At 49.3% G+C, this 57,671-nt stretch carries 48 protein-coding genes and 1 tRNA gene (2 of these 49 running past the window's edge); 21 read left to right on the top strand and 28 right to left on the bottom strand.

Translation table 11 applies throughout. The annotated features are described in order from the left end of the window. A protein-coding gene (locus BZG72_RS03195) for a chemotaxis protein CheV (RefSeq protein ID WP_046075654.1) crosses the window boundary here: on the bottom strand, positions 1-88 show its 5' end (the start). Its footprint begins 842 nt before the window's first position; 88 of the gene's 930 nt are visible here — the first part of the coding sequence; the start codon lies at positions 86-88; its stop codon lies beyond the left edge, outside the window. A 427-nt stretch (positions 89-515) separates the two neighbouring features. On the opposite strand from BZG72_RS03195, the gene BZG72_RS03200 reads away from it, so the two are divergent. The 3 genes from BZG72_RS03200 (at position 516) to BZG72_RS03210 (ending at position 3,712) form a co-directional block, all read left to right on the top strand. Then, a complete protein-coding gene (locus tag BZG72_RS03200) occupies positions 516-1,460 on the top strand; it encodes a chemotaxis protein CheV (RefSeq protein ID WP_046075655.1) in 945 nt (314 codons plus the stop codon). Positions 1,461-1,533: 73 nt separating this feature from the next. Continuing rightward, positions 1,534-2,025, top strand: a complete 492-nt coding sequence (locus BZG72_RS03205) for a SixA phosphatase family protein (RefSeq protein ID WP_046075656.1) — start codon at positions 1,534-1,536, stop codon at positions 2,023-2,025. 328 nt (positions 2,026-2,353) lie between these two features. Next, complete coding sequence (locus BZG72_RS03210) at positions 2,354-3,712, top strand: hypothetical protein (protein WP_046075657.1); 1,359 nt, start codon at positions 2,354-2,356, stop codon at positions 3,710-3,712. On the opposite strand, the gene BZG72_RS03215 is transcribed toward BZG72_RS03210, so the two are convergent. From BZG72_RS03215 to BZG72_RS03225, 3 genes are all read right to left on the bottom strand, one after another. Continuing rightward, the gene (locus tag BZG72_RS03215) at positions 3,709-5,628 is read right to left on the bottom strand and encodes a putative bifunctional diguanylate cyclase/phosphodiesterase (protein ID WP_077578475.1); all 1,920 of its coding nucleotides are present in this window, start codon (positions 5,626-5,628) and stop codon (positions 3,709-3,711) included. The two genes, BZG72_RS03210 and BZG72_RS03215, sit on opposite strands and share 4 nt — an antisense overlap. A 103-nt stretch (positions 5,629-5,731) precedes the next feature. After that, the gene (locus BZG72_RS03220) at positions 5,732-6,247 is read right to left on the bottom strand and encodes an oxidoreductase (RefSeq protein ID WP_198930044.1); all 516 of its coding nucleotides are present in this window, start codon (positions 6,245-6,247) and stop codon (positions 5,732-5,734) included. Positions 6,248-6,570: 323 nt separating this feature from the next. After that, positions 6,571-6,948 (bottom strand): glutaredoxin family protein, encoded by a 378-nt coding sequence (locus BZG72_RS03225; protein WP_046075659.1) that lies wholly within the window; start codon positions 6,946-6,948, stop codon positions 6,571-6,573. A 194-nt stretch (positions 6,949-7,142) separates the two neighbouring features. On the opposite strand from BZG72_RS03225, the gene BZG72_RS03230 reads away from it, so the two are divergent. Further along, the gene (locus BZG72_RS03230) at positions 7,143-7,985 is read left to right on the top strand and encodes a 2OG-Fe(II) oxygenase family protein (RefSeq protein WP_046075660.1); all 843 of its coding nucleotides are present in this window, start codon (positions 7,143-7,145) and stop codon (positions 7,983-7,985) included. Between the two features lie 82 nt (positions 7,986-8,067). On the opposite strand, the gene BZG72_RS03235 is transcribed toward BZG72_RS03230, so the two are convergent. Then, a complete protein-coding gene (locus BZG72_RS03235) occupies positions 8,068-9,075 on the bottom strand; it encodes an ABC transporter substrate-binding protein (RefSeq protein ID WP_077666066.1) in 1,008 nt (335 codons plus the stop codon). 133 nt (positions 9,076-9,208) lie between these two features. Here BZG72_RS03235 and BZG72_RS03240 point away from each other — a divergent pair, with 133 nt between their 5' ends. Beyond that, a complete protein-coding gene (locus BZG72_RS03240) occupies positions 9,209-9,964 on the top strand; it encodes a PilZ domain-containing protein (protein WP_077666067.1) in 756 nt (251 codons plus the stop codon). On the opposite strand, the gene BZG72_RS03245 is transcribed toward BZG72_RS03240, so the two are convergent. The 3 genes from BZG72_RS03245 to BZG72_RS03255 form a co-directional block, all read right to left on the bottom strand. Next, positions 9,961-11,088, bottom strand: coding sequence for a PQQ-dependent sugar dehydrogenase (locus tag BZG72_RS03245; RefSeq protein ID WP_077666068.1), 1,128 nt, complete (start codon positions 11,086-11,088; stop codon positions 9,961-9,963). The genes BZG72_RS03240 and BZG72_RS03245 overlap by 4 nt on opposite strands. A 12-nt stretch (positions 11,089-11,100) precedes the next feature. Then, the gene (locus BZG72_RS03250; protein WP_046075664.1) at positions 11,101-11,340 is read right to left on the bottom strand and encodes a YdcH family protein; all 240 of its coding nucleotides are present in this window, start codon (positions 11,338-11,340) and stop codon (positions 11,101-11,103) included. Between the two features lie 103 nt (positions 11,341-11,443). Then, entirely contained in the window at positions 11,444-13,318 is a 1,875-nt protein-coding gene (locus BZG72_RS03255) for an alkaline phosphatase D family protein (protein ID WP_077666117.1), read from the bottom strand. A 236-nt stretch (positions 13,319-13,554) separates the two neighbouring features. On the opposite strand from BZG72_RS03255, the gene BZG72_RS03260 reads away from it, so the two are divergent. Next, positions 13,555-13,630: transfer RNA gene (locus tag BZG72_RS03260), tRNA-Asn, on the top strand. Positions 13,631-13,969: 339 nt separating this feature from the next. Here the strand turns inward: BZG72_RS03260 and BZG72_RS03265 are convergent. Further along, a complete protein-coding gene (locus BZG72_RS03265; RefSeq protein WP_077666069.1) occupies positions 13,970-15,577 on the bottom strand; it encodes a peptide ABC transporter substrate-binding protein in 1,608 nt (535 codons plus the stop codon). A 321-nt stretch (positions 15,578-15,898) separates the two neighbouring features. On the opposite strand from BZG72_RS03265, the gene BZG72_RS03270 reads away from it, so the two are divergent. Continuing rightward, complete coding sequence (locus BZG72_RS03270; protein ID WP_077666070.1) at positions 15,899-16,519, top strand: glutathione S-transferase family protein; 621 nt, start codon at positions 15,899-15,901, stop codon at positions 16,517-16,519. A 13-nt stretch (positions 16,520-16,532) separates the two neighbouring features. Here the strand turns inward: BZG72_RS03270 and BZG72_RS03275 are convergent, their stop codons facing one another. After that, a complete protein-coding gene (locus BZG72_RS03275) occupies positions 16,533-17,195 on the bottom strand; it encodes a glutathione S-transferase (RefSeq protein WP_077666071.1) in 663 nt (220 codons plus the stop codon). A gap of 90 nt (positions 17,196-17,285) precedes the next feature. Beyond that, entirely contained in the window at positions 17,286-17,864 is a 579-nt protein-coding gene (locus BZG72_RS03280; protein WP_235606037.1) for a hypothetical protein, read from the bottom strand. Between the two features lie 143 nt (positions 17,865-18,007). Here BZG72_RS03280 and BZG72_RS03285 point away from each other — a divergent pair, with 143 nt between their 5' ends. Beyond that, entirely contained in the window at positions 18,008-19,564 is a 1,557-nt protein-coding gene (locus BZG72_RS03285; RefSeq protein WP_241832507.1) for a cryptochrome/photolyase family protein, read from the top strand. 48 nt (positions 19,565-19,612) lie between these two features. On the opposite strand, the gene BZG72_RS03290 is transcribed toward BZG72_RS03285, so the two are convergent. Continuing rightward, positions 19,613-20,251, bottom strand: a complete 639-nt coding sequence (locus tag BZG72_RS03290; RefSeq protein ID WP_077666072.1) for an OmpA family protein — start codon at positions 20,249-20,251, stop codon at positions 19,613-19,615. 285 nt (positions 20,252-20,536) lie between these two features. Here BZG72_RS03290 and yiaY point away from each other — a divergent pair, with 285 nt between their 5' ends. After that, on the top strand, positions 20,537-21,685 hold the full coding sequence (gene yiaY / locus BZG72_RS03295) for an L-threonine dehydrogenase (protein ID WP_077666073.1): 1,149 nt from the start codon (positions 20,537-20,539) through the stop codon (positions 21,683-21,685). Between the two features lie 86 nt (positions 21,686-21,771). Here the strand turns inward: yiaY and BZG72_RS03300 are convergent, their stop codons facing one another. Together BZG72_RS03300 and BZG72_RS03305 are read right to left on the bottom strand one after the other, a co-directional pair. Further along, the gene (locus BZG72_RS03300) at positions 21,772-22,785 is read right to left on the bottom strand and encodes a 2-hydroxyacid dehydrogenase (protein ID WP_077606719.1); all 1,014 of its coding nucleotides are present in this window, start codon (positions 22,783-22,785) and stop codon (positions 21,772-21,774) included. Positions 22,786-22,945: 160 nt separating this feature from the next. After that, positions 22,946-25,120 carry a TonB-dependent receptor domain-containing protein gene (locus BZG72_RS03305; RefSeq protein WP_077666074.1) on the bottom strand — a complete coding sequence of 725 codons (2,175 nt, stop codon included), beginning with the start codon at positions 25,118-25,120 and terminating at the stop codon, positions 22,946-22,948. 150 nt (positions 25,121-25,270) lie between these two features. On the opposite strand from BZG72_RS03305, the gene BZG72_RS03310 reads away from it, so the two are divergent. The 4 genes from BZG72_RS03310 (at position 25,271) to glpD (ending at position 30,615) form a co-directional block, all read left to right on the top strand. Further along, positions 25,271-25,969 (top strand): riboflavin synthase subunit alpha, encoded by a 699-nt coding sequence (locus BZG72_RS03310; protein ID WP_077666075.1) that lies wholly within the window; start codon positions 25,271-25,273, stop codon positions 25,967-25,969. 281 nt (positions 25,970-26,250) lie between these two features. After that, positions 26,251-27,114, top strand: coding sequence for an MIP/aquaporin family protein (locus BZG72_RS03315; protein WP_077578464.1), 864 nt, complete (start codon positions 26,251-26,253; stop codon positions 27,112-27,114). A 129-nt stretch (positions 27,115-27,243) separates the two neighbouring features. Beyond that, positions 27,244-28,767 carry a glycerol kinase GlpK gene (gene glpK / locus BZG72_RS03320; protein ID WP_077578463.1) on the top strand — a complete coding sequence of 508 codons (1,524 nt, stop codon included), beginning with the start codon at positions 27,244-27,246 and terminating at the stop codon, positions 28,765-28,767. A gap of 306 nt (positions 28,768-29,073) precedes the next feature. After that, positions 29,074-30,615, top strand: a complete 1,542-nt coding sequence (glpD, locus tag BZG72_RS03325; RefSeq protein WP_077638371.1) for a glycerol-3-phosphate dehydrogenase — start codon at positions 29,074-29,076, stop codon at positions 30,613-30,615. Between the two features lie 88 nt (positions 30,616-30,703). Here the strand turns inward: glpD and BZG72_RS03330 are convergent, their stop codons facing one another. From BZG72_RS03330 to BZG72_RS03340, 3 genes are all read right to left on the bottom strand, one after another. Next, on the bottom strand, positions 30,704-31,555 hold the full coding sequence (locus BZG72_RS03330) for an EamA family transporter (RefSeq protein WP_077666076.1): 852 nt from the start codon (positions 31,553-31,555) through the stop codon (positions 30,704-30,706). 115 nt (positions 31,556-31,670) lie between these two features. Further along, positions 31,671-31,952 carry a hypothetical protein gene (locus BZG72_RS03335; RefSeq protein WP_046075679.1) on the bottom strand — a complete coding sequence of 94 codons (282 nt, stop codon included), beginning with the start codon at positions 31,950-31,952 and terminating at the stop codon, positions 31,671-31,673. An 81-nt stretch (positions 31,953-32,033) separates the two neighbouring features. Further along, complete coding sequence (locus BZG72_RS03340; RefSeq protein ID WP_077666077.1) at positions 32,034-32,612, bottom strand: BON domain-containing protein; 579 nt, start codon at positions 32,610-32,612, stop codon at positions 32,034-32,036. Positions 32,613-32,848: 236 nt separating this feature from the next. Between BZG72_RS03340 and BZG72_RS03345 the strand changes: the two genes are divergently transcribed. Further along, the gene (locus BZG72_RS03345; protein ID WP_198930045.1) at positions 32,849-34,243 is read left to right on the top strand and encodes a sigma-54-dependent transcriptional regulator; all 1,395 of its coding nucleotides are present in this window, start codon (positions 32,849-32,851) and stop codon (positions 34,241-34,243) included. On the opposite strand, the gene BZG72_RS03350 is transcribed toward BZG72_RS03345, so the two are convergent. Then, entirely contained in the window at positions 34,222-35,874 is a 1,653-nt protein-coding gene (locus tag BZG72_RS03350) for a diacylglycerol kinase family protein (RefSeq protein WP_046075681.1), read from the bottom strand. The two genes, BZG72_RS03345 and BZG72_RS03350, sit on opposite strands and share 22 nt — an antisense overlap. Before the next feature lie 121 nt (positions 35,875-35,995). Continuing rightward, a complete protein-coding gene (gene trhO / locus BZG72_RS03355; protein WP_077666079.1) occupies positions 35,996-36,976 on the bottom strand; it encodes an oxygen-dependent tRNA uridine(34) hydroxylase TrhO in 981 nt (326 codons plus the stop codon). Between the two features lie 405 nt (positions 36,977-37,381). Here trhO and BZG72_RS03360 point away from each other — a divergent pair, with 405 nt between their 5' ends. After that, complete coding sequence (locus tag BZG72_RS03360; protein ID WP_198930046.1) at positions 37,382-38,764, top strand: alanine/glycine:cation symporter family protein; 1,383 nt, start codon at positions 37,382-37,384, stop codon at positions 38,762-38,764. A 95-nt stretch (positions 38,765-38,859) separates the two neighbouring features. Here the strand turns inward: BZG72_RS03360 and BZG72_RS03365 are convergent, their stop codons facing one another. The 4 genes from BZG72_RS03365 to BZG72_RS03380 all read right to left on the bottom strand — a co-directional run bounded on the left by BZG72_RS03365 (position 38,860) and on the right by BZG72_RS03380 (position 43,049). Next, entirely contained in the window at positions 38,860-39,855 is a 996-nt protein-coding gene (locus BZG72_RS03365) for a chemotaxis protein CheV (protein WP_077578456.1), read from the bottom strand. Between the two features lie 227 nt (positions 39,856-40,082). Then, positions 40,083-41,339, bottom strand: a complete 1,257-nt coding sequence (locus BZG72_RS03370) for an NAD(P)/FAD-dependent oxidoreductase (RefSeq protein ID WP_077666081.1) — start codon at positions 41,337-41,339, stop codon at positions 40,083-40,085. Beyond that, positions 41,336-42,715, bottom strand: coding sequence for an FAD/NAD(P)-dependent oxidoreductase (locus BZG72_RS03375; protein ID WP_077666082.1), 1,380 nt, complete (start codon positions 42,713-42,715; stop codon positions 41,336-41,338). The genes BZG72_RS03370 and BZG72_RS03375 overlap by 4 nt, the downstream gene beginning before the upstream one ends. Then, complete coding sequence (locus BZG72_RS03380) at positions 42,708-43,049, bottom strand: (2Fe-2S)-binding protein (RefSeq protein WP_077666083.1); 342 nt, start codon at positions 43,047-43,049, stop codon at positions 42,708-42,710. The genes BZG72_RS03375 and BZG72_RS03380 overlap by 8 nt, the downstream gene beginning before the upstream one ends. A gap of 341 nt (positions 43,050-43,390) precedes the next feature. On the opposite strand from BZG72_RS03380, the gene BZG72_RS03385 reads away from it, so the two are divergent. The 5 genes from BZG72_RS03385 (at position 43,391) to BZG72_RS03405 (ending at position 49,196) form a co-directional block, all read left to right on the top strand. Further along, complete coding sequence (locus BZG72_RS03385) at positions 43,391-44,827, top strand: coniferyl aldehyde dehydrogenase (protein ID WP_077666084.1); 1,437 nt, start codon at positions 43,391-43,393, stop codon at positions 44,825-44,827. A 109-nt stretch (positions 44,828-44,936) separates the two neighbouring features. Beyond that, a complete protein-coding gene (locus BZG72_RS03390) occupies positions 44,937-46,256 on the top strand; it encodes an NAD(P)/FAD-dependent oxidoreductase (protein WP_077666085.1) in 1,320 nt (439 codons plus the stop codon). Between the two features lie 11 nt (positions 46,257-46,267). Continuing rightward, positions 46,268-46,606 (top strand): hypothetical protein, encoded by a 339-nt coding sequence (locus BZG72_RS03395; protein ID WP_131828019.1) that lies wholly within the window; start codon positions 46,268-46,270, stop codon positions 46,604-46,606. A gap of 129 nt (positions 46,607-46,735) precedes the next feature. Continuing rightward, on the top strand, positions 46,736-47,239 hold the full coding sequence (locus BZG72_RS03400) for a hypothetical protein (RefSeq protein ID WP_077666086.1): 504 nt from the start codon (positions 46,736-46,738) through the stop codon (positions 47,237-47,239). 373 nt (positions 47,240-47,612) lie between these two features. Continuing rightward, positions 47,613-49,196, top strand: coding sequence for a S8 family peptidase (locus tag BZG72_RS03405; RefSeq protein WP_077666087.1), 1,584 nt, complete (start codon positions 47,613-47,615; stop codon positions 49,194-49,196). A gap of 86 nt (positions 49,197-49,282) precedes the next feature. Here BZG72_RS03405 and rihA read toward each other — a convergent pair whose 3' ends face one another. After that, positions 49,283-50,218 (bottom strand): pyrimidine-specific ribonucleoside hydrolase RihA, encoded by a 936-nt coding sequence (gene rihA, locus BZG72_RS03410; protein ID WP_046076034.1) that lies wholly within the window; start codon positions 50,216-50,218, stop codon positions 49,283-49,285. 425 nt (positions 50,219-50,643) lie between these two features. Here rihA and BZG72_RS03415 point away from each other — a divergent pair, with 425 nt between their 5' ends. Beyond that, entirely contained in the window at positions 50,644-51,891 is a 1,248-nt protein-coding gene (locus BZG72_RS03415) for an aromatic amino acid transport family protein (protein ID WP_046075692.1), read from the top strand. A 73-nt stretch (positions 51,892-51,964) separates the two neighbouring features. Here BZG72_RS03415 and BZG72_RS03420 read toward each other — a convergent pair whose 3' ends face one another. The 4 genes from BZG72_RS03420 to BZG72_RS03435 form a co-directional block, all read right to left on the bottom strand. Further along, positions 51,965-53,395 (bottom strand): transporter substrate-binding domain-containing diguanylate cyclase, encoded by a 1,431-nt coding sequence (locus BZG72_RS03420; protein ID WP_077666088.1) that lies wholly within the window; start codon positions 53,393-53,395, stop codon positions 51,965-51,967. 225 nt (positions 53,396-53,620) lie between these two features. Continuing rightward, on the bottom strand, positions 53,621-55,546 hold the full coding sequence (locus tag BZG72_RS03425; protein WP_077666089.1) for a RecQ family ATP-dependent DNA helicase: 1,926 nt from the start codon (positions 55,544-55,546) through the stop codon (positions 53,621-53,623). A 156-nt stretch (positions 55,547-55,702) separates the two neighbouring features. After that, on the bottom strand, positions 55,703-56,311 hold the full coding sequence (locus BZG72_RS03430; RefSeq protein ID WP_077666090.1) for a bifunctional 4-hydroxy-2-oxoglutarate aldolase/2-dehydro-3-deoxy-phosphogluconate aldolase: 609 nt from the start codon (positions 56,309-56,311) through the stop codon (positions 55,703-55,705). Between the two features lie 10 nt (positions 56,312-56,321). Continuing rightward, on the bottom strand, positions 56,322-57,671 hold the 3' portion of the coding sequence (locus BZG72_RS03435) for a GntP family permease (RefSeq protein ID WP_046075695.1). 30 nt of this gene lie beyond the right edge of the window; only the last 1,350 of its 1,380 coding nucleotides appear in the window; the start codon falls outside the window, past its right edge; the stop codon is at positions 56,322-56,324.

Consider the following 57,671-nt stretch of genomic DNA (forward strand, 5'->3'; position numbering starts at 1 on the left):
GTACCTTCAGCGTGCCAATCGCGAAAGATTGGGTGGCGGTGAGGCGGAACATCAACATGCCTTGTGCTTGATTCGCTTTGCTCTTCATAGCATCACTCTGCGTGTTATCGTCAGTCTTCTGATTAGGGTAACAGTGTTGTCTCTAAACACCTATTCTTACCCCAAGGATAGGGCTAATGGGTGAAAAGATAAAACTTTTGCCTGCCATTGTCTCACATTTGAAACTTATTGATAGTCTCATTTAAACGTGGTGTATACCACGCTTTTAGGTCACGGTTTTTGCTAAGATAGCGAAAGATATAGGCTAAGTGAGCCAGTCATTTAGGCGTCACCTTCTGCAAAGAGGTTGCCTGTGGCTGTATCTTACCTAAAATAAGAAAGAACACGCTTTTTGTCTCGGTACTTGAAAGTCTCAGTGCAACGCGACACAAAAGCCCCAACATTGAGGCACGTTAGCAAGGATTTACGTGTCCGGATAAATGCGAATGAGCAGTAACACGACGGTTGAGTAGACTATGACCAATATTTTAGATTCGGTAGATTCGCGGACACGATTGGTGGGTGAAAACCGCCTCGAGCTTTTAATGTTTTACCTTGGCTCTACCCAACCTTTTGCCATCAACGTGTTTAAAGTACGTGAAGTCATCAAAGTGCCAAAGCTCAACCAAATGCCTGGCTCCCATCCGAACATCCGTGGCGTTGCCATGATTCGCGGCAAATCTATTCCGGTGATTGACCTACGTCAGTCTATCGGCATGGGCTCGATAGGCATGTCGGATGAATGTAACGTTATCGTGACTGAATATAACCGCACCATCCAAGCGTTCCTCGTTGGGCAGGTGATCAATATCAAAAACATGGGCTGGGATGAGATCATGGAGCCGCCTTCCAGCTCTGGACGCAATAATTACTTAACGGCCATTACTCGCCAAGACTTTGATGGTCAAACGCGTTTAGTGGAAATTGTGGATGTGGAAAAAGTGCTGGCTGAGATCGTTGCGTATGAAGTTGGCGTTTCTGAAGATGTCCTCGACCCGCAACTGACCCCTTATATGACAGGGCAGCGAGTACTGGTTGTCGATGACTCATCCACGGCGCGCGCGCAGGTTAGTGAAACCTTGTCGCAGTTTGGCGTTGAGTGCATCATCAAGAAAAATGGTGCTGAAGCACTGAATTTGCTCAAGAGTTGGTGCGATGAAGGCAAAAACGTGAGTGACGAAATTTTGCTTATGATCACTGATGCGGAAATGCCGGAAATGGACGGTTATAAACTGACGCATGAAGTGCGCTCTGATAGTCGGATGAGTGATTTGTACATTGCACTGAACACCTCACTAAGCGGTAGCTTCAATGAGGCAATGGTTGAAAAAGTGGGCTGTAATCAGTTTATCTCTAAATTCCAGCCCGACCTTTTGGTCAATGTGGTGCAGGAGCGTTTGCGCCAAGTCGTGGCGAGTTAAACCGCCTAGGCACCAGTGAAAACAAAAAGCGAGCCGTGGCTCGCTTTTTTTATTGAACATTGAGGGGGTGACGATGAAAACGGTATTTTTGATGCGCCACGCAAAATCGAGTTGGGATGATCCGAGCCTCGATGATCACGAACGTCCGCTCAATCCGAGAGGATTTCGGCAAGCGCCGCAAATGGCGGAGCGCTTGAATGCTTGGTTGCACCAGCCACAAACGATTGTGACCAGCACAGCGCAACGCGCGAAAGATACGGCAGTGCTGGTGGCACAAACGCTGACCGATAAGCCGCCCATTGTTTTAGAGGAAACGTTATACAGTGAGCATGCATCGGCAATCATTCATACCATCCAAGCACTCGAGTTAGAGCAAGATGTGGCGATGATTATTGGCCACAACCCCGCACTAAACAATTATTTGCATGGAGTGGGAATGACCAAGGATAACTTGCCGACCTCAGGTGTGGCGGTGGTGCAGTATCCCGTCGAGCACTGGACAGAGGTTGCGAATACGCATGCACAGCTTTGCTTTCTCGACTGGCCTAAGCGACTTCGAGGCTAGCGTCGTCTATGGAACAGGATGCTGTCATATGCATACTAGATATGGTGCGCTCTGAACTATATTTAGCGCTTTGATTGTAAAGTTATCTACTGTACCTGTGGATAACCCCGTTAATTTCTTTGTAGGCAATGGCGGCAGTACGCGTGAGTCGTGGAGAGCAACCCCAAGACGATCGATTGAGCAAAAAACGACCAGTTTGATTGACGCGATATGGCGGTTTTTCACTTGTGTTGCGGTAAATGTGCGATACTCGTAACACCTTGGTCGTACGCGTATTATGGGGGATGGGCTTGGTAGCAAATTTATTGGCGTTCACAGGAGAGCAGTCGTGATCACAGTAGACAAACATGAGGGCTTATCAGTCAGGGTGGCTGTGCTCAACGAGGAAGTCAGTGCCCAAGAGGTCGAGTTTTATCTCTTCGTCCCTGGTGAGCTTAAGTTTGGTAAGCATGTGCTTTCTGAAGATGAGTTTTACTACCGTGTCCTCGCCAATAGTCGAACGTATTTTACGTCTCGTTATCATCTGCCCTTGGTACATGCTCGCCTAGCCAGTCGTGACAAACTGCCAACCGAACAATATCGAGTGAGCTTGAGTCTCTATGCGTATCAGTATGCCTTATCGCTCGAAAAAGCGACGCACGATTTTTTTGAATCCGTTTCTGGGCTAGAGGATGAACAAGCGTTAGAGCAGTTAGAAGATACGATAGAGATGGCGGTGGAGATTTTACGGCGACTCCGGCGCTACAAACCGCAAAATACCAAGCTACTCAAGTATTACCATAATATAGACAACTATTTATCTTGGTTGACGGAGCAACGTTTTCTGTCGTTATTAGCCCATATGCCGCGTGGAAACGTCTACAAGGGGGTACGCCAGCAATTGATTGAATTGTGCCAAGCTGAAGAGGCACACCGTCTCGTTAACCGTTATAACTCGGATAAAGCACGGCGCGATCCCACTCGTATGGTCAATAAGATGCGCTTGGCGCGCCGCTTGATTGAGTTTCCCGTGACGATTCGCCAAGTGCCGCAGGCGCTAGGTAAAAATCTTAACAAACTGGCTAAAGCGTCCGCGACGGCGTTTGTGATGTTGTTTGTCACCACTGTTATTGTCCGTGCACGTCAATATTTAGGCGAAATCACCCTATCGTTCGTGTTGGCCATGGCGGGTGTGTATGCATTGCGAGAGATCTTTAAAGATGATTTACGTGACGCGTTGTGGCGCTGGATTCGTAAAGGACGTCCCAAGTGGCGAAAACGTTTTATTGACCCCACATCCAATCGACAAATAGGTCGGCAGTTAGAGTGGCTAGATTATATGGATTTTGCTGCCCTACCCGATGAAGTGAAGAAATTGCGTCGTGGCAAACTGCGTCAACGGGAAGAGGCGGTAGTGCGTCTTAAAGTGAAAACACAGTTAGAGACAACCCGTTTTTTGTCGGGTTATGACACCACTCGTGACGTGTGGAAATTTGATTTCCGGTCTTTTTCTCGCCTTATGGACCGTGGTAGTCAGCGCTTATATCGGCTTAATGAAGGCCAAGTACTCAAAGATTCGGTTGAAAAGCGGCATCAATTCAACCTTATTAGTTGTCAGCGGTTAAAAGGGCAGCCGACGGTGTATCAGCGTTGGAAAATTACGGTTAACCGCTCAAAAGTGGTCGATATAGAAGAAGTGTTTGATTAATCATTCATCAATAACTTGTCTTTATGATTTAAGTGATCGATGCAGAAAGCATAAAAGTCCAGTGCGGATAGCGGTTTGGCGAAGAAGTAGCCTTGGAATTCGTCAACGCCCATCTGTTTTAGGCTGGTGAGTTGTTCTTGTGTTTCGACGCCTTCGGCGACCACGCGAATATCGAGCTGATGGGCCATATGACAAATGGTATCGACTAACACATGCTGGCGCGGTGTATTGGCCATGCCGGTGACAAATGAGCGATCAATTTTGACTTTATCAAAACTCAGGTGGCTGAGTACCGACATGGATGACCAACCCGTGCCGAAATCATCCAGCGCTATCCGAATACCGACGTCGCGCAGTTGATTCATCAGCAGATTGAAGCGACCAATATCGTCGATGGTCATCGTCTCTGTGACCTCAAAAATCAGTTGTTTACGTTGTTCTGGGTGATCGGCAAATACAGTGATCACATCGGCAATCAAGGACTCGTTGAAAAACGAGTCAGACAGGTTAATCGCAATATCAATGCGGTCATTAATGGTTTGCCATTCGGTATTTAATGCCAGATAAACTTGACGCAAAAGCCAGGCGCCTAATCTCCGACCCAGGCCTGACTCTTCGGCGACATTGACGATGAGCTCTGGATCAATGGGACCAAACTCAGCATGGTCCCAGCGAATCAGACACTCACAGCCAAGGCGTCTTGACGTCGCTGCCACCATGGGTTGAAACAATACATAGAGTGTCTCTTGATAAGGGTCGTCAAGGTGAGCCTTGAGCTCATCGCGTAATTGACGACGTTGCTTCGCTTCTTGTTCGTACTCCGCTTTAAATATATCAACACTGTCTTGCGTCACAGGCGCTCGTTTGGCTTTCATCAGTGCAAGGTCCGCGTTGTTTAACAGTTGATTGGCAAACTGACGATGATTTCTAATGACATTGTCATCCAAATCGAGGCTCTTTGCGACGCCAATAGCCACCGCTAATCGATGACCTGGGTAGACACTGTCGATCGCGCTTCGCAGCGCGTTGCACAAAGGCTGAGTAAAGAAGCTCAGCTGACGATTGTCGGTGTATGCGAGAACCGCAAACTCATTACTACTGATCCGCGCGCAAGGATAACCGTAAGGCAAACACATGCTTTTTAATTCATTGGCTAACTGTGTTAGCGCGACATCGCCTTGTTCGTATCCCATCAGGTCATTGATGTCTTTAAAACGACGAACATCGATCAGCAATAAGGTATGTATTTGTTTTTTATGTGCTGCTTTGTAGAGATACTCCAAAAGGTAATTGCGATTGGGTAGGCCAGTGAGACTATCGTGCCATGCCATTTTTTGCTGTTTGCTACTATTGCGATAGAGGCGAAAGGCGAAAAAAATCAATAACGACATCAGTATAATGATGGCCGCGTACATGGTTTTTATTTGGTCTTGTAAAAATTCACGCTGTTCGATAGCTGCCGGCCCGGTAAAATTATTGACCATCAGATTTCGTACCTGAGGCAGCACAATATCCATTTCATGAAGAAGGCCAGAAAGTCGCTGCCGGTCACCGTTCAATACCGCTTGCTCATGTTGCTGAATTAAACGAAAAGCACGTTGTACCACGGGCTGGGCATCAAACGTACGACGCATGGGCGCAGCCTCTTGGCTGCTTAAAAACGTGTCATAACGACTCCATAGGATGTCATAGGACAGGACAAGGGACTGTTTGTCTGAGGCCGTGGCGAGGTACAAGGCGAGCTCATTACGAAACTCTAAGGTTTCGAGCTCCATTTGTGCTAAAGCCCATGCTGACAATTGGGTATGCAGTGCCTGTCGTGCGTAGGCATTATGAAACTGGTAAAGCGCTGAGGCCGCGAAGGCTAACGTGGTAAATGCAAAAATGATGAAACCGATAAGAGGGCGCTTTACCATACCAATATATTCCTTTACTGCTGTGTTTTGCCTAGCTGCTTGTGGTCTAGCCTAGAGGCTCGTGGAGTAGGCAAAAACCGTGGTTGAGCCAATAGGGCTGTTGTTATTCTTTTTCTAATATTTCGATATGGTTAACTTGCCACACCATACGGCTGTGTAAAATCTCATTATCGTACTGATTAAATTCGGATAATGGGTAGATAACCCAAATCGGCCCTTTGTCGCGAATAGGCATCCACTCGCCGTTTTTCTTGATGGCGAAAACAGGGTTGTACTTATTAATCTCGTCAGTCGGCATTTTGGACCAATAATCATTGAGGGCGTGAACTTTCAATTCATGGCCTTGCTTGTCATACGTTTTTAACAGTTTTTGTGCTGACACACCGAGAAAAACCTGCTGACCTTCCGTCCAAGGGGTTTCCGTTTCAATTGTGCGGTCAGCCAGCTGCATCAGCTCCTCACGAGTAAAGGATTGCTTGGCGACATCACCATAAATGGTCAAAATCGGTCTTGCTTCGACAGCATGACTGACCAGCATGAGACACAACAGCGCTAGCAAAATGAGTTGGCCGGTATAACGGCTTTTGCGGATAGTATATCTGGGATCGTACGTTGTCATGTCACACTCCTTATTATCTCCATCTTTTTAAAGCTAGTTTGTGATTGAATCTAACTCAAGACAGAGCGGTGACCGCCATGATATACGCTCCGAAGGAAAATGGGAAAGGGTCCATTTCTCCCGTAGTAAGGGTGGGTGGATCGTGTAAATCGATCAGACACAGTCACGAGATTTATTGTTGAATTGAAAAAGAAAACTGCCCACGCATAGGGCTAGGGCAGTTTAGCAAAGCCCGATAAAAGGCATAAGCCGGTCGGGCAACAAGGGGCAAGCGAAGGAGTCTTGTCACTAAAAACATAGACGCTAGCTTGGCGGGTGTCTAATTATTTTTCGATAATTGGTGTCGCCTGTTTGTTTAAGTAGGCAATGATATCATCCGATTCGTACATCCAGCGCGCCTCGCCGTTTGCCTGTTGGATACGCAAACAGGGTACTTTGATTCGCCCTCCCCCTTGTTCAAGCTCTTTTCTGGCATCCATGTTGCGCTTCGCGTCTTTGGTCTGAAGCGGTAAGCCGAGTTTTCGGCTTGCCTGGCGCACTTTTACACAAAAGGGGCAGGCCGCGAATTGATATAGAGTGACCTGCTGTGCCAATGTGTCCATCGCCTGCTTTTGCGCTGCGTTTAATTGAGGGGATTTGGGTTGGGTCAATGACTCTACAACCAGAATAATTTTACCTAGGATCCAACGAATAACGCCCATATAACCTCCATGCGTTGACAACGGCATAGAGTGTAACACGTGATACACGTTTGCCCATCTTGAGGTTAGATTGTGCCCTTATAGAAACAAAGCGTTTCTCTCTAAGAACAGGATGGCATTGTACCCGTTAACCTGCCTGTTAAACTATTGTTTCACTTACCTCATGATAAAAAGCAAACGATTACGAGAGCATTATGACACTGCAAGCCATTGACTTTACTGCGCCTGATGCAGAGCAGGCGTTTGTTAAATCCCTACGTGAAACAGGTTTTGGTGTATTAAAAAATCACCCATTACAGCAACAATGGGTCGCCGATATCTATCAGCAATGGGAAGGTTTTTTTAATACCGAAGACAAGCACCGCTTTACCTATAAGCCCGACACGCAAGACGGCTTTTTTCCCTCAAAAGTCGCAGAGACCGCGAAAGGCCATACCAAGCGTGATCTGAAAGAGTTCTTTCATTATTACCCATGGGGACAGTGTCCAGACGCCTTGAGAGGCAATTTACAGTCTTATTACGAGCATGCCACGCATTTAGCGGAAACCTTGCTCTCGTGGGTTGAGCGCCAATCCCCATCAGATATAAGCCAACACTTCTCGCAACCACTCTCCAGCATGATTAATGGTAGCCAACAGACCTTATTGCGTGTCTTACACTACCCGCCGTTAAAGGGTGATGAAGAGCTTGGGGCGATTCGAGCGGCTGCTCATGAAGACATTAATTTGCTGACAATATTGCCTGCTGCCAATGAGCCTGGCTTGCAAGTGAAAGCGAAAGATGGGAGCTGGTTAGATGTACCTTGTGATTTTGGTAATTTAATCGTCAATATTGGTGATATGCTTCAAGAAGCATCCGGCGGTTATTTCCCTTCTACCACTCACCGTGTCGTGAACCCGGAAGGTGCGGATAAAACCAAAGCGCGTATCTCGCTGCCGCTATTTTTGCACCCTAAGCCAGATGTTGTACTGTCTGAGCGCCATACGGCTAACAGTTATTTGATGGAACGCCTCCGTGAGCTTGGCGTGATCGAGTAACACACTTTTATGCTTGCCGAGGTCATGTTTGACGCTCGGCAAGTCTTGTCTGTTTATGTCTCCCACCGTGTATGTTCTACCATTATCGCAGCGCGTCTTCGACACGTTGCGCGGTTTGTGCATCAACCCATTGATGCCAAACGGCAGGGTAGCGGCGAAGAAACTCGTCTGCGGCTATTTCACCGTCTGCCTGGTAGGTATCCATCCAAGCCAGCATGTCACTCATTACTTGGTTATCGTATTCACGGCGGCTGATATAGTTAAATGCCGCGGGCGCTTGCTCAGCAAATGATGCTGTGGTTAGTGAGTGCACGGGAGAGGTGGGAAATGCGGTGACCTGGGGTGAACGGCAGTCCGCTTGGGTGATACATTGTTTGTAGTGCGCTAAATTGACATCGGCACCCAAATCGACTTTAACCATTTCATACTTTCCCATCACAGGGGTCGGCGCCCAATAATAACCAAACCAAGGTTTTTTTCGCTCATTGGCTCGTGCGATGGTACCGGCTAAGCCTGCCGCAGAGCCTGGGTCGACAATTTCAAAGCCGGCTTTGTCCAATTCAAGGGCGTTAAAAATGTGCTGGGCTGAGATTTGACATGTCCACCCCGCCGGGCAGCCCATAAATGCGGCTTTGTCAGGGTCTTCAGGGTGAGGGAACAGCTCTGGATGCGCTTTGATACCTTCAATGGTCGCTAACTCGGGGTGTTGATCGACCATGTATTTGGGTACCCAAAAGCCTTCGTTGCCACCTTGTGAGAATGCATCGCCTGCATACCTTAACCGTCCCTCTTGCACGCCTTTATCCAACATTGCTTTGTGTGAGTTTGTCCAAAACTCTGGGGCAATATCAGGCTCGCCTTTTTCTGTCATTGAGACGCCAGTAGGCATGGTGTCGCCTGGGACAAGAGAAGCATCACACCCATACCCATGGGCTAAGATAAATTGATCAACATGTGCCATGAGTGTGGCTGAGTTCCAATTCATATCCGCGATAGAGACCTTGCCACATGCCGCGTCATCGCTGGCTTGGGCAAGGGGGGAGCAGGCCAGTATTGAGCCTATCAGTAGCCGCTTTAGCGTCCCTTTCATGATGTGTCCTTGATAGATGAGTGCTTTATGTATCGAAAAAGTAACATGGGCGAATAGGGCGATCTATACTCAACGCAACCGATCTTAATAAAAATACTGAAATCCCTATTAGCGGACGACAACGAACGCCATTATGCCAAGAAAAGAGCAACTTAATGCGATAGAAAAAAACCAAGAAGCCATCGCTTTAGCTGTGACTCACGCGGTACTTAAGTTGGGGGTGGCAACCTTGGTGCGTGTTCACATTCAGACGCCTACTAAAGCTTTGTTCCGATTTAATGGGTTGTTGATTGGCAGTGATGGACAACGTTTTTGTTATCTGCAACTGCCTAAACTGTCGAGCCAACAGAAAAAGCAGTACTTTGGGGCGGGTTATAGTTTACGTCTTCATGGTGTTTCTGCCGATGGATCGCTGATTCGATTTGGTGGAAAAGTACAAGGCTTGATGGAAGCTCACCATACCCTTTTATGTGTCGAGCTTGTGCGTGACGGTGCGAGCGCCACGCCTTTGCGCCAAGACAAGCGTTTTAATGTCGAGCTCTCTGCAGCGTTAAATATAGACGGTAAAGCCAGCGTGTCCGTGACGATACACGACCTCTCTGTGGGCGGGTGCTTGTTTTCTTACCGTGCGATTGGCTTGCAGATTGATGAGGAGCAAAGTGCAGCGCTTAGCTTGACAGGTATCCCTGCCAGCCAAGCGTTGACAATGAGCGGCGTGATATTGAGTCACCGTCTTAAAGGTGAGCGTTATCATTGTGGGCTTAAATTCGACGACCGTTCTAAGTCACGAAGCGCGTGGTTAGTCACCAATTTAGACTACGACGGTGAGCAATATCGTCTGTCGATACCTCACAATGATGGCGAGCTGACCTCCAGCCTTTCTATCTAAGACTGAGGTAATGGTGTGACACGCAGTACACTGCCGTTTCTTCTATCGGTGAGGATGAGTAAACTGCCATCACGTGCTTGGATCACATCGCGAATGCGGCCAAACTGACCCTCTAACATTCGCTCTTCATGCCTGACTTGGCCGTTCTCCAGCTCTAGCCTTACTAACAAGCCAAACTTTAACGACCCGAGCAGTAAATCCCCCTGCCACATCGGAAACTGCTGGCTGTTTACCATCGTCATGCCTGATGGTGCGATAGAGGGATCCCAGTAATAGACAGGTTGACGCATGCCAGGCTTGGATGTGCCTTCTCCGATCTGTGTGCCTAGCCCATAGTTAACGCCATGTGTAATGGTTGGCCAGCCATAGTTTTCACCGGCGAGGATTACGTTGAGTTCATCGCCACCTTGGGGGCCGTGCTCATGTGCCCAAATACGGGTGCCGTTGTTATCTAACGCGATACCTTGAATATTCCGGTGCCCGAAGCTGAAGACCTCCGATTGCTTACTCGGTGTTTGGACAAAAGGGTTTGACTCGGGCACGGTGCCGTCATGATGAAGGCGCACAAGAGTGCCAAGATGGTCATCAGCGAATTGAGCGCGATCACGGTGTCCTCGGTCACCGAGGGTAATATACAAATACTCAGGCGTGACTAATAAACGACTGCCAAAATGGCGCCCGCCACCGCGCTTGGGAAGAGCTTTAAAGATAACGCGACTGTCAATCAGTACATCCTTAGACAGTGTGGCCACCATTACCTCAGTGCCTGCCTGCCCTTGCTCGTCGACGGCGGCATAAGAGAGGTATAAACGCTGATTGGTCGCAAAATCAGGCGCCAAAGCAATATCTAATAGCCCCCCTTGCCCCTCTTGAAACACGTTTTTCGGGGTACCTAAAATGGAGACGACCAGGCCATTGGGGGTTAAGCGCTTCAGGTTACCGTTTCGCTCAGTGATGAGCAGATCGCCATCCGGAAGTTCAGTGATCCCCCATGGGTGAGAAAAACCGGACTTCAGTGTTTCAACACGAAGGTTCACCGCCTCCGTGTTGATGGTTTTCGCGTGGGTCGCCCCTACAATGCCTAGGCAAAGAACCAACAGGCAGAGTCGATGCAACATATGCATTGTCAGCTCCTGTTAGTGCGTGCGTAGTTTTTGGTATAGACGGTCTTTGAGGTGCGCGCGCTGTCGTTTCATGGCGGTAAAAACATCGTCGCTGGTAGGGATTTGGTTCATCTCTAAACCACGAATATGATGATCGAGTTGATGGTAGCGTTGTGCATCGAGCTGAAACGCTGGGTCATATTGTTTCAGATGATGGATACGATCGCGGTGCTCTGGGAAATCAAAAACGAGTGCGTGGTTTTCTCCTTGCATAAAGCCTCCTGTTATCGGCCTACCTTTAATAAGGTTAGGCCTGCTTACCGCGATTATCCAAATTTCATCGATGATAATCACGGTGATGTAGCAGGCGAGCTGTCTATGTGTTTGTCTTTTCCGGAAAAGAGACGCGTTGACCATCGGTCTTCAGAAGGCTAATGGTGCGTGGAGAGCCATCTTCATTCAGGGTGACCAATCCCACGGCGCTGGCATTGACGAGACGCTTCGGGCCTGGCGTATCAGGGTCGCGCCGGTCAATGCGCATACGCTTACGTTTCGTGAGCCAATTCAGTGGAGACAGTGGGCTGAATAAAACGCGATCGCACCACTCGCAAAAGCTGAGCAGTGGCTCGGGGAAGCGGTTTTTGAAACCACTGGCAGTTATTTGCCACAAACGCGGACTATGGGTGCGAAATCGGATTCGGATATCATAAGCAAACGAGTAATGCACATCCCCAGATAAAATCACATAATTGGTGGGTGTCCGTTGATGGCGAAAAATACTGAGTAGCGTATTGGCACTCCCTGGGTGTGCCATCCAGTTTTCCGCATCGACGACAGTCGGCGCGCCTAGCCAGGTCGCGACTCGTTGCAATACTTCAATAAACTTAACACCGAACATGGGGGCGGCAGAGACGATCACCGCGCTATCATGCCTTAACAGATCATGTTGAAAATCCATCAGCGCTTCCCAGTCCATCAGGCCAGACGGTTTATTCATTCGTGACTCGGATCGCCAGCGACGAGTGCGTGTATCTAACACAACGAGATGTGGCGTCGTTGGCACCGTGTAATGCCAGTGTTCAAAGCGTAGACATTGCTCCACCATGGCTTGATGCGTCTCTGTTTGTGTATCCAGATCGCAAACACTCATGGGCTGATAGGCGCTTTGGCGGGCGGTAGTGAGAAAGTCTTGGCTAAAGTTATCGGGCGCATTGCCCCAACCTTGGCACAACCAGTAAGCCATCAGACCATTGCCGATAATGCGACGAGAAAAGGGATTGAGATACGCGGCGTGCTCCCAACCGACGGTGATATTCCAATCATCCGTGATGTCATGGTCATCAAAGATCATATAGGTTGATAGGTGTGCGAATAGTCGCTGCACGCTGGTTAAACCGGAACGAAACGCATTGAGTGCGAGTGTTTCTTGTTGATAGCGCTCGCGTTGACTGTCGGTCAGTTGACTGGGGGGATGAAGATGAGGTCCGTCTGTTAGCGCCCAAGAAGCGGGCGCCCAAACCAGCAAATACATGGCGACGTGTTCTGCAAAGCTTATCAAGTGATTGGAGACGGTTTTGGATGTAAAAATAGGCAGTGGTTGACCAAACAGTCTCTCTAAACGGCCGCCCTTTTCCGCGCGCTGGCTAGGGAGGAGCTTGCCGCGTTGAACATAGCTGTCAGGGTGTGTATCCAAGGCACGGCAGTCGACAATGGGCGCGGCCTCGAAATACTCATTTTTAAGACCTAATACGGCAATTAACCGGCGAATACGCTGCAGCATCGGCGTGGCGACGTCATCTGCGTAGATTTGATCCCCACTCATAATCAACATATTAGGCCAGTGTGTCATGGGGGTCGTGGCCAAGTGTTGGTCGAGAGTGACGAGGGCATCATCGCAGTGGTGGTGTGGGTGTCGGCATGAGCCATGCGCGATGTGGGTGGCTTTTGAGGGAATACAAAAAGAGGGAGCTTGCTCGTTGTCATACAAGATATCCGGTTGGATGTCTGCCATTCCACTGTGGTTGATCTGTATGTCGTATGACAATGGGCTATCGACGGGAAACCCATGGGCTGACCGGAGATGATGAAGCACGACCCACGCGCGCTCGCCAATACGAAACCAATGCCCGGCTGACAATGGCATGGATGCTAATATCTGGTGGTGCTGATAAACGGACACGGTACCATCATCGGGCTTTTGTGTTAGCACTGACCATAAGGTCACTTCATGCTGTGTGGTACGTCTTAGCATGGGGCCGGCAATAAACAGTGGGAGTGCGTCTTTATCCAATGTCTCTGGGTCCTCGAAGTCAGCTACTGGGTTGTATATTTGCACTTTTACCTACGTCAGTGCAAAGACGATAGTTTAATCGTCTGATTTGTTGCCTTTTTAGCCATTCGAGCCGAGTGTGTGGGGATTTATTGAAAAAAGGGTTGCACCGAGATAATGGATTGCCTATCATCTCGCTCGTTGTCGCAAAAGACGATTCCCCCATAGTTCAGTTGGTAGAACGGCGGACTGTTAATCCGTATGTCACTGGTTCGAGTCCAGTTGGGGGAGCCAAATTATAAAAAAGCGCTAGCCGAAAGGCTGGCGCTTTTTTTTGTTCGAATTCCCCAAGTGTTCTCGCGAATTTGAATAACCTTGGAATCTAGTCTGTCGTGCGGGGAGTCGTTTCAATCAAGGCTCTCAAATTTTTTAACTGTTCCGCTGCGCGGAATATGTCACTGGGCTGGGCGCCCCCAACTAGGCGTTCCCGATGAGTCCAGTTGGGGGAGCCAAATTAAAAAGAAGCGCTAGCCGAAAGGCTGGCGCTTTTTTTGTTTGTGCGTATGAATAAAAACGCCACGCGTCAGAGCGTGGCGTTGGCCTCATTGATAGGTTGCCTTTATTCAGAGGCGATCAATTTTTGGTGATATACAGGTTACGTGTATACCTTAGCTTGTTGGGGTTATCGGTGTTATACCCGCCCACTTTCGGACTCTTAATCACGCTACGGGTATAGAAATACAATGGGATCGCCGGCATGTCACGGGCGAAAATACGCTCTGCCTCTTGGTAGTACGCTTTTCGCTTCTCGGGCTCCGCGACCGTTAGAGCCTGATCAAGTGCCTTGTCATAATCTTCATTGCCCCAACTGGTTTTGTTCATACCATCACTACTGAAATAGCTCAGGAACGTGGACGCTTCGTTGTAATCACCTATCCAACCGTCGCGGGCGACATCAAAGTCTTTTTGTAAGACTTTTTGTAAGAAAGTTTTCCACTCTTGATTGGCCAAATTGACATTGACAGGAAGATGACGCTTCCACATAGACGTCACGGCTAACGCCAGTTTTTTGTGTGACTCCATGGTGTTATAGACCAGCTCAAATTCCAGTGGGTTATCTTGGGTATAGCCGGCTTCTGCCAGCAAGGCTTTGGCTTTTTGATAGCGTTCATCTTGGCTCATTTCCGCCCACTCGAGCTTAGGTGGCTCAAAATGGTTGATGGCTGGCGGTGTGGCGCTATATGCCGGAAGCTGGCCCTGACCGAGGATAATGTCGGTAATGATGTTTCTATCAATCGCATACGACAACGCCTTACGGACTCGCACATCGTCAAAGGGCGCTTTCTCTGTGTTGAACAAATAATAGTAAGTCGCCAGAGACGGCATAGTGATCAGTTCATTAGGGCGTTCCTTTTTAATCTGATCAAAGGCCTCAAGTGGAAAACTAGAAGTGATATCAATTTCACCGGTACGGTAGCGGTTATATTCAGCGTTGACATCACTGGAAGCGACATACGAGGTTTTATCAATCACCGTTTCGTCGTTATTCCAGTAAAGTGGGTTGCGCGCTAAATCAATCCGTTCGTTAATGACCCAGTTGGTGAGGTTGTAAGCGCCAGAGTTGACCATGTTATCTGGGCGGGTCCAGCTATCACCAAAAGCTTCCAACGCATGCTGTGGCACCGGATAGGTGGACGAGTGGGTGAGCATATTCGGGAAGTAGGGCGTGCGGCGCTCAAGGGTAAATTCTACCGTGTGATCGTCGATGGCTTTGACGCCAAGCTGCTCAGCGGGTTTTTCACCGTCGGTGATCGCTTTGGCATTTTGGATATTGGCAGTCCCTAGGTACCAGGCATAAGGCGCGCCAGTAACCGGGTCAACCACACGCTGTAGCGTATATACTACATCGTCTGCGGTAATGGGCTCACCGTCAGACCATTTGGCTTTGCGAAGGTGGAATGTATAGGTGAGCCCGTCTTCGCTTACCTCCCAGTCTTTGGCGAGGCCAGGTACGACGTCGCCATTTGGATTGCGTACCATCAATCCTTCAAACAAATCCGAGATGATTTTATTGCTGGCGGTATCACTGGACTTGGTGGGGTCTAACGTGGGTACTTCCCCCGACACCCCCCAGATAAGCGTTTGGTTTTCGGCAAGGGTGACGTCATCAGGGACTTGCGCGGCAAACGCCGAGCTGCTCAATGCGAGTGCTAGCGCACTGGCTAATACCGTTGTTTTCATAATCCTTCCTTGGTTGAGTGTTTTGTTAATAAGTCTTAACAATCAATAGATTAACGCTGATACCCGGGTAGGCCAATACGTGATGAAAGAAATGTGACATAGCTGGATAAGCCCACCGTAATTTGGCATATCCGTTTCAGAAGGAAACATCACAAAAAGCTTATAACGAGGTGCAACCTGTTGCTGTTGTGGTGCATTATTGGTCAAGTCTTGAGGTTTTTGGCTGATCTACCCGATTACTTGCTATGGAAAAAGGATTGTGCGAGCCTCGAAGGTGCAGCTGAGCAAGGAACTGCTTTATCGCGTGACAAGGAGAGCAAAATGAAAGTTTATGGGCATCCGCTATCGATTAATGTTCAGAAAGTGATGTGGCTAATCGATGAGTTAGATTTAAGTATCGCGCTAGAAGAAGTCGATATTCACCACAATCGGCACGATGCGCAAGCGGTCGCACAGCGGTGTCCGATGCGCCAGGTGCCCGTGCTCGAAGATGGCCCCAATAGTGTTTGGGAGTCACACACTATATTGCGTTATCTTGTCGCGTGTTACGGCAATAAAATGTGGTATCCCGATTGTGCCTTTCAACGTTCCTGTTATGAGCGCTGGATGGACTGGTGTTTATCTTCTTTCCAGCCAGTCATCAAAGCCGCTTTGTTTGCCTCTACCCCTGACGGTTCCGATGAGGGGCAAGCGAAGCAACGGGCGATGGAACAATGCCGCTATGAGTTAGATAGAGTCAATGATGCACTCGACGACCAGCAGTATCTCACCTCAGATCGCATGACGTTGGCAGATATTGCCGTGGGAAGTTTAATCCATTGCCTTAGCCAGCAAAGCGACTGGGTGCTACCACCCAATGTTTCCCGTTGGTATCAACAATTGAGTGACCGACCCGGTTATCAACGCTGGGTGATGCAGGCAGCATCAACGCTGCCCACATAAGCGTTGGGTGGTTTTATAACGCTTGTAGAGGGCCGACAACACACAAGGCATTTTGATACCCAGGCTGTTGCTCAACGTGTTCAAGGTAGCGAAGAATATTGGCGTGCTTTTGAGCATCCAATTGCTTGCGCGCCGCTAGTAACGGAAAGCTCATCTGAATGTCGGCCGCTGTTAGCGTATCTCCACACAGCCAGGTGTGTTTGGCGAGATGTGAATCAATCATCGTAAAATGATCGCGAAGCTGAGGGGCGAGAAACTGTTCAGTGACGCCTTTCATCAGCTTTTTTGCCACGGGACGAATAAAGAATGGCATCGGTGATTCTGGGATCTTGCTAAAGATCAAAGACATCACCAACGGCGGCATCAGGGAGCCTTCCGCATAATGCATCCAATAGCGGTACAGGCCCTTTTCTTTATCCGTGTTGGGGGTTAGCGTGCCATCGCCGTACTTGTCGATAAGATATTCAATGATCGCCCCTGACTCGGCAATCACCACATCGCCGTCTTCGATGATGGGTGCTTTCCCTAAACTGTGTATCTTCTTCAGTTCGCGAGGCGCAAGTTTGGTTTTTGGATCACGTTGGTGACGTACCAGCTGATACGGAATCGCCAGCGACTCTAATAACCAGACAATCCGCTGCGATCGCGACTGCTCTAGATGATGTAAGATAATCATAGTGGACCGTTTTTTTGACTGTAATTTAAAAACTAGGCTCGGGATTAACGTACGGATTGACAACTAATTCGATCAACGCCGAGCGCGAGATCATTGATTTAAAGAAGGAAGCACCTGGCCTTCAATACGAAGATCGGGGCTGACTGACTGGATATTGGTACCGCGGATATAGAGATTTCCGCCTACGTAGATATCGTCAGGAATGCGCTCAATGGGTGAATTTGTCAGGTATAGATTTCCTTCCACAAACAAACGGCGCGGTAATTGCGTAAGCGGTGTGTTGACGAGGCTTAAATCACCCCGCACGACTAAATTAGGAGGAAGGCGGTTAATGGCGGTATTGGTGAGGTTGATATATCCGCCCACTTTCATTCTTGGGAGTTGTCTAATCGCTGTATTGGCGGCATTAAAGTAACCACCAATATCAAGCCCACGCGGGAGACGTACGATATCACTGGCTTCAATATCCAAGTAACCTTTGGTCTTAAAGCCTGCCGGTAGAGCGGTAATCGGGGCAAAGCGAAGTTTCACATTGCCATAATTGTCGATATAGCCATGAAAGCGAAGATCTTGAACAAATTGGCTTGCCGGTTCATTCATGGCACGCGCTGGCTCAGCCACTATCATTGCAATTGGGAGTAAAAAAAGCCCGACAAAGAATGCTCTCATCGCCTCGCCGCCGCATGGGTGATCAATACTGGCTCTAATGTAGAGGGTTTTCCCTAAGATTCAAGCACCCGCCAGGGTTAATCATCGAAAATGTGGTTTGCTGCGTATCGCTTAAAGCTTATTTGATAAATACCGAGGTGCCAGTGACCAATAGCCAGTACTCAACGTTGCGTCTTGTGTTAGGTGATCAACTCAACGCCAGCCACTCATGGTACAAAAAGACCGATGAAAATGTGCTGTATCTTGTTGCCGAGCTCAAGCAAGAAGCAACCTATGTCAAACATCATATCCAAAAGGTGTGCGCTTTCTTCGCTACCATGGAAGTGTTTTCCCATGCCCTGAGTCAAGCGGGGCATCATGTTTGCTACCTAACCTTGGATGACACGCAAAATTACGAAAACTTACCGGCGTTAGTGGCTGATCTGTGCGAGCACTATCAGATCAAAACGTTTGAATATCAACGCCCGGACGAATACCGGCTAGACGAGCAATTAAAAGAGATGGCTTTACCCCAGCCTGTCACAGTGACATGCGTGGATACCGAGCACTTTTTACTGCCGTTCGATCAAATATCCAAGCAGTTCACTGCCAATAAACATCGCAAAATGGAGTATTTCTATCGCGATATGCGACGGCAGTTTGGCATTTTGATGGAGGGAGAATCTCCAGAGGGAGGGCGGTGGAACTTCGATCAAGACAATCGTAATAAACTCAAGAAAAGTGATTTAGCGGCTATTCCAACCCCCTTAATATTTAGCAATGATGTACGCGATATTTTGGCGCGTATTGAACGGCATCACGTGGCGACGATCGGAGAGCCTGCGCCAGACTTGCTCTGGCCTGTGACCCGTTCACAGGCTAAAACGTTGTTGGATCATTTTTGTCGTCACTGTCTGCCCCTGTTTGGTCAATTCCAAGACGCTATGACAGGGCAAAGCGAACACCAATGGAGCCTCTATCACAGCCGTCTATCCTTTGCGTTAAATGCCAAGCTATTGCATCCAATGCAGGTGATTGAAACGGCGATTAGCCACTTTCGAGCGGAGGAGGCGATTAACCTTGCTCAAATTGAAGGGTTTGTGCGTCAAATTCTAGGCTGGCGAGAGTATATACGCGGGGTATATTGGACAAACATGCCTGCCTACGCTAACAAGAACGCATTATCCGCGCAGCGGCCGCTTCCTCGTTTTTTTTGGACGGGCGATACCAAAATGCGTTGTGTCTCACAGGCGGTCACGCAATCCTTGCAGACCGCATACGCGCATCATATCCAACGCTTAATGGTGACGGGCAACTTTTGCCTATTGGCGGGCGTCGCGCCGGATGAGGTAGATGATTGGTATTTGTCGATTTATATCGACGCGATTGAGTGGGTTGAGATGCCTAACACCCGAGGGATGACCCAGTTTGCCGATAACGGGCTTGTGGCGACTAAGCCTTATGCCGCCAGTGGGGCCTATATTCATCGCATGAGTGATTATTGCGGTGATTGCCATTATTCGGTGAAGGACAAAACCGGCGAGAAAGCGTGCCCGCTCAACGCACTTTATTGGCATTTTATGCATCGGCATCGCGAGCGATTTGCGCATAACCCGCGTACAGCAATGCCTTATAGAAATTGGGACAAAATGGCGCCGACCCAGCGTGATGGCATCTTACATCACGCAGAAGCGTTGCTCGATAACTTAGATGCTTTGTAGTCTGTTTATTCGGCGCGCTCACGTACGATGAACGCGCCGGACTCATGATTACTGGGTATTAGGAACGACTTGGATCTCGACGCGACGGTTCAAGGCGCGGTTTGAGGCGCTGTTGTTCGCGACCAGAGGACGGGTTTCACCAAATCCCGAGGTATACAGGCGTGCGCTGTCAATCGATTGGCTGGCAAGGTAGCTCTTAACACTCATTGCACGGCGCTCTGACAAGCGTTGGTTGTAAGAGGCGGCACCGGTGTTATCCGTGTGCCCTTCAATGCTTAAAAAGGTTTTATCGTATTTACGCATCACTTTAGCGACGGCATTGAGGGTCGGATAAAAGTCGGCAGCAATGGCGTCTTGGTCAAGCCCAAACGTGATGTTTGACGGCATAATCAAGCGAATATTATCCCCTTCACGGACCACTTGGATGCCAGAACCAGCCAGTTCCTCACGGAAAGCTTGCTCTTGTTTATCCATGTAGTTGCCGACCGCAGCCCCTCCGATGGCACCAATCGCGGCCCCAATAAATGCGCGCTTATCCTTATGATTGGATGTCGATTTACCCGCGATAGCCCCGGTGATGGCACCAATGGCTGCGCCCTTTTGGGTGTTAGACATCGATTCACAGCCGGTGAGCGCCAAAGATGCCGTCAATACTGCCACAGCGGTGAGTTTGTATTTTTTTCCCATTGTCTTCTCTCTATTTACGCGTTAGCTACCATAACCTATCGCACGTTAGACAGTGTTCTTCAAGAAAGTGTCAAAAAAATGAATTGTTGCTGCCGTTTTAAACGATATTGAGCACGCCGATGACACAACTCTCAATTCTGCCTTTTTAGCTCTGCATCCTGTCAAGCAAATTGCGCTGGATCAAAATGTGACGAACAAACTACGTGTTACAAAAAGGCATCAAATCAAAAGGGGAGCACAGTCTCTGTGACAACCCCGTTACCCCTACAAAAGGAGCCAACGATCATGTCGAGCACTTTCTTTATCCCAGCCGTTAACCTTATGGGGGCAGGGTGCCTTGCAGAAGCGGCAGACGCGATTCAATCACACGGATTCAAAAAAGCCCTGATCGTGACAGATAAGGTATTGAGTCAAATTGGTGTGGTAAAACAAATAGCCGCGCTGCTTGATAGCCGGCAGGTCGATTGTGTGGTCTATGATGGCACACAGCCGAACCCGACGACTGATAACGTGGCGCAAGGTCTGGCCTTGTTGCAAGAGGGCCAGTGTGATTGCGTGATTTCACTCGGAGGTGGCTCACCACACGATTGCGCTAAAGGGATTGCCCTGGTGGCGACTAATGGCGGGCAAATAGGCGACTATGAGGGGGTTGATCAATCTGCCAAACCGCAGTTGCCGCTTATCGCGATTAATACAACGGCAGGAACGGCATCGGAAATGACGCGGTTTTGTATCATCACCGATGAAGCGCGTCATATCAAAATGGCGATTGTGGATAAGCACACTACACCTATTATTTCGGTCAACGACCCTGAGTTAATGTTGGCTAAACCCGCCTCATTAACGGCGGCCACAGGTATGGATGCGCTCACTCACGCGATTGAAGCCTATGTGTCTACCGCCGCGACACCGATTACCGATGCAGTGGCGTTAAAAGCGATGACGTTAATCCAAGAGAATCTTCGCACCGCTGTGGCGGATGGACAAAACATCGACGCGCGTGAGCAAATGGCCTATGCCCAGTTTATGGCGGGCATGGCATTTAATAATGCGTCACTGGGTTATGTTCACGCGATGGCTCACCAGCTTGGTGGCTTTTATGACTTGCCGCATGGCGTGTGCAATGCCGTATTGTTGCCTCATGTTCAGCGCTATAACGCGCAGGTTTGCGCCGCGCGTTTGCGTGATGTTGCCACCGCAATGGGCGTGGATACGGAGAATATGACGGCTGATGAGGGGGCGAAAGCCGCCATCCAAGCCATTCAGTCGCTTTCAACGGACGTAGGAATTCCAGCTGGCTTGAATGAATTAGGTGCCAAACAAGAAGATATTGATGTGCTGACTGAAAATGCGTTGAAAGATGCGTGTGGTTTCACTAACCCGAAACAAGCAACACACGACGAAATCGCCAAGATTTTTATGGAAGCCATGTAGCACTGACGTTATCCCGTGATCATTGAGCGGAAACAGGCCTGAATATCCAGGCCTGTTTTATGGGTGAATCCGTGAAACACGCGAGGTTAATCGCTGCGATCTTCGACTTCAGCGATCTGGTTTTGACAGGTTTGCCCGCCCAGAACGGTTTGAATATTGGTTAAAGTCGTCTCGGCGATATTGTGCAGTGCTTCTTTGGTCAAGAACGCTTGGTGGCCGGTGATCAGCACGTTGTGACAGGCTGAAAGGCGACGGAACACATCATCGACAATCACATCATTCGATTTATCTTGGAAAAACAGTTCACGCTCATTATCGTAAACATCGAGTCCCAACGATCCGATGCGCCCCTGTTTAAGTGCCTCAATGGCGGCAACCGAGTCGAGTAGCTCGCCTCGGCTGGTATTGATTATCATCACGCCATCTTTCATTTGCGCAAAGGCGTCGGCGCTAAGCAAGTGATAGTTATCTTGAGACATTGGGCAATGCAGGGAAACAATGTCGCTTTGGGCATACAGCGTTTCTTTCGAGACATACTCAGCACCAAGCGCAATGGCTTCGGGGTTTTCATAGGGGTCGTGGCAGAGAATACGCATGCCTAGCCCATTAAGAATGCGCATGGTAGCAATACCGATTTTGCCCGTGCCGATGATCCCAGCTGTCTTACCATGGAAATTAAACCCAACTAAACCATCCAGCTCAAAGTTAGCGTCTCGGGTGCGTTGGTATGCTTTATGAAAACGGCGGTTGAGGCACATCATCATGCCAACCGTATGCTCGGCGACCGACTCAGGCGAGTAAGCGGGGACACGGACCACGGTGATGCCCAACGACTTGGCAGCATCCAAATCGACACGATCGTACCCCGCGCAACGTAATGCAACTAAATAAACCCCTGAATCTGCCAGAATTTCTAAAACAGGTCGAGAAAGGTCGTCGTTCACGAAAGCACAAATGGCTTGCGCACCTTGCGCCATTTTGGCGGTTTTTTCAGTGAGTAAGAAATCATGGAACTCAAACGTATAATCAAACGCAGCATTCACATGGGAGAAGGCGGCCTTGTCATAAGATTTGGCGCTAAATACGGCAATGGTCGTCATTAACTAGCCTCCGAAGCTGTCGAGGAGGAAATGTGATGTGTATCAATAACGTGATTTCCATCAAAAATAAACCCTTAAATATTTAAGGGTAATTGTGCCAGCATGAACGGACAAAGCCGAACGTGTGTCCGGCTTTGCGAGTTGGGCTTCTCCCGATTGGTTAAAAACGCATCGTGGCATTAATGCGGATATCTCGGCCAGCGGCTGGCACACCGGCAGACAGATAAGGCGTGTAATACTGATCGGTAAGATTGACGATGGTTGCGTGAAGCACGAAATCATCGCTGGGTTTCCATTCTCCATACAGGTTTTGGAAAAAGTAGGCGTCACTGGCTACGTTGGCTGTGTGTAAAGAAGGCTCGTTAGGAACGCGGTCCTGTTCGTCCCAGTATTGTCCTTGCCACCCGATTTGGATGGTATCCGTTAATTGGTGCCCAATTCCTAACATGGCATTGAGTGGTGGGTTTTCATACCAGTATTCGTCGTCGCCAGTGCTATCGCGCAACGAACCTTTGTGTTTACCTCGCACCATAGAGACAGACGCATCGGCAGACCACTTGTCGAGACGATATTGCAGTTGTGCGTCGAAACCGTAGGTATAGCGCCCGTCCAAGTTGGTGTAATAGCCCTCTTTTTGCTTGGTCGCATTGACACCTCGGCGCTGGGCAACATCATGAATAATATCATTCCAGAATAATGTGACTTCGGAGGCGAGATGATCGCCCGCAGTTAACACATTTTGACGTTTATCAGACAAGCCCAACAGATACGCATTGATACGAGTGACGGAAAGGTCGCGACTTGAAGATGCCCGTTTTGAGGCCTTGGCATATTGCACCGTATATAACTCGTCAATGGTTGGCGCTTTCACTCCATAGGCATAAGCCGCTTTAAGCTGTGTTGATGCACTGACATCATAAGTCAATGCAACACGGGGCTCCCAGCCTTGGTGGCTGATAGCGCTGTAATCATGGCCGACTGATGGATCGTTGTAATCAGGCGCTGGGTTTGGCACACCTTGTGATCGAATATGGCTATAGCGAAGTGAGGCGGTGAGTTCGAGATCTGGGGTAATAAAGTACTTATCTTGTACAAACACACTGGCTGTTTGTTGCGCGCCCGATGGTTCAAAGTTGGGTGTGTAGTAGCCGTTGTTTTTCGATGGCTTTTTACGATACGTATGGTTGTAGACGTGTGAGTCTCGGTCTTGATCTTGATACTGGGCCCCGATCATGACTTCGTGATCACCGAGGTAACTGGTATTGGTGATCTCGGCAAACCAACGCTCATAGGACAACCAGACTTGGTGGCCGTATTGGCCTGATGTGATGTAAGACTGATAGGTACTATCTGGGCGCTCCCAATAGCGATGGTTTTGTGAATGCGCGATCACGACACGGGTGTCGATATTGTCGTTAAACGGTTGATAGTGATAATTCAACGTACTGGTATATTCGCGATAGTGATTATCTACTGAGGTGGCGAATAATGCGGCTTCGTAGCTACCATATTTATTGATTTTGTAATCACTAATTGAAGGCATGGTGCCGCGACGATTCGCCCACGGCTTTCTCCCTTGGTCGTCATAGCGGGTGTGGCTGAGCATCATATTGTGCGCGTTTGACTGGTAGCGAATCTTACCCAGCAAACTGTGTTGACGGTAGCCAGAGAACGTAAAGACATCACCGTTGCCCAGTTCGATATCATCGGCATCACGTCGAGAGCCGTGCAACAGCACTGACCAACCAGCGTCAGAAGCACCATAAGTGGTCACACTGCGCTTCCATTGTTGGTTCACACTGTTGAAGCCGGCTTGAGCCATCGCGCCAATCGACGAATCAGGGTCAAGAAAGTCAGCCGCTTCTTTGGTTTCCATGATAAAGCTGCCACCAAAAGCCCCCATACTGGCACGCACATTATGATCGCCTCTTACTACGCGCACGGATCGTAGTAACTGAGGATCGATGAAAAAGCTACCATAGCGATACTGTTGAAAGCCGACGGGGGCACCATCGACCCGAACAGACAGTGCCGAGGGATGCGAAAAGCCCCACACATTGATACGTTCACTGCCTGGACGTGCGCCAGCGTCGAGTGAGACGCCAGGCATCTTCATTACCAATTCTCCGATATTATGCGCCTGTTCACGTTGGATATCGTCTAGCTCTAACGTCGACTTTCCGGGTGAGGTGAGGGTGATAGGGTGGTTTAATTGCTCACCTTGTATCTCTATAGTTTCAATGCGGCTAGAAGAGGAGTTTGTGGTCGCACTGGCGGTTTGGGCACTAACGGCAAAGGCTGCCAAAATGGAAAAACGTAGAGAGCGATATGGCATATTGATACTACTTCACTGACGTATAAAAGCGCGCACTATACGCCAGCTCTGGGTAACTAGCAATGTTAATGAGATTGATTATCAGTTATGCATTGGTCATTTTTGTTGCCAAGCAGTATGATACTGGGAAATGCTCAATAGGATATGCCCATGTTTACCGGAATTATTCAAGCGGTGGCACATATTGAAGTTTGCCGCGATCATCAAGGTATTCGAACATTCGATATTCGTTTCCCGGATGGTTTTTGTGAGGGGTTAGCGGTAGGAGCCAGTGTCGCCATCGATGGTGTGTGCTTGACAGTGACTGAGCAGCTTGAACAAACGCTGGTTCGCTTCGATGTGATGGTACAAAGTCTCGCGATTACGACACTAAAAAGCATCAAAGCTGGGGATGCGGTGAATGCTGAACGTGCCGCGAAAGATGGCGCTGAAATTGGTGGACATCCGTTATCTGGACACGTGGATTGCCGTGCGACCTTATCCGATGTGCTGGTACAAGAAGAAAATTATCGTTTGCGCTTTTCGGTACAGCCTGAATGGATGCGCTATGTTTTTTCCAAAGGCTATATTGCCATCAATGGTGCGAGTTTGACCATCGCAGAGGTGAACAAAGACCAAGGCTGGTTTGACGTTTGGCTTATTCCTGAAACACGTCGAATGACAACGTTCGAGCGAAAGGTGGAAGGGGATCAAGTGAATCTCGAAATCGAGCGCCAGACGCAAGTCATGGTCGATACGGTGCGCGAGACGCTCAATGAGCAATTGGGTCCTTTACTTCCCGTACTCGAATCGCTTGCGAAAGAGCAGGGGATTGATCTAGATACCATCGGTATCGCTAAGCAACCATGAATTAACAAATAGCAAACATTCTCTCCAGCCGGCTAATGCCGCAACAGGCGGGGCGAGCGACGCGCCGCCTGCCTTCCAAGCTGCCCAAGCTCCACTTGTTCACTTTGTGCGCGAACTTGCTCAAATGATGATGTGGTTAACAAAAATGTCAGTATTGAGACATAAAATTATGCTCGAACGCTCATTTTTGTTGTGAGTTTGTTTTCGAGATGCTGTGATTATGCAAAATGATAGTGTGGTTTTGAACGTGTAACCCTACTAACAGTGACAAGGATAATCATATGAAAAAGGCATCGTCGACTCTATTAGGAGAGTGCGTGTCCGAGTTTATCGGCACGGGCTTACTCATTTTTTTTGGTGTGGGCTGCGTGGCCGCTTTAGTGCTCACCGGCGCTGACTTTGGTCAGTGGGAAATCAGTATTGTATGGGGCTTTGGTGTCGCCATCGCCATTTACTGTACCGCAGGGGTGTCCGGCGCGCACATTAACCCCGCGGTCACCATTGCACTCGCCGCGTTCCACGGCTTTGATAAGAGTAAAGTTGTTCCATACATCATTTCACAAATGCTTGGCGCGTTTGCCTCGGCTGCGCTCGTCTATAGCCTTTATAGTAACCTTTTTGTCGAGTTTGAGCTGGCAAACAACATGGTGCGCAGTAGCCCTGAGGCCTTGTCGACGGCGGGGATCTTCTCGACCTATGCGCATCCTGCCTTGTCGTTTACGGGCGCCATGGCGGTAGAGTTTGTGATCACTGCGGTACTGATGTTCGGTATTCTCGCACTGGGTGATGAAAACAATGGTGCGGCTCGTGGTCCAATGAATCCGCTGCTAATCGGTATTCTTATTGCCGTCATTGGTGGCTCTTTGGGTCCATTGACCGGGTTTGCGATGAATCCAGCGCGTGACTTTGGTCCGAAGCTGTTTGCTTACCTCGCTGGATGGGACTATGCCCTGACGGGCGCGCGTGATATCCCGTATTTCATTGTCCCTATTGTTGCCCCTATTTTGGGTGCCTGCTTTGGCGGTTGGCTGTATCCGAAAGCGATTGCCCCATATCTCCCCCAAGCAGGACATGGATGTACGATCCCTAACCAATGTGACGACGATGAGCTGGCTGAAACGGAGACGCGAGAAGTCAACGCCTAACCTAGCACTGTGTCCAATGGCGCTCAGCATGAAATAAAGCAATGCGCGACATTGAGCAATGTGCAATGACACATGGCGCGAAATGTCGCGATACAGACTAAAATAAGAGAGATAGAAGGAAACCCTATTATGTCAGCGAACAAGTATATTGTTGCTCTCGACCAAGGCACCACCAGCTCACGTGCAGTGGTTATGGATCACGATGCCAATATCGTCGGTGTATCTCAGCGCGAGTTTACGCAAATTTATCCGCAAGCAGGTTGGGTTGAGCACGATCCAATGGAAATTTATGCCACCCAAAGCTCAACGCTGGTGGAAGTGCTGGGCAAAACCGGCATTCGTAGCGATGAGATTGCTGGGATCGGGATTACTAACCAACGTGAAACCACGGTTGTGTGGAACAAAGAAACCGGTAAACCGGTTTACAATGCCATCGTGTGGCAATGCCGCCGTACTGCTGACATCTGTCATGACTTGCGCGAGCGTGGATTGGCGTCTTATGTGCGTGATAATACTGGGTTAGTCCTTGACCCTTACTTCTCTGGCACCAAGGTGAAATGGATCTTGGACAACGTAGAAGGTGCGCGCGAAGACGCAGAAGCCGGTAAACTGCTATTCGGTACTGTGGATACCTGGTTGGTATGGAAGATGACTCAAGGGCGTGTGCATGTGACTGATTATACTAACGCATCACGCACCATGCTGTTCAATATCAATGATATGTGCTGGGATCAAAAAATGCTCGATGAGCTTGGGATCCCTGCTTCAATGCTCCCTGAAGTGCGCCGCTCTTCCGAAGTCTATGGACAAACGAACATCGGTGGTAAAGGCGGTACGCGTATTCCTATCGCGGGGATTGCGGGTGACCAACAAGCAGCCCTATTCGGACAAATGTGTGTTGAAGCCGGCCAAGCAAAAAACACCTATGGAACGGGCTGCTTTTTGCTGATGAACACCGGGCAAGAGAAGGTGACATCGAGCCATGGCTTGTTGACTACCATTGGTTGTGGCCCGCAGGGCGAACCATCCTATGCACTTGAGGGCGCGGTCTTTATGGGTGGTGCCTCAATTCAATGGCTCCGTGACGAGCTAAAAGTGGTGGAAGATGCCCATGACTCTGAATACTTTGCCACCAAAGTTGATACATCGAATGGCGTGTATGTTGTCCCGGCGTTTACCGGTTTGGGAGCACCCTATTGGGATGCCTACGCTCGCGGTACCATTGTGGGGCTGACCCGTGGTGTGAACTCTAACCATATCATTCGCGCAACCCTAGAAAGCATTGCCTATCAAACTCGTGATGTATTGGATGCCATGCAGGCGGATTCAGGTATTAAGCTTGAAGCGTTACGTGTTGATGGCGGCGCCGTTGCCAATAACTTCTTGATGCAGTTCCAAGCCGATGTGCTCGACACCGACGTGCATCGTCCGGAAGTGACAGAAGTCACCGCGTTAGGCGCGGCGTACCTTGCGGGTATGGCGGTCGGTTTCTGGGATGGCCTGGATGAGCTAAAAGATAAAGCCAAACTGGACCGAAGCTTTGAACCACATCGAGACGAAGAAAAACGCAATCGCCGCTATCGTGGTTGGAAGCGAGCAGTAAAATGCGCACAAGCGTGGGCTGAGCTGCATAATGAAGAAGAAGATGTGTAAGCCTGATATCACTCTTTTATAATGAAAGGCGCGTTTTCGCGCCTTTTTTCATATTGCCCTGTCGCCGGCCGATTGATCGTGTTCCTCTCTTTTACTGCGTTTTTTCTCCGCCTATAAAGGCATAGGACTACTCGCCAGACGGTTTTTTAGTTCACATGAACGCCTTTTTCTTAACACTTCTTCTACACTTGTCACAGTCAATAATAATTTTTCGAACATATATAGTGACCGAAAACGAAAGTTGATATACAGTTACACTCATCAGTTAATGTTCGTTCGCTCATATTTGAACAAGGTCGGCTAAAAATGACTACGCATAATTCTCATCAAGACGCACTTCTCGACATCCTCGTGGTTGGGGGCGGGATTAATGGTGCCGGTATCGCTGCTGATGCGGCGGGTCGTGGACTCAATGTGGGTCTGTACGATGCCAAAGATTTCGCATCGGCCACTTCATCCGCGAGCTCGAAGCTTATTCATGGTGGATTGCGCTATCTCGAGCATTATGAGTTCCGTTTGGTCTCGGAAGCACTGGCCGAACGTGAGGTACTGATCAACAAGGCGCCCCATATTGCGTTTCCGATGCGTTTCCGTTTGCCTCATCGCTCGTATCTGCGCCCAGCCTGGATGATCCGTTGTGGATTATTTTTATATGACCACCTCGGTAAGCGCTCAACATTACCGAGCAGCCACAAGGTTGATTTGCGTAAAACTGGCTACATGAACAAGGACATGAAAGTCGGATTTGAGTACTCAGATGCTTGGGTGGATGATGCGCGCTTAACCTTACTCAATGCGCAATATACGCGTGAAAAAGGGGGAGAGGTGCGCAATTACTGCCAAGTGGTCGCGGCAGAGCGTGAAAACACGATTTGGCGAGTGACGCTAGAGGACGCACATACCGGTGAGCGCTTTGAGCGCAAAGCCAAGGCATTGGTGAACGCGACTGGCCCTTGGGTGAAGCAATTCTACGATGACAGTCTCCACGAAAAATCGCCGCGTGGGATCAAAATGATCAAAGGCTCTCATATTGTTGTGCCACGTATTCATCAAGACCCACAAGCGTATATTCTGCAGAATAATGATGGCCGTATCGTCTTCGTGATCCCATATCTCGACAAGTTCTCATTGATTGGTACCACGGATGTGGAGCATAAAGCCGATCCCCGAGAAGCAAAAATTGACGAGGCTGAGATTGATTACTTAGTTGATGTCGTCAATCAGCACTTTACTCACCAAATTCAGCCACAGGATGTCGTTTGGAGCTACAGTGGCGTGCGACCATTGTGTGATGATGAATCGGACTCGCCACAGGCGATGACACGCGACTACACCATAGAGTTGGAGCAACAAGGCAATCAAGCGCCGTTGGTTTCCATCTTTGGCGGTAAGCTCACGACTTATCGTAAGCTGGCGGAGTCTGCGATGCGCAAACTCGAGCCATTCTTTGACAAGATGGGTCAGCCTTGGACGGCTAGCGGTGCGCTTCCCGGTGGTGATTTCAGCTGCACACGGGATGAGCTCGCCCTGTCGATTAAACAACGTTATCCGTGGTTAAGCCATCATACGGCGCAGCGATTTGTCGATACCTACGGTACCCGCACACATCAACTAATGAGAGGTTGTCACAGTGAAGCGGAGATGGGTCATCGGTTTGCTGATGGGGTTTACCAGGTGGAAATTAACTATCTGGTGCAATATGAGTTTGTTCAGCATGCGGAAGATGCCTTATGGCGTCGCACCAAACTAGGCTTGTATCTGACTGAAGAACAGGCTGATGCGATTAGCCAATACATCGAGCAGCAGCGCGTTAAAGTACACGCACTGCCATTAAGCGAGGCAAGCTAGCACTCGGTAAAGTGAGCCCGTGTCGCTAACACGATGGGATGACAAAAAAGAGCGCCGATGGTCGGCGCTCTTTTCGATCGACTGTTTTCTAACGCCTTTTGGCCGATAACGTGCTGCCTAGTGATGCGCTGATCACCATACCAATCGCGAGCCATTGACGCAGGGCCAGTTGTTCATCGAGCACGAGTAGCCCAGCCATGGCGGCGACAGCAGGCTCTAAACTCATCATCACACTGAAGGTTTGTTTGGGCATGTTGCGTAACGCTATCATCTCCAGAGAATAAGGAATAGCACTAGAGACAAGGGCGACAGCGATCCCCAAGGGTATCAAGTGCCATTGAAAAATCGCACCGTCAGTCGCAATATAGCCCGCTGGTACGAGATAAAGGGCAGCAATGCTCATGCCCAGAGCAACCGTCCCGCCGCCTGGCGCTAAATTTCCTGCCTTTTGCCCAAATAGAATATAGCCAGCCCAGCAGCCGCCCGCCGCTAATGCGTAAGCCACCCCTTTTGGATCCAAGGCATCCACGCCAGACAAATCGGGGAGGAGGGTAATAACACCGCCAACGGCGAGCACGATCCAAAGACTGTCTCTGGCGCGACGAATAGAGATTAAAGCCACCAATAAAGGACCGGTAAACTCAAGTGCGACGGCAATCCCCAACGGAATAGTCTCGATAGACAAATAAAGCAGCATCATCATGCCACCAAGACAGCCACCATAAACCGTTATCGCTCGCCAATGTCGCGCGCGTGGCCACTGACGCCAAGGGCGAAAGACAAGCCACAAAATGAGGGCAGAAAAACCGACACGCAGGGCAGTAGTTCCAATAGGGCCCACCAGAGGGAAAAGCTGTTTGGCAAAGGATGCGCCAAATTGAATGGCGCACATGGCACCAAAAACACTCAATATCGCAACAAAAAGCGCACGAGCCTGCATAATCCCTCCTTTTCAGTAAAATAGAGCTATTACCTTAACATAGAGGCAAAAAAAAGCCGCTCCGATGAGAGCGGCAAAGATTTTGGAGCGAATTGTCTCAATCCTATCGTATTCGCTAGAATTTTTGTTTAGCTGAGTCGTAGGCATCTTTGAGAGACGTCAGTGCCTGTTCGGCGCCTTGTTTAATGTCGTCCCACGCATCGTCACTGGCATGCTGCAGCTCATTAATGCGTGTTTTCGCTTGCTCTTTTCTTGCGCGCAAATGCTCAATTGACTCTCGGTACTCTGCTTTTGCATTCGCCGAAGCAACATTCGCTTTTTCTTCAAGTTTATCAATTTCTTGATTCCAGTCTTGCAAGCGATTATGTAACTTATCTATCATCTCTTGGCGTTGCATAATACCTCCTATTAAAAGGGCCTAAGTCTACGTACAGGCGATTAATCAGTGGCGAAACGCAGTGGCGAAACGCCTTATTATTTAGGCATTGCCTTCGACGTCGAGTTCATCAATGACTCGTTCAACGTCCTGCGCGTTCTCTGCCATTAATACGGCAAGATCGCGCGCGGCATCACTTTTCACTTCGCCTGATAGGGTTGCGACGCCATCGTTAACGGATACATCAATATTGGTTCCACTAATATCGGGATTCAGCAACAAGCTTGTTTTAAGCGCCGCGCTGACTTTGGTGTCAACGACGGCTTGACCTAGTTCGGCTGACTGGCTCGCAGGTTGCGACACAGTGAGCTCGTTTTTTATCTCACTCACGCCATCAATCTGACGAACTAAGCCACTGGCCAAGCTTTTATCAAGCTCGGTATCGACTTTCCCGGTTAGAATGACCACGCCTTGCTCAACATCTGTGTTGATATCAAAGTTATTGAGGTTAGTGTTCACCATCAGCATGGACTCGGCTTTGCCATCAATCCAAGCGTCTTTGGCTTCATCTTGCCAGTCATTGGCGCTGCTCGCCGCAGAGACAGAAGAAGCGCCAAGCGCAAGCGCTAACCCTAATGATACAAATAAAGGATGAAATCGACCTTGCGGAGTCGTCTTCATTAAATCCTCCTTTTTCAATGAGTGTGAGCAACGTTGTGGCGCTGCTAGGCTCCCAAAAGCGAAATCTATGCCAATTTTAAAATAGTTTAAGTATCAACAGCTTATATAGTGATTGATGATTTGATGGTTTTGCTTTTTAGGTAACTTTTTCCTAAGTTCTGGTAATTATTACTTAATAACTGGGGTTGGATATGGCAGTCTAGAACAAGAAAACGCTTGGAAGGAATGCGATGTATATGTCTTGCTTGTTCGCTTATTTACCTCAGTCGTCAGATGCCTCTTTGCGTCATATGCTAAAGGTGGCGCTTAACGCGCGAGCGACGAACGTGGTGTGGTTTGATACGTTAGCCGCACTGTTAGAAGCGTGTCAGGTTGATGACCCTGACTGGGTCGTATTAGATGTTGACACCAAGGATGGCGATATCGATGAACTGCTCGTCATCATGACGCGTGTCACCCACACGCAATGGGTGTTATTGACTGATGGCGCGCCCTTTCCTGCTTGGAATCACCACGCCCAAGACATGGCTGCGACGGTATTTCGTCGTCCTATCGATAAGCAGGCCTTCCAGCATCTCGTTATTGATCAGATGCGCGGTGAGGATCATGGGCAATTACAGGGTACCCCCGTTATTACTAGCCAGGCAGATCAATACGGCTATTTATTGGGCTCATCAAGCCCGATGCTGGCACTGTATCGCCAGCTTCAACGACTAGGTCCAACGCAAGCGAATGTGTTTATCATCGGTGAGAGTGGGGTGGGCAAGGAGCATGTCGCAAAAACACTCCATGGCTTGGGTCGACCGACTGACATAGGCGGGATGGAGAGGCGAAGCCAAGGGGGGGATGCCCCTTTTATGGCGGTCAACTGTGGGGCACTGAGCCCAGAACTGATCGAAAGTGAGTTGTTTGGTCATGTCAAGGGGGCGTTCACTGGCGCGCATCAGGATCACCAAGGGATTTTTTACCAAGCCGAAGGGGGAACGGTGTTTCTCGATGAAATAACGGAAATGCCCCAGTCGCTGCAAGTGAAATTATTGAGGGTGCTGGAGTCAGGGGAATACCGCCCAGTTGGTTCGACACGCAATCAAAAAGCGAATGTGCGTCTTTTGGCCGCCACCAATCGCGACGCGCAAGAGGCGATTCAGCAAGGCAAGCTGCGTGAGGATATTTATTATCGCTTGGCACAATTTGTGGTGACGGTTCCGCCATTAAGGGCGCGAGGAGATGACATTCATGCACTGACCACGCATTTCCTCGCTGAATTGAATTTTAATCATCAGACAACCGTGAGCATTAGCGATAACGCGCTCGAGCACGTCCAGCACTACCACTGGCCAGGGAATGTACGTGAACTCAAACATGCTATTGAGCATGGCTTTCTATTGAGTAATGGGTGCATTGAAGTCACGGACCTACCCACTAACGTGATGGCTGATGATCCGTCAACAGCGGTTGAGGCGCTTTCGCTGCCAGAGGGAATCAGGCTTGATGAACTTGAAAAAGCAGCGATTTTACAAACACTCGCACGCTGTCAAGGAAACCGTCAGCGTACGGCTAAGGCGCTTGGGATCAGCCCTAAAACCTTATACAACAAACTCCAGCAATATCATGCATTATCGTCTGATTGAGCGGCATCAGGAAGAGGCGGAGATAGGATCGCGAGTGATTGAGGCTGCGCGTCAATCGTCAGTTTTCGGTCGCGATAAAGCTCGCCGTCAATGACATAGTCAATGACTGATGTAGCACGTATCGAGACGCGTGTGACTTGTTGATAGTGAGTAAAGCGGCCTAATCGTGTTTCAAACAGACTCGCGAATGCTAATTCCATGAGGGACAACGCGGTATCTGTTTTGGTAGAACTCGCGGTGAGCCAAGTGACATCGAGTTTGCCGTCGGCATAATTTGGTTGGCCTTGCCCTTGGGCTAATAAGGTTGTCATTGGTGCGGCATTGGCGACCACCATACTGGTTGTGCGGATCAACTGAGGCGCTTGGTGATCGAATTGAACGGTGAGATCGATGGCTTGATTTTGACTGGCAGCCCCGAGTAGACCCTGCAAATACGCCCACTGGCCTAATTGATTTTTCTGCTCCCGAGCGGCGTGGCGAATCATTTGTTGTTCAAAGCCAACGCCCACGACTAACAACGCCACTTTGCCGTTACAGCGTGCGGTGTCGATGGTTCGTGGCGTCCCATCTAAAATTACATCGCAAGCGGCATCAATATTTAAAAATTTGGTCTTTATCCCCCACAATGCATGGCATAAGGCGTTTGCGGTGCCAAGCGGTAATACGCCTAAAGGGATTGCGGTGTTAATCAGTGCTCGCGCAACGGCGTTCACAGTGCCGTCTCCACCGGCGGCGATCACCACATCAGCCTGTTGTGACACAGCGCGGCAAGCGAGTTGATAACTACGACGATTATGGCGTGTCTGATGGACGACTAACCGATACCCGTCACCTAAATAGGCCTGAATATAGTCGCGGTGCTTACGCCATTTCTTTCCACCTGCAGCAGGGTTAGCAATGATCCAGGCAATGGGACGCGCCAACCGCAACGCACCGCTTTGCTGAAAACGCACTAAAGCGCGGCGCTGGCGTTGGTTCAAGTGTGCTTTGGGGCGTACCATTTTGATGTCACCAAGCACATCCTCGAGCGAATGGTGGGGAGAAAGTGCCCAAAGATAGGCGGCAACAACCATCACGGACCGTCCGCGTCCTAGTGCACAATGCACCACCACCTTGTGTCCGGCTTGTCGCTGTTGATGCAGCCATTGTAACGCGCGCATCAGTTGGCTACGGGAGGGATAGGCATGATCCAATACGGGCACCGAGAGATAGGCGACAGCCTGTGATTGTGTGAAACGGTCGACGCTCTCGAATTCAGCGGTAACATCTAATATCCCATCAATACCTTGCGCTTGCAGATCGGGGATGTCTTTGTAGGTCAGGCGGGCACCGACATAGAGCCCAGGGGCGACTTGCTGGACGGGCGGTGCAACATCGCGTTTTCTTGCCCAACGATTGTACAGGTGGGTAAAGGTGAAAAATGGCGCAAACACCCACTGGCTGATGCGAGGCAACTGCCCGGACTGGCGTTTGCGAAAAAGGCGAGGCTGATTGCGCCAATAAGCGATACTAACGGCGAAAAATGCTGCCGCACACCATGAGAAGAGCAAGGTAAGAAGGACGTTAGGTATCCACCAGCTGATCGTGAATAAACACGCGGCGACCAAGCTATAAAAGGGGCCTATAAACACGCTTATTCACTCCTTTTTATTCAGCACAGACGCCATCGGTAAAACAATCCAGCTYTTACTATACGTTAGCCCTGCCTAATATCATAAAAAACGGCACGTCTAGCGTGCCGTTTTTGTATTATTATTTATCTTGATTTTGACGTTGGCGCCGGAATTTTTTCATTGCGCGACGTTGTTCAATGATCTTTCTCGCCTCACCGCCGACGTGCTGTTCACCGCGTTCTCGTGCAAGACGGACTTGGTACTCTCGCTCTCGAAACGCTGCCTTTTGGGCGTCGGTGTGTTTGTCGATGCATTTAGGGCAAGAGACGCCTTGCTCATAGTGTTCGCTTTCCATGTCCGCTTGCGTGATGGGAAGGCGACAGGCATTACACATTGCGTAAGACCCTCGCTCCAAATCGTGATTAACGGCAACACGGCTGTCGAAGACATAACACTCTCCGTTCCACAAGCTTTCACTCTCAGGCACTTCTTCGAGGTACTTAAGGATCCCGCCTTCTAGGTGATACACCTCATCAAAGCCTTTCTCTTTCAAAAAAGCGGTCGATTTTTCACAGCGGATCCCGCCGGTACAAAACATGGCGACTTTTTTGTGCGTGCTAGGGTCAAGCTGCTGTTCAACATAGTCTGGGAATTCACGGAAGCTATCTGTATGCGGATTAACGGCTCGTTCAAAGGTACCAATCTCGATTTCGTAATCATTACGCGTATCGATCACTAACACATCTGGATCGCTGATTAATTGATTCCACTCTGTTGGTTTGACATAAGTGCCCACGCTTTGGCGCGGATCGATGCCTTCAACCCCCATGGTCACAATTTCTTTTTTGAGTTTTACCTTGGTGCGACTAAATGGCTGGCTGTCTTCGAACGACTCTTTATAGTCAATATCCGCTAGGCGTGGGTCATTTCTAAACCACGCAAACAGCGCATCCATATTTTCTCTTGTCGCTGCTACTGTGCCATTTATGCCTTCCTGGGCGAGAAGGAGCGTGCCGCCTATTTGGTTGGCTTCCATTACTTCAAGCAATGGTGCTTGCAAAGACTGGTAGTCGTCGAGTGTGACAAATTTATATAAGGCACAAATGACATATTTAGACATGTTGTTTCCTCTTGCTGGCTGGAGCGTAAATCCAGTGCATGGGTGGTGTATGTATACGTGAGCGCGGAGTATAGCGAATGCTACTGACGCAAAACACCGGATAAAAGTAAGGTTAAATATCGAGCGCTCTGATAGCGACGAAGGCGATGCACTCTACTTTGTGTTCAAATCAAATTGTATTGTTAGTTATTCAATAACGTCTGGTTTTTATGAGATCAACATCACGTATGAACGGAGTTTTTATCGCCTGAAAGCGTGTTTGGCCTTAGTTTGAATGGGTTTTTAGTCACGCCAGAATGGTTTTATTGCTTTATGGTCTAATTATTTTGTTAGTTGGCGTGCATCGGCTAGACAGTGGTCTAGTAAGCAAAGTAATTAGCCAAGCATCAAGAAAGGATGCAAAACATGATTGAAGAATGGATTAACGCGTTTGTCGGGTTTATCTGGGGTAAACCGATGCTGATCTTATTGGTTGGTGGCGGGGTTTTCTTTACCCTTTATGGCAAACTCACGCCGTTTCGGTATATGGCACACAGTATCAAGCTGTTAACCGGTAAGGTGGACGATGGCAGTGGCCATGGTGATTTATCTCATCGCAAGGCGCTCGCCGCCGCTCTCTCCGGCACTTTGGGCCTTGGTAATATTGCCGGCGTGGCACTGGCGCTCAGCGCAGGTGGACCGGGTGCGGTGTTTTGGATGTGGTTAACGGCATTACTAGGAGTCTCAACCAAGTTTTATACCTGTACATTGGGGGTCATGTATCGTCACAAAGATGCGAACGGCAATGTCCACGGTGGCCCCATGTATACGGTTCGGCACGGTTTAGGGCCAAAATTTAAATGGTTAGCGGTGATGTTTGCCATTGCCGGCTTGATGGGATTTGTGCCGTCTTTCCAAATTAACCAGCTTGGTGCCGTGGTGCAAACTCAGCTATTTCCGGGGATCGCTTGGCTAGAGAGTAGTGCGTTCTCTTGGGCACTGGGCATTGTACTGGCGGTCTTCGTCGGTATGGTGATCTGGGGTGGCTTGAAGCGTGTGGCTGATGTTGCTGGTGCGCTAGTGCCTTTGATGGCGGGCAGCTATATGGTGATGGCGATCGCCGCTTTGGCACTTAATGCCGAGCGCGTGCCTGGCGTGTTTCAGTCGATTTTCGCCAGTGCTTTTTCACCGGATGCGATGTTCGGTGGCCTGATCAGTGTGATTATTGTGGGGGTGAGTCGTGGTGCTTTCTCTAATGAAGCCGGGATTGGCACCGAGGTCATGGCACACAGCGCGGCAAAAACCAATGAGCCAGTCCGAGAAGGATTGGTCGCTAGTCTCGGCCCCATTATTGACACCTTGATTGTCTGTAGCTGTACCGCACTGGTGATATTGGTAACTGGTGTGCTTGATCAAGCCGAGGGCATGCAAGGTGTTAGTCTGACCATGGCGGCATTTAAAGCGGCCTTTGGCGCGCCAGGGGCCTGGTTATTGGCGGCACAGGTGTTAGTTTTGTCTTTCACCACGGTATTTACATTTTGGTATTACGGCTATAAATGCTTTGTCTATCTATTTGGCGAGCAGGCGGGTCAGTATTATAAGTACCTATACTTATCGCTTGTGGTGCTGGGGGCGGTATTATCGCTGGATGTGGTGTTCTTATTCCTCATTGGGGCGTATGGGCTGATGGCAGTGCCCACTATGGTCTCCGCGTTGCTGCTGGCGCCTAAGGTAAACCAAGCTGCTAAACGTTATTTTGCCAGTCACCGTTACCGTGAAAGTCATCGCTCACAGGTAACCGACAGTTAATGGCTTGACTGACAACTTTGTTGTCACGCTAAAACGAACAAAGGCTGACAATGTGCAGCCTTTGTTTTGTTCACTATGTTGGCCTCTATCGTTGATTAATCATCAAGTGGTGCGCCGAATACATAGGTATCAGCCAGGCTAACCATGCGACCGATTTCGGGTTTGGTGATGGTATCATTGGCGCCCAATTGCAGAGCCTTAGCGCGGTTATCTTCGCTCATGATCGACGAGAACATGATAATAGGCATGGTTTTATAGGTATCCATCTCTCTGAGGCGTTTGACTAAGTGCATACCGTCCATACGTGGCATCTCTACGTCTGACACAATCGCATCCACAAACTCATTGATCGACACACCTTCTTCTTTGGAAATGCGTTCGAATTCGGTGAGTTTGTCAAAGGCCTCGCCACCATCTTTGGCCGATATAATGTTAAAGCCAGCTGAGCGTAGCGTGTTCTCAATCAAGCTACGGATGAAGGCGGAATCGTCCACCACTAAAATCGTTTTTGCTTCGCGTTTTTTCGCGCTGGATTCGGAAATGTTGACGTTTCTGTCCTGAGTGACATCGTATTTTTCCATACTCAACTCAGGGTTAATATCGGCAATGATTTTCTCAAAATCCAGGATCATAATCAGGTTGTTGTCTTTGCGGACAACGGCGACCACACAGTCTTGCTCGCCTGCTTCTAAAAATTGGCTCGGGGACTCAACCGCTTCCCAGGAAATACGATGGATACGACTAATACTGTCAATCAAAAACCCATTAGTCATGTTGTTAAAATCGGTGACAATCACAAACTTATTGTCTTTCTCTGGACGCGTCGGGACGCCTAACCAGCCTGCGAGATCAATCAGTGGCGTTAGCTTGTCGCGTGACGAAAACACCCCAATCATGTGCGCCTGGGCGTTTGGATAGTCAGTGGTTTCCGGAACTTGGATAACTTCGCGAACCTTGGCAACGTTGATACCGTAATAGCAGGTTTTGGTACTGCCGTCAGGAAGTTGCTTGATTAAGTGAAACTCAATGATTTCTAGCTCATTCGTACCACTTTCCGTCAGTATTTCGTTCTTTGATGGCTCGTCGTTCATGCCTACCACATTTCCTTTCGATATCAGCGAATAAAGCTGGCGTTAAACTGAGTTTGTTCCAGTATAAGCCTGAGATCAATAAAGCGACAATCTTTGCTCGATAATCGTGCTGCTTTTCTGTGGGCTATCGCGCTAAATTGATCGCGAAAATCATCGATAAGTTACAGCTTAATAACAAAAAAGCCTGCGGCGAGCAGGCTTTGAAGACCGTTAGGGCCGTTTGGCAGTTAAGGTAAGGCCACGTCTAAGTGGTAATTCCCGATCATTTTTCCTTGGCTGTCCAAAAAGCGTGTATAGGAGAACGGCGCGAGATCAATGGTGGTTGGCAGACCACGTACCACTTCATTCATCACCTTTCCGGTGATGGCAGAGGTCAACATACCGGTACGGAAATGCCCACATGCATTGAGGTAACCGTCAATACCCGGCACTGCACCAAGAATCGGCAGCTCATCCGGTGAGCCCGGACGCAAGCCTGCCCAGCAGCGCTTGATATTCATCTTCTTCAGCTCGGGGATAGACTTCATGGCGCCTTGTGCCAGCTGTTTGATGTACTTCATGTCTGTGGTGGTGTCAAAACCACGCTCTTCGGTGGTTGAGCCAATCAAGACTTCGCCGTTATCTTTTTGGGCGATATAACAATCACTGGTGGTTAAACAGCCATTTAAAAGCTTAGGTAGCTTCTCGGAGACGATCACTTGGCCTTTGACTGGGAAGACAGGCATTGGCATCCCCGTTGCCCACAAGCTGAGTTTTTCCGCCCATGCGCCACCCGCATTGATCATGGTGCCACAACCTAGCTTGCCGTTTTCTGTTTCAACCGCGACAACGCGGTTACCTTGTCTCACCACACCCGTGACTTTGGTATTGAGGTATAGCTCGACACCGTTTTGCCGTGCTGCTTCCAAATAGGCCTCGTTGAGGCGATAGGGGTTGATTTGGTGATCCCCCTCAAACTCCATCGCACCAATTGCCGCGCGCGACACGTTAGGCTCTTGTGCGTGAAGGTCTTCTTGAGACACCCAGCGGACATGCTCTTGGCGATCAGGTATGGCGGCCGCAATGTGCTCGGCATAGAGTTTGTCGTACTTATCAAACATGACAAACTTCAGACCGGTACGCTCAAACTTAAAGTCCACACCGTGATGCGTCATCAGGTCATCATACAATGCCGGATAGAGCTGGTTAGACAGCATCGTCATATCGAAGAACGGCTTGGGCATAATGTGCGGTTTGATCTCTGGTGATCCACCTTCGCCGCTTTCTTGCATCTGCTTAGAAAGGGTCTTAAACAGGATAACGCCGCAGCCAAGGCCGGTTGACTCGCCCATCGCCCATAGACCACCGGCTGACGCACGCGAGGCGTTTCCGGGGTATTTATAGTCCACAACGGCGATGGATAAGTCGCGCTCGCGGCTTAAATGATAAGCCACTGACGCGCCGATCACGCCGCCGCCACAAATTACGATGTCGTACTGTTTCATGCGTCATCCTCCAACGCAGCAAAAGGAATAGGGTCGAGTGGGAATCGAGGGCGAATCAAAGGTTGAGGCGACGTCGTGCTCTCATTGAGTCGGTCGTAGCAGTAGTGTGCACAGGTTTTTCCTTGGCAGTCACCCATGGTGACGCGGGTACGCATTTTCAATGTAATGACATCCTTGACGCCTTGATTGATGGCGTTATCAATGTCCGCCTTTTTCACTTGTTCGCAGCGACAGATCACTGTGTCTTTTTCCGGCAAACTGAGCAGGCCCGGGCGGCGGTAGCCTGCCGTATCAAAGCCTTTACGGAAACGGTAGCTCTTTTCGAGCTGATGACGCAGAGCCTTAAACTCATTATCAAGATTCGGCATTGAAATATTGCGAGCTTTCAGTGCTGAATATGCCGCAATCTTTCCTTCCAACATGGCGGCTTCTGCGCCGGCAAATTTTACGGTATCACCTGCGCAGTAAACATTGTCGAGGCTGGCTCGTTGCCACTCGTCCACCACGGGGATCGCCCCGCTCATATGATCGTACTGCATATCTAGCCCCATTAGTTGCGCAAGCTGAGAGCGTGCTGCAAAGCCGTAACCCACACCAAGTACATCGGCATTTATGGTTTCGGCACGGCTAACATCTGGGTGCCAGTCTTTACTGTAGGGGGCAACCGTGACTTGCTCGACTTGGGGGTCACCCGAGGCTTTGACTGCGCCCCAGCCGTAATGCATCGGAATATGGTGGCGTTTGAGATACATCATCATGGAGAGGCCATCTAGCGCGAGCTGTGGACGGTTGAGGAGGGCGAGCGTTTCACGTGCCAAGTCTTTAAACGGCGCCGCTTCATAGATACCGGCGATATCACAACCGGCTTTGTGAAGCTGACAAGCAACCAGTACAAGCAAAGGCCCTGTGCCGGTGATCACGCAGCGGTGCCCGGGACGAACCAAGCCGCTTTTTATTTGCAGTTGGATCCCCCCAAGAAGCATCACCCCTGGCATATCCCAGCCAGGAAAGGGAATGCTGCGCTCTTGGCAACCGGTGGCGAGGATCAACTGCTCATAGTCAATCGTTGATAGCGTATCTTCATGAGCAGTGAGGAGATGTTGATCCGCCATTGGCCCCAGTACCCGCGTCAAACTGAGTAGGTCAATCAAATCCTGATGCTGGTGATATTGTTCGCGCAGGGTTTGTGAGGTGGCCTTCCATTTGTCATCCAAATGGGGCAGTGCGTTGGTCTCTCGCCACGGGCCACGATAGACGACGCCACCGGGTTTGGGGGCTTCATCAACAATAATACTGGCAACCTTGTGCTTGGCCAGTGTGACCGCTGCAGAGAGACCAGCAGGTCCAGCACCAACAATAACAACAGGCTTAGACATGGGTTTCTCCTTGCTCGACGGTGTGGCTTTCAAGATCCGTGTTCTCAACCACAATATTGGCTTCAGTGCGGACATCCATATCCGGTTGAACGGCAACTTGACACGCACGTTGTTTATGGCGGCCGTTGATTTCCAGCGTGCAGCAATGACACACGCCCATGCCGCAATAGGCACTGGCTAACCGGCCATAATCATTTTTAGATAGCGCACGGATATTGCTTGCGAGCAAGGTGCTTAGCACGCTTTCTCCAGCGATGGCGGGAACCGTCTCGCCATTGACATGGATCGAGAAGGTTTCGCCAACGGCATCGGTAATGTCTTGATTTCGTCTCATCGTTTTAATTTGCTCATTCGTAGGTTGTTGGCACAGTGATGACGCCCACTCAGCCTGTTTAAGTGAGCGGAGTGCGTTGTCTTATTTATTAGGCGAGGAGTATACTAAACTTGCTTTGTGAATATGACGTTACTTTTTGTTTCTTATTTGTTATTCCTCGCAAAATGTATGGAAATAATGATGATGTTGTGAGCTTTATCATGATAACGATCAGGTTTGCGCGGAGAGGGGCCTGTGAACAGTGACGCTATATCGGTCAAGCGCTGTTGCGTAAACAAGGTGGCTATGTCATCAATGAAGAAGTGGTGTATCGCGATCTTGTATCGGCAGAGGAGGCAAGGATGACAGAGTCAGGCTCACAGTGGTTGGAAACGGTTAAAGAGATGCGAGAGGCATTCGACGCGCAAAAAGAACAGGTGTCTCAGTGTCCTTTTTTAGAGTACAGCCATCGTCGCGACGCGCTTCTGCGCTTGCGTCAGGCCATCAAGCAAAAATCGTCTGCGTTACAACAAGCCCTTAGCGACGATTACGGCTACCGTGCGCCCGTTGATACTGAAATTGCCGACATCTTGCCTTTGCTGCACCAAATTGATTACACCCGTCGTCGATTAAAGCGATGGATGAAGCCGCAAAAACGGCGTCCTGGTATTACTCTGCTAGGCACCAAATTGGTCGTGCACTCCCAGCCAAAAGGCGTGGTTGGGATCATTGTTCCTTGGAACTTTCCGATTATGCTGGCAGTGAGTCCGCTGATTTGCGCGTTGGCCGCGGGCAATCGGGTAATGCTTAAGCTTTCGGAGTTCACGCCCAACACCAACCAGGTATTACGCGCGTTAATCGCTGAGGTGTTTAGCCCAAACGAAGTGGCCGTGGTTGAAGGTGAAGTTGAAGTGTCGCGCCGCTTTACCGAGTTAGAGTTCGACCATCTCTTTTTCACCGGCTCAACCCAGGTCGGACGTCAAGTCATGCTGGCGGCGGCCGATAATTTGACCCCGGTGACCCTCGAACTTGGGGGTAAATCGCCGGTGATCATTGATGATCAAATTGATATGGACGTGGCTGTCTCACGGCTCATTTACGGGAAGTGCTTAAATGCTGGGCAGATATGTGTTGCCCCCGACTATGTGCTTTGCCCTGAACATCGGCAAGAAGCCTTTATACACGCCTATCAACGTGCATTTCGTGCTATGTATCCTGACTTTGAGGCCAATCAAGATTACAGCCAGATCGTTAATCAACCCCAAGCGACGCGGCTAGAAGAAACACTCCAAGATGCGCTCGATAAGGGTGCGCGTCGCTGGTGTGCACTCGACCAGCAAACCATGCCAACTGCGGAAAAACGACGCTGGCCAACTCAGCTACTGACCCAAGTCACCGATGATATGCGGGTGATGCAAGAAGAGATTTTTGGCCCGCTCCTGCCTGTGGTTACCTATCAAGATATCTCTGAGGCATTGCTTTATATTCAGGCGCGCCCGCGACCGCTCGCTTTGTATTTGATGAGCAATGACGCTGAGATACGCGCGCAGGTCACCACGCAGCTTCACGCTGGCGGTATGGGGATTAATGAAACCTTGTTCCATGTCGCTGCCGAAGATGCGCCTTTTGGCGGCATTGGTGACTCTGGCATGGGGCATTACCACGGCATTGAAGGCTTTTATACCTTTAGCCACCGTAAAACCGTCCTCACCCGTGATAAATGGGACACCAGCTTTTTAGTCAAACCCCCGTACAACCGCTGGTACAAACGCTTAATGCGCTGGTGGTTAATGCGGTAATGACTCTTGATTGAATTGTGAATAAAGCCACAAAAGCTATCTAATGATGTTGCGCTTATTTTGATTCATAACTACTAATTAAGCGATGTCTTAATTAGTGAGAGTGGTCATGTCGTATCAAAATTCGAATCTAGAACGACGCCGATTTTTAAAACTACTGGCAGGCGCAGGCGCGATAAGCTTGATGCCGGCAAGCTTACCCTCACGCGCTCAGACGCGCGCCAAGGTCGTTATTGTCGGGAATGGCGCTGCCGGTATCTCGTTGGCTAATCGCCTTGTGCAACACCTTTCCGCTGATCAGATAGTATTAGTGGGTGCACGTCAGCGTCACCTGTATCAGCCTGGACAAACTTTGGTGGCATCTGGGTTATGGAAAGCATCTCAAGTCTTATCAACTACAGAGCAATGGCTGCCTCCCGGCATAACCTGGCATGAACAAAATGCCAGTGCGTTTTTACCTGAACAACAAAAAGTTGTACTTGAGAATGGAACGACGCTCAGCTATGACGTACTCGTTGTTGCCATGGGCACCCAACTTAATTACACCCACATTGAGGGAATGGATGAACGTCTTATCGGTCAGCATGGTATTGGTAGTGTTTATCCGGGGCCAGAAGGTGCACTGGCAACGGATACGGCGTTTAAACAGTTTATGAATAAAGGCGAGGGCAAAGCTATATTTACTCTTGCTGAAACTCCCATCAAGTGCGCAGGTGCGCCACTTAAAATGACCTTTACCTCTCTCGCCCGTCTTGAGCAAACTGGCCGGCGTCATGCATTTGATGTGAGCTTCGCCACGCCGTTTAAAGATCGATTGTTTTCGATTCCCGTTTATAACGACTTTGTCATGGCGCGCTTTGGTGACCAAGGGGTAGACATTGCTGATCAGAAAACGTTGATTGGCATCGATCCGACCAACAAAAAAGCACGCTTCTCACTCACCGCAACGGGAAAGACACTAGTCGAAGCGTATGATTATATCCACGTCGTGCCTCCAATGAGTGCGCCCGATGTGATCAAGCATAGTGATCTGGTTTGGAATCAAGGTCCTCATAAGGGCGAATGGATGGCGGCAGACCAATATACGCTACAACATCCCAATTTCCCCAATGTATTTGGCATTGGTGATGTGACCGGTATTCCGCTATCGAAAACGGCTGCAAGTGTAAAAAAACAAGTTCCCATCGTTGAGGCAAACCTCTTAAGTTATCTGAACGACAAGCCTTTAGAGGCTGAGTTCAATGGATATACCTCTTGCCCATTGATCACTGGGTTCGGCAAAGCGATTCTGGCTGAGTTCGGTTACGGTGGAAAATTACTCCCTTCTTTCCCGTTTATTAGTCCAACAGAAGAAACTTGGATGGCTTGGGTAATGAAAGAACAAATGTTGTTACCAGCCTATCAAGCGATGTTGGATGGAAAAATTTAATGGAGGCGGACATGACTCTTGACGCAATTTTTACCGTACTACTGTACTCAGCCGCTCCTTACTGGGGATGGTTATTATTTTTAGTGGGTTTGCCTGTAGTGTCGTTAGTGATTTTTCGTCGCTTTTCTTTGCGCAGCGCCAAGCGCGCTTTTGTGTTCAGTATTGTAGTCGGCCTTGTCTGTGCTCTATCAGCGCCACCGTTAACGGGCTCCTCACTTGCGATGCTTAATGGTGCCGCAGACTGGGTGATGTTAATCATGGTTGCGATAGGTGCGACACTATACACTACGATCTTAGCAGCGATTGTTTTGAAGCCACAATCAACGTCGTTGTTCGACCAACGGGCATGATGATCGTATCGAGCGGTTCATCAACATATTATGCAATTAAATCACTAAACTTTTCCGAGAAATTGATCTATATCTTTGGTTGTTACATAACTGTTAAGAGTGGTGCGAAGCAACCAAAGGAGCGACACAATGGCGTTTTCAGTACAACCCGATTCCATGTTGCCAGACATTGGCGATCATGAGCGCGCGATGGTTGAGCAAGAGGTAAAGCTCGCGGTCACCGATGCCAATGGCAAATCACTGGGGTATTTAGCGATGGTGCCAGATGCACAGCGCTTTATTACCTTAACCCAAGATAACGCAGAGGCGTTGAGTTTTATCAAAACCCCTTGCAGCGTCAATGCGGGTTATTATCAGTGGTCGTTTTTTTATGACGACATTGAGTATGGCCTGGACTGTTTAATTGAACCTGACAGAAACAAGTGTCGGCTATATGCCAATGACCATGCGGCAGCCGCGCCATCGTGGAAGCTTGTTGATGACGGTGAGCGTGGCTCTTTGATGATGGCAGCCCCTATCTCAGCGATTGGGCCGGGCACGCGTATTGCTGTTACCTCTGATGAAACTGACGTTCCGAATGTATTAGTAGGGGCGCTTGAAGGCGGCGTGTTGGTGCATGAGCAGCCAAGTTAAATTAGGTTGAACACCGAGTATCTTACCGGCCAGTGCTCTGTCACTGGCTTTTTTATGCCAATCAATCTCACTCTCTAACTGCATGTATTAATTCACTTTCATTTTAGCTGTGAGCAGCATCAAAGAACTGTTCATCAATCATTTTTAGTAAAAAAGTGTTAAGTGCTCACAGATGGCCTACATAAATACTTTGTAAACAAAAAGTTAAAATTTATGCTGCTGATGCAATAGTAAATAATGCTGGTAAGTTGGATAAATAAAGCGATTTTCTCTGCGGAAAAAACTGCTGTTGATGCATAGCTTTATAAACGTGCTTGTTGTTATTTGTAGGCAATTAATTTTTGATACGTTTAACCATTGTAAGGAATACAATATGTTAAAGCATGTACTTAGCTGCTGTATTGCATCAGCATTAGTCGCTGCATCGCCTGCCGCGCTCGCAAAACAGGAAGAGGGTAAACAAGCGATCTCTCAGCAGCAAACGCTAGCGCCACTCGTTGTCGCGTCAGACAAGCAGGGGATTGAAGACCAATACATTGTGGTATTCAAACAACCGATGACGCTCAGCGACGATCCACAAGCGCTACAAACCTTCACTCAGCAGACCGTTTCAAGCATGGTCAACCAACATGCGGTTAAAGTTGAGAAAGTGTTTGATCGCTCGCTGAGTGGCTTTGTGGCCAAATTGACGCCAGAGCAACTGCGCGCGTTGCGTATGGACGAGCAAGTGGACTTTATCGAGCAAGATAAGACGATTTCCTTGGACCCGGTAATCACCCCAAACGCCAATCAGAGTAATCCAGTTTGGGGGTTGGATCGCATTGACCAACGTAACCTGCCTTTGGATAACAATTACAGTACCAATTTTGATGGCACAGGTGTGACGGCGTACGTCATCGATACAGGTGTGACAACGTCACATGTAGAGTTTGGTGGTCGTGCTCGCTCTGGCTATGATTTTATTGATAACGATAATGACGCGTCAGACTGTAACGGTCACGGCACCCATGTGGCCGGCACTATCGGTGGTAGCCAATATGGCGTCGCTAAAAATGTCGACATTGTTGGGGTGAGAGTGCTGAGCTGTAGTGGTTCGGGCTCAACGTCCGGTGTGATTGGCGGGGTTGATTGGGTGGCTGCCAATGCCAGTGGACCATCGGTGGCAAACATGAGCTTAGGTGGTGGTGTGTCTACAGCACTGGATCGTGCGGTTGCCAGTGCGGTGCAATCGGGTGTGAGCTTTATGCTGGCGGCTGGCAATTCCAATGCCGATGCGTGTAACAGCTCGCCGGCCCGTGAGCCAAGTGGCGTCACCGTGGGCTCAACAACAAGCAGCGATAGCCGATCAAGTTTCTCCAACTGGGGCAGCTGTCTTGATGTATTTGCACCAGGCTCGCAAATCAAATCTGCCTGGTATGACGGTGGTTATCGCACCATCAGTGGCACGTCAATGGCGACACCTCATGTTGCCGGTGTTGCGGCCTTGTATTTACAAGAAAACAATAGCCTATCGCCAGCACAAGTCGAGAGCTTAATTAGCAACCGTGCTAGCGTAAATAAAATCAGTGATCCTCGTGGTTCGGTTAACAAACTGCTCTATAGCCAAGCGGATAGCAGTTGTGAGCCTGATTGTGACCCAACGCCAGGGCCAAAAAATGAGCTCAAAAATGGCCAGCCAGTCAAGGGTATTTCTGGGGCACAAGGTACGCAGCGATTCTTTTACGTTGATGTTGACGCGGGGCAACGTCTAACGGTCAATATCAGCGGGGGCTCAGGCGATGCAGATTTGTACCTACGCTATGGGGCGAAACCAACTTTAAATAGCTGGGACTGCCGTCCATACAACTACGGCAATAGTGAAGTGTGTACGGTACAAAGCACACAAAACGGTCGCTATCACGTGATGCTTAATGGTTACACTGCTTTTAACGGTGTCAGTGTGACAGCGCGATACTAATGCACTGTCGCTAAGGCGGTCGCGTTATGACCGAAACCGTTTTATGACCCAAGATGACGATAAAGCGCGGCACAAAGCCGCGCTTTTTAGTGGTATTGGCGCAAGCAATCGTATAGCAAGTTGATAAAGCCCTTTCGATCGACGGCCATTGCCACCTCGGTATTGGCGAGATTGCCCGTGACGTGATAGCGGTCGACGACCGTCATTCCAGTGGTTAACGTCCCTTGTGTCTCGACACCCACCCATAGTGATTCACACTCGAAGAGCTCGGGCATCACCAGCCACGCGATGGTGCAGGGATCGTGCAGCGGTGAGCCGTCTAAGCGCCACTTGGGATCGCGGTGATAGCGCATAAAGAAATCAAGCCAACCCGCAACTGTCTGTGCCACGGGATTATCGATGCCACGGATGGAAGCCACATCTTCATCTTTGACTAACGCTTGGTGGGTAACATCTAATCCAAACATGGTGATTGGGATCCCAGCGCGAAACACGCGATCAGCGGCTTCTGGGTCGACATAAATATTAAACTCGGCTGCTGGTGTCCAATTGCCCAAGGTCACACCGCCTCCCATCAGCACAATCTGCTTAATCCGGTTGGTTAAATCCGGGTAGGCGGCCAGGAGTAGAGCCACGTTGGTTAAAGGGCCAGTCGCGACCAAGGTAATAGGCTGGTCAGCGTCTTGAAGCACACTGGCCATTAGGTTAACAGCATTATCAGGATGGGCGTCCATCGTGGGCTCTGGCAGCGCAGGACCATCCAAGCCCGACTCACCGTGAACATTATCAGCAATAATGAGCTCACGGGTGAGTGGTTTATGTGCGCCACCCGCGATAGGGATGTGTGTTTGTTGCAACAAAGTCAAAATGCGTCTGGCGTTGTAAAGGGTTTTATCTGGGGTTTGATTTCCGGCACTGGTGGTGACTGCTTTGATATCAAGCTGGGGGAGTGCACAAGCCATCACCAGTGCAATGGCATCGTCATGGCCGGGATCGCAGTCGATAATAATGGGTTCACGCATAAGCTGGCCTATCGCGGAGTTGGAGAACACGTCGGTCAGCACAGGATAAACGCCTTGCCACTTGCAGCGTGTGATCGTCCTCGCTAATTGCTCACGCGAGCGAAATGTAACAGGTGAATAATTTATCATCAAAAACTGAGAGATGAGTTGTTACACATTGTCAACATGTTGCGAACGAAAATGTGGTTGTTGCATTATTTTGCAAACAATTCAATCAATCTGTCTTTGCTTGATAATTTGGAGGTTTATGTTGGAAATTTAGGGTATTAATAGAGTTATAAACTGCTTTTTAGATTTTGACCTAGATTATGTGACAAGTATTTAACAAAACAATTAGGACATATATCTATTACATTTATGTGATACTTTAAGTTGAACTCGCTACTATGCAGCCGCACAAAATATTATAACTAAGAGAGTTTGACGTGAACCAGACTATAGATATCTCCTCAAAAAGTGTATCGCACCGCTGGACCCAACATGATACCCATTGGGCACTCAGCTTGTTCGGTACAGCGGTGGGGGCCGGGATCCTGTTCCTTCCCATTAATCTCGGGATGGGGGGCTTTTGGCCACTCATGATTATGGCCGTACTGGCGTTTCCGATGACGTTTATGGCTCACCGAGGCTTAGCGCGCTTTGTGTTGTCGTCTCGCCACAAAGATGCCGATTTCACCGATGTGGTTGCCGAACACTTCGGCAGCCATGCAGGCCGTTTGATCTCCGTGCTGTATTTTCTTTCTATTTTCCCCATTTTGTTGATATATGGCGTTGGGCTGACTAATACAGTTGATAGCTTTTTGGTTAATCAACTCGGGTGGGCGTCGCCAAACCGTGTCATGCTGTCTGGTGTGCTAGTCGCAGGTATGATTGCGATCATGATGGGGGGCGAGCGCCTGATGCTGCGTGCATTTGCGGCGATGGTTTATCCGCTGGTTGCTATCTTGGCGTTTTTGTCTTTTTACCTAATACCATCATGGCAAGCACCGAACCTCGCTATGCCCGGGATGGGAGAACTGGGCATGAATCTATGGCTCGCCGTGCCAGTAGTGATTTTCTCGTTCAGCCATGCGGCGGCGATTTCTAGCTTTGCCAACATTCAGCGCCGTCACTATGGTGATGATGCCCAAGGCAAGTCAGAGCAAATTCTTAAACGCGCGGGCGTGATGTTAGTTGCCTTTGTACTCCTGTTTGTTTTCTCGTGCGTGTTGACGCTCACCCCGGCACAAATGGCGGAAGCGAAGGCGCAAAATGTGTCTGTGCTCTCATACCTTGCTAATGTCACCCAAAATCCATTTATTGGCACCTTAGGGCCTTTGGTCGCCTTTATTGCTATCACATCATCGTTCTTGGGGCATTTCCTCGGTGCACGCGAAAGTCTGAACGGCTTGGTCACCAAACATAGCAAACTCACTTATAAAAAGGCCGATAAGCTCGGCGTGGTGGTGATGTTTTTTGCTATTTGGTGGTGTGCGGTGATTAACCCCAGCATCCTCGATATGATGGGCGCATTGTCTGGGCCTGTGATTGCGATGATCTTATTTATTATGCCAACGGTTGCGGCCTACAAAGTCAAAGCGCTGTCGCAGTATCGCGGCAAAGCGGGTACTTACTTTATCTTTGTGACAGGTATGCTAGCGATTTCAGCGTTGCTTTATAACTTGATGGGTTAAGTAAACAATATTATCTTGCATGAAAGCGCCCTCGCGGCGCTTTTTTGTATGTTGCAATGTCGTAAGCCCGCTCTCACTGGCTTATCTCGTGCAAAACGGCGCAGTTCTTACCCTGCTTTTTAGCTTGATACATGGCTTTATCGGCATCAACAATTTCACTGTGAGGCATACCATTTGGGTAGTAAGCCACGCCCAAACTCACTGTGACGGGCATAGATGGATGATTAAATAGCGCAAGGCTTTGTCTTGATATCTCGTTGCACAGCAGTTTGCCTTGCGCCACGGCACGCTCAGCGGTAGAAAAATACTGCAGCACGGCAAACTCCTCTCCCCCGATCCTTGCCACCACGGCGTCATTGGGTAATAGACTCCGCGCTGTTTGAGCGACAAAGCAAAGCACTTCGTCGCCATGTGCGTGGCCGAACCCATCGTTAAAGGCTTTGAAGTCATCAATATCGAACACCATCAGGGTTATCCCCTTGACTTCGCGCATTTGGCTATATAGGCACTGATAGAAGTAACGTCGGTTGTGAAGATGAGTGAGAGAGTCAGTAATCGCTTGCGCTTGCAGTAAGTCATTGGCTGCTTGCAGCGCATGCGTTTTCTGTTTAACCGTTCTTTTCAGTAAAAAGATATAGCTGATGCCCACTATCACACCAAAGGCGATTAGCGTTGGTAACAAATACGCGGGATAGACGGTCTCGACATCGTAATATACCCAGCGATTTAATAGCCGCCGCTTGGTTTCATCGTTGAGCCAAGCAAATTTATTATCAACTTGATTGAGTAATGCCGTCTTCCCTTTCGCAAAACCGGCATATAACATTTCTGTATAGAGGTGCCTGACGGGTATAAACAAATTTTGGTTAGTGGTGGTATAAAGGTGATAATTGGCGACTTGCAGATCGGCGACGAATGCTTGGATGTCTGCAGATAACGCTGCATCAAGCATGGCTTGGTTATTCGGGAAGAGCTGTAGCGTTACGTCTGGAAATTCGGTTCTCATAAACTCTTCTTCGTACCCGCCTTGCACAACACCGACTGCGTGGTCGGTGTCGCCCGCTAACACATAATCCGCCGATACGCCCGTGAGAGCTTGGCTGAAGAACACTTGCGTATCGATGCTAAAAAGTGGGGTGCCGAAATCCATAAACGCTAAACGTTCTGGTGAGCGAAGTAAGCCTGCGTGAACATCGGCTTGACCGCTTCGCACAGCATCAATCGATTGTTGCCAATCAGTTAGCACAAATTCAATTTGATAGCCGTTACGTTTGCCAAACTCTTTCCAAAAATCAATTAGGATCCCTTTTGGCTCTTGATTGCGGTCAAGATAGGAAAATGGTCGCCAAGCATGCGAGTTCGCCACTTTTAAAACAGGGCTTTGTGGCTTGGATTGTTGGTTTTGCTCAGCGTCAACACTCAGCGTGATGGTCAAGAGAACGCCAATGCTCAGAACCACAACGATGATACGAGTGACCACAGATAACACCCCAGAATGCCGCATAAACAACCCTTGAATCTGGCAATGGCTAGAAATGATGGCGCGCAATGCATGCGACCATTACTACAAGTATATGAACAAAATATTGGCAGCTGGGGATAAATGTCACTTTTTCCGTAAAACTGAGAGGGTAGTGCGTTCGGGGTGATACACCCGATTGTGGCAGTGCTAGCGGCATGAGGTGGCGCTCCGAGCGTTGCTAAGCTGGATGCGCCGCATTGTTATCCGTTATTGTTTGGCACCGTGCTCAGCGAGCACGCGAGCGTTGACCATTTGAAACGGATACGACGCAAGGGCGCCAAAACCAGGTATTGTCTTCGCCTTGATTTTGGTATGAAGCGGTGAAGACAGCCCGAGTAAAAAACGTGTCATCGCAGCGTCGCTTGGCGTGTCGTGGCAAGCGGCCGCGAAGTGCTGGCACCATGATGATAATGCGTGCACATCGATCGCGGGTAATTCAGGGCGGGGGGGTAGCTGAGCAATATGTCCTTGGCATACCGAACAGTGACCACAGGTGATTGGCGCGTCGCGATCACCAAAGTAGTCGGCAAGGCGCTGACTAATACAGGTTGAAGAGGCCAATAAAGCCAGTAATTGGTTGATGCGGGTCAGTTCGCTCTCTTCCTTTTTAGCAAAAAGGTTATGTAATTGTTCGGCCTGCGCTTGAACATCAATCTCATGGGGACTGACCGAAAAGACTTGCGTGGCCTGTTGGGTGGCAAGTGATATCCAACCTTGCTCGTGAAAATAGTCCAGTGCCGCTAACGCGCGCTTTCTCTCTGCCCCAAAGCGTTGCCACAGTTGTTGGAAATTCATCTTGTACCAGGTTTTAGCTTTGACCGCGCACGTAAATAGTTGGGCGACAAATTCGCGCCGCTCACCCTGAAATTTAGCCGTAATGGTTTCTGGTGACTCAACGGATTGGAACTTCACATCGGCAAAATAACTGTATTGGCTGGTGATTACACCGGCCATTTCTAAATAAACCAGCAAGGTTTTAAGCGGCAAAAGCCGTATATTATACGTCCGTGACAGACTGTGTAGCATGACTTCCCATTGTTGACCGGCTTGTTTTATTTCTTCCAGTAGCCCCTGGATCGCCGTTTTGTCTGGCGTATCGCCGTAGATAAAATTTTCCAGTACATTCAGGCTCGATTGGTTGGCGAGCACAGTGCACGTTGCCTGGTGGCCATCTCGTCCCGCGCGGCCAATCTCTTGGCTATAGTTCTCGATCGATTTAGGCAAATCAAAATGGATGACACGCCGGATATCAGCCTTGTCGACCCCCATACCAAAGGCGATGGTCGCGACAATACATGGTGATCGGCCCGCCATAAAGGCTTCTTGTATTGATACACGCGTATCGTGACTCATACCGGCATGGTAAGCCGTCGCGGGGATATGCTGGGTTTGTAGCCACTGGGCGACATCCTCGGCGGTTTGCTGCTGGGTGACATAAATGACAGTTGGTAAGTGGGGAGCAGGCTGCAACTGATCAACCAGCGCTTGCCGTTTTTGATCCTCTTCCACGGCGACCACATTCAGGTAAAGGTTGGAGCGATAAAACCCGGTTAATGTCGTGTTACTTGCTGGGATCGCGAATTTTTTTTGCATGTCCTCGACAACCGCGGGTGTTGCAGTAGCGGTGAGAAGCAATACCTGAGGAATATTTAATTGCTGTCGATAAGCGGGGAGTTTGAGGTAATCGGGGCGAAAATTATGTCCCCACTCAGAGATACAATGTGCTTCATCTATGACCAATAAAGAGATGGGGATAGGGGCAATAAATTGGCGAAAGCGTTCGTTGTTTAACCGCTCGACCGAAATCATCAGGACTTTGATATCACCGCAGCGGATTTGCTCCATCACTTGTTTAGTTTGCTCGGGAGTCTGTGTGGAATCAATGGTAGCGGCGGCAATACCTTTACGGCGCATAAATGCGATTTGATCATGCATTAATGCTAGCAAAGGTGAAATCACTAGGGTTAAGTGGGGCAGTTGCGTGGCTGGTAGTTGATAGCACAATGACTTACCCGCACCGGTAGGAAAAATCGCACAGGCCGACTCCCCTTGCATTATCTGAGAAATCACCGACTCTTGTCCTGCACGAAATGATGAAAACCCAAAAACGTGCTCAAGTGCCTTGGTCAACATACCGCCTCTCCCCGTTTTTAACCCAGCGTCTTTTATAAATCGAGAAGAGACGGTATCGGTGACACGTTGACGTTGCAAGCACAAGCGATGACGAGTGCGAGCGAATCCAGCATCTTTTTCAAGCGGAAAAGATGTCCTTGCTTGAGGTGACAACCATTACAACGCCTTAACCAATGCTGCGATGTGATCCCAGTTGCGCGCGTCAATCAACTTGGCAGGGACCATCCAAGTGCCACCACATGCAAGCACCGAAGGCAATGCGAGATAATCGCTTACGTTCGCCTCACTCACGCCGCCGGTTGGCATGAAACTCACGGGATACACGGCAGATAATGCTTTTAACATCGCAATGCCGCCTGAAGCTTCGGCAGGAAAAAACTTCAATGTATCCAGCCCCAGCTCCATGGCTTGTTCGACTAAGCTGGGGTTGTTGATCCCGGGGATGATAGGAATGCCGCATTGCTGGCAATGTTTCACTGTGGTTGGGTTAAGCCCAGGGCTGACAATAAAATCGGCGCCTGCGTCAATTGCGGCGTCGACTTGGGTTGTAGTGAGTACCGTGCCGGCACCAATCAGCATATCGGGATAGGCATCGCGCATGAGACGAATAGCACGGGCGGCCGCGTCAGTGCGAAAGGTAATTTCAGCGCACGGTAGGCCGTTATCGACCAAGGTTTTTGCTAGCGGCACAGCATCATCCGCATTATTAATCGCAATCACTGGCACGATGCGAATTGCCTTAAGGCGTTGATTCAGTTCAGTCATGGGGGGTCCCTTACAGTAAAACGCTTAATAGCGCTACGATAACAAACGCAATGGTCCCGAGTAGGGTTTCCATCACAGTCCAAGTTTTAAGTGTGGTTTTTTCATCCATTTCGAGTAGGCGCGATACCAACCAAAAGCCCGAGTCGTTGAAATGCGATAAAACGGTCGCCCCACCAGCAATCGCGATGACAATAAAGCACACATCCAGTTGGGATAAACCCACAGTATGCGATACGGTGGGCGCGATAAGTGCGGCTGTGGTGGTGAGAGCAACGGTGGCAGAGCCTTGTGCAACGCGCAAGCAGGTAGCAATAACAAATGCGGCCAATATTATCGGCATGCCCGTGTCTGACAGCATGGTGGCGAGTGCTTGACCGATACCGCTCGCGCGCAAGACGCCACCAAACATGCCGCCCGCGCCAGTGACCAAAATCACTGCACAAATTGGCGCTAACGAATCGGTACACAGTTTTTCCATTTTACTTTTGCCCAGTTTTTGGCCAAAGACCAACAAGCAAGTTAATAGGGTGATCAGCAGTGCGACCGGGGTTTTACCTAGCATACGCAAGAAGCCGACCCATTGATGTTCGCCATTGACCATGCCAGCCACACTGAGTGCGTTTAGACCCGTATCGAGGAAAATGAGCAGTACAGGGAGCAGTAAAATCATCAACACAGTTGAAAAGGCAGGGTAATCCTTTTTGCTTTTAAACATGACTTCAGTGTTTAAAAAAGCCTTTGCGAGCGGAATGTTGAATCTCTTGCCTGCATACAGTCCGAATAAGTAGCTACCCAAATACCAAGTAGGAAACGAAACCAGAAGCCCAACGACTAAGAGCAAGCCCATGTCTGCGCCGAGTAAATCTGAGGCTGCAACGGGACCGGGATGAGGGGGGACAAAGGTATGCATAACTGCAAACGCCCCCGCGACCGGCAAGGCGTATTTTATCGGTGAGCCACCCAAGCGTTTTGCGACGCTAAACATGATGGGCATCATTACAATCAGCCCCGCGTCGAAAAAGATAGGAAAGCCAAAGAGCAAAGAAGCAATACCGAGTGCTAATGGGGCACGTGCTTCGCCAAACCGAGCGATCAGCGTATCGGCCAAGACATTCGCACCGCCGGTGACTTCGAGAATTTTGCCTATCATGGCACCCAGCCCGACGAGTAAGGCAACTGATGCGAGGGTATTGCCAAACCCTGTCATCATGGTTGGCACCACGTTATCGATCGGGATTCCGGTGGTGAGTGCAGTGGCCAAGCTGACCAACGTCAGCGATGCAAAAGCATGTACCTTAAGTTTCATTATTAGTAGTAATAACAATGCGATAGCGCCCAGTGCTATCAAGAGCAGAGTCGT

The sequence above is a fragment of the Salinivibrio sp. PR6 genome (assembly GCF_001995955.1).
Classification (GTDB): Bacteria; Pseudomonadota; Gammaproteobacteria; order Enterobacterales; family Vibrionaceae; genus Salinivibrio; species Salinivibrio siamensis.

Coding starts and splice junctions, on each gene's coding strand:
- BZG72_RS03200 (WP_046075655.1), top strand. CDS start 516: ATGACCAATATTTTAGATTCGGTAGATTCGCGGACACGATTGGTGGGT.
- BZG72_RS03205 (WP_046075656.1), top strand. CDS start 1,534: ATGAAAACGGTATTTTTGATGCGCCACGCAAAATCGAGTTGGGATGAT.
- BZG72_RS03215 (WP_077578475.1), bottom strand. CDS start 5,628: ATGGTAAAGCGCCCTCTTATCGGTTTCATCATTTTTGCATTTACCACG.
- BZG72_RS03220 (WP_198930044.1), bottom strand. CDS start 6,247: ATGACAACGTACGATCCCAGATATACTATCCGCAAAAGCCGTTATACC.
- BZG72_RS03225 (WP_046075659.1), bottom strand. CDS start 6,948: ATGGGCGTTATTCGTTGGATCCTAGGTAAAATTATTCTGGTTGTAGAG.
- BZG72_RS03230 (WP_046075660.1), top strand. CDS start 7,143: ATGACACTGCAAGCCATTGACTTTACTGCGCCTGATGCAGAGCAGGCG.
- BZG72_RS03235 (WP_077666066.1), bottom strand. CDS start 9,075: ATGAAAGGGACGCTAAAGCGGCTACTGATAGGCTCAATACTGGCCTGC.
- BZG72_RS03240 (WP_077666067.1), top strand. CDS start 9,209: ATGCCAAGAAAAGAGCAACTTAATGCGATAGAAAAAAACCAAGAAGCC.
- BZG72_RS03245 (WP_077666068.1), bottom strand. CDS start 11,088: ATGCATATGTTGCATCGACTCTGCCTGTTGGTTCTTTGCCTAGGCATT.
- BZG72_RS03250 (WP_046075664.1), bottom strand. CDS start 11,340: ATGCAAGGAGAAAACCACGCACTCGTTTTTGATTTCCCAGAGCACCGC.
- BZG72_RS03255 (WP_077666117.1), bottom strand. CDS start 13,318: ATGCTAAGACGTACCACACAGCATGAAGTGACCTTATGGTCAGTGCTA.
- BZG72_RS03265 (WP_077666069.1), bottom strand. CDS start 15,577: ATGAAAACAACGGTATTAGCCAGTGCGCTAGCACTCGCATTGAGCAGC.
- BZG72_RS03270 (WP_077666070.1), top strand. CDS start 15,899: ATGAAAGTTTATGGGCATCCGCTATCGATTAATGTTCAGAAAGTGATG.
- BZG72_RS03275 (WP_077666071.1), bottom strand. CDS start 17,195: ATGATTATCTTACATCATCTAGAGCAGTCGCGATCGCAGCGGATTGTC.
- BZG72_RS03280 (WP_235606037.1), bottom strand. CDS start 17,864: ATGAGAGCATTCTTTGTCGGGCTTTTTTTACTCCCAATTGCAATGATA.
- BZG72_RS03290 (WP_077666072.1), bottom strand. CDS start 20,251: ATGGGAAAAAAATACAAACTCACCGCTGTGGCAGTATTGACGGCATCT.
- yiaY (WP_077666073.1), top strand. CDS start 20,537: ATGTCGAGCACTTTCTTTATCCCAGCCGTTAACCTTATGGGGGCAGGG.
- BZG72_RS03300 (WP_077606719.1), bottom strand. CDS start 22,785: ATGACGACCATTGCCGTATTTAGCGCCAAATCTTATGACAAGGCCGCC.
- BZG72_RS03305 (WP_077666074.1), bottom strand. CDS start 25,120: ATGCCATATCGCTCTCTACGTTTTTCCATTTTGGCAGCCTTTGCCGTT.
- BZG72_RS03310 (WP_077666075.1), top strand. CDS start 25,271: ATGTTTACCGGAATTATTCAAGCGGTGGCACATATTGAAGTTTGCCGC.
- BZG72_RS03315 (WP_077578464.1), top strand. CDS start 26,251: ATGAAAAAGGCATCGTCGACTCTATTAGGAGAGTGCGTGTCCGAGTTT.
- glpK (WP_077578463.1), top strand. CDS start 27,244: ATGTCAGCGAACAAGTATATTGTTGCTCTCGACCAAGGCACCACCAGC.
- glpD (WP_077638371.1), top strand. CDS start 29,074: ATGACTACGCATAATTCTCATCAAGACGCACTTCTCGACATCCTCGTG.
- BZG72_RS03330 (WP_077666076.1), bottom strand. CDS start 31,555: ATGCAGGCTCGTGCGCTTTTTGTTGCGATATTGAGTGTTTTTGGTGCC.
- BZG72_RS03335 (WP_046075679.1), bottom strand. CDS start 31,952: ATGCAACGCCAAGAGATGATAGATAAGTTACATAATCGCTTGCAAGAC.
- BZG72_RS03340 (WP_077666077.1), bottom strand. CDS start 32,612: ATGAAGACGACTCCGCAAGGTCGATTTCATCCTTTATTTGTATCATTA.
- BZG72_RS03345 (WP_198930045.1), top strand. CDS start 32,849: ATGTCTTGCTTGTTCGCTTATTTACCTCAGTCGTCAGATGCCTCTTTG.
- trhO (WP_077666079.1), bottom strand. CDS start 36,976: ATGTCTAAATATGTCATTTGTGCCTTATATAAATTTGTCACACTCGAC.
- BZG72_RS03360 (WP_198930046.1), top strand. CDS start 37,382: ATGATTGAAGAATGGATTAACGCGTTTGTCGGGTTTATCTGGGGTAAA.
- BZG72_RS03365 (WP_077578456.1), bottom strand. CDS start 39,855: ATGAACGACGAGCCATCAAAGAACGAAATACTGACGGAAAGTGGTACG.
- BZG72_RS03370 (WP_077666081.1), bottom strand. CDS start 41,339: ATGAAACAGTACGACATCGTAATTTGTGGCGGCGGCGTGATCGGCGCG.
- BZG72_RS03375 (WP_077666082.1), bottom strand. CDS start 42,715: ATGTCTAAGCCTGTTGTTATTGTTGGTGCTGGACCTGCTGGTCTCTCT.
- BZG72_RS03380 (WP_077666083.1), bottom strand. CDS start 43,049: ATGAGACGAAATCAAGACATTACCGATGCCGTTGGCGAAACCTTCTCG.
- BZG72_RS03385 (WP_077666084.1), top strand. CDS start 43,391: ATGACAGAGTCAGGCTCACAGTGGTTGGAAACGGTTAAAGAGATGCGA.
- BZG72_RS03390 (WP_077666085.1), top strand. CDS start 44,937: ATGTCGTATCAAAATTCGAATCTAGAACGACGCCGATTTTTAAAACTA.
- BZG72_RS03395 (WP_131828019.1), top strand. CDS start 46,268: ATGACTCTTGACGCAATTTTTACCGTACTACTGTACTCAGCCGCTCCT.
- BZG72_RS03400 (WP_077666086.1), top strand. CDS start 46,736: ATGGCGTTTTCAGTACAACCCGATTCCATGTTGCCAGACATTGGCGAT.
- BZG72_RS03405 (WP_077666087.1), top strand. CDS start 47,613: ATGTTAAAGCATGTACTTAGCTGCTGTATTGCATCAGCATTAGTCGCT.
- rihA (WP_046076034.1), bottom strand. CDS start 50,218: ATGCGTGAACCCATTATTATCGACTGCGATCCCGGCCATGACGATGCC.
- BZG72_RS03420 (WP_077666088.1), bottom strand. CDS start 53,395: ATGCGGCATTCTGGGGTGTTATCTGTGGTCACTCGTATCATCGTTGTG.
- BZG72_RS03425 (WP_077666089.1), bottom strand. CDS start 55,546: ATGTTGACCAAGGCACTTGAGCACGTTTTTGGGTTTTCATCATTTCGT.
- BZG72_RS03430 (WP_077666090.1), bottom strand. CDS start 56,311: ATGACTGAACTGAATCAACGCCTTAAGGCAATTCGCATCGTGCCAGTG.